This window comes from Robertmurraya sp. DFI.2.37 (assembly GCF_029211245.1).
GTDB classification, from domain to species: domain Bacteria; phylum Bacillota; class Bacilli; order Bacillales; family Cytobacillaceae; genus Robertmurraya; species Robertmurraya methanolica_A.
Window position 1 is genome coordinate 1 of the sequence record NZ_JARGEJ010000028.1, and the last position, 56,610, is coordinate 56,610.

The window sequence follows — 56,610 nt, forward strand, 5'->3', positions numbered from 1 at the left end:
ATTCCACTATACCAAAGAAGCAGGTGCCTTTTCTTGTTTAAAGGCAATAGTCAAGGAACAAAGTTGATTGTTCTTAAAGCTTTAATAGACCTAAAACAAGGTCGATTTTCAAGGTGCGAAAGTTGAGTCAATTAAAACAGATTATTTATTCTATCTGAACTTAAATTTATCGGGATGCAGCTCCTAATGATATGTAAATAAATTAATCTATGAGTTTGGAGGGATGTAAATGAATTATTTCCCGTTGTTGATGAATGTTGACTTTAAAAAGGTGGTAATAGTTGGGGGTGGGCATGTCGCTCGTCAAAAAGTCGAAGCATTATTACCGACAAAAGCACAATTAATAGTAGTTAGTCCAAAGATAACGGAAACATTACAACAATATGTTCATGAAGGTTTAGTTATTTGGAGAAACAAAGAGTTTGAACCGGCTGATCTAGATGATGCATCCCTTATTTTTGCAGTTACGGATGATGAAGAAGTTAATAATGCGGTGGAGGAAGCTGTCCAGCATTGGCAACTGCTTAGTCGTGCCGATGCAAAAGGGCGCGTTGATTTCATTAATCCAGCCGTTGTTCGGCGCGGTGAATTTGTGGTCACCGTTTCGACATCTGGTGCAAGTCCAGGTTTAACACGTAAGGTGAAAGCGGAGTTACAAGAACAATTTGGTGAACCATATGCGGAGTACGTCTCCTTTTTAAAGCAAGCGCGCAAGCAAATTTTAAGATTATTTTCAGGCGAAAAGAAAAAGCAATTGCTTGCAGATTTGTTGGAACCACAATTTTTGCAGTGGATTGAACAAGGAGAAAAGGAAAAATGTAATGCATGGTTACAACAAAAGATAGGAGAACAACAGTGAGCGGATATGTTTATATTGTAGGTGCTGGTCCTGGAGACCCTAAATTATTGACGATTCGGGGACTGGAGTGTCTTCAAATTGCTGATGTGATTTTATATGATCGCTTAGTAAATCCTCAGTTATTAACACATGCAAAGGCGAGTGCCGAACTCATTTATTGTGGGAAAGAACCGGGAAAACATAGGCTCATTCAAGAAGAAATTCATCGTATTCTTATTGAGCAGGCTAAGTTAGGCAAACAAGTAGTACGCCTTAAAGGAGGGGATCCTTTTGTCTTTGGTCGTGGAGCGGAAGAAGCAGCCATTTTACGGGAAGAGAATATACCTTATGAAGTCGTTCCTGGAATAACTGCTGGAATTGCTGCACCTGCCTATGCGGGCATCCCTGTTACACACCGTGATCATGGTGCAAGCTATGCTATTGTTACAGGTCATGGACGAGCAGAAAAAGGAGAAGACTTTTTAAATTGGTCCGCGCTTGCGCAAATTGATACGGTTGCTTTCTATATGAGTATTGGCAATATTGCCCACATTGCAAACAGCTTAATCCATTACGGCAAAAATGAAAAAACGCCTGTAGCTGTTATTGAATGGGGGACAACTGAAAAGCAACGAACAATTACAGGAACGCTTGCTACAATTGCTGAAGATATACGAAAACACGACATTTCCAATCCGTCCCTTGTTTTAGTCGGTGATGTGGTTCAGCTAAGGGAGCAGATTGCCTGGTTTGCAGAGAAGGAGCAAGAATTATGCTAGATACTCTAAAAAAACGTCGAGCAGTTCGTCAATTCGACTCTCGTGAAGTGGAACGCTCAAAAATCGAAGCATTATTAGAAGCAGCTACGTACGCTCCTAATGATCGAATGAGAGAACCTTGGCATTTTTATATATTGCAAGGTGATAGTTTAAAAGGCTATAGAGAAGTGGCATTACATTATCTTCAAAGGCGTTTTCCGACAAAGCCTCACTTAGTCGAGAGTTCAATGGAGGCTATCGCCAAAACGCCACTTGTTATTGTTGCGACTTCCGCTATTGTCACTGGTGATGAGGGAGCAACAAAAGATAATACATTTGCTGTTAGTTGCGCCATCATGTCCATGTGGTTAATGGCTGAAGAGCTAGGGTTAGGAATGGTATGGCGTACTCGCGGGGTTGGTTTAGTTCATGATACAGTATTGCATACGTTTATTGGTGCGACTGATGAAGAACAATTGGTAGGAACATTATGCATAGGCTATCCAGCTGAAGAAATTACATCCCCGAAAAAACGCACTTCCTATAAAGAAAAAACAACATGGCTTTAAGGAGGCATAAGCATGGCAGTTCAGGGGATGGTGTTAGTTTATACCGGAGATGGAAAGGGAAAAACGACTGCTTCCCTTGGCATTACTTTAAGGGCAATCGGCCGTGGAATGACGGTTAAGTACTTTCAATTTATAAAGTCTCCAGAACGTACATATGGGGAGCAAATCGCTCTAAGTAAATTAGGGGTTGAGACGGTTCAATTAGGTGTTGGCTTCACTTGGACGAAAACACCTGAGGAACATCGGACCGCCCTTTTACAAGCATGGCAGCTCGTTAAAACGGAGCTACAAAATGAATCGACTGATTTATTAGTATTAGATGAATTGAATAATGCGCTTGCAATCACGCGATTCCCTGTTGAGGACGTTTTGCCGCTGCAAGAAGTTGTAAAGGCGATCAAGGATCGCCCGAAAAAAATGCATCTTGTCATCACTGGGCGCAATGCCCACCCAGCGATTCTTGCGCTAGCCGATTTAGTGTCGACGATCGAGGCAACGAAGCATTATTACAGCGAACAAAACATTAACGCTTTAAAGGGATTAGAGTTTTGAAAAAGCAGGTGTTAAGGAGGGACTTTTATTCCTAAAATGACAAAGTCACGTTTTATGCTACTTCTGTGGATATTGGTAGGAGTCCTGCTTATTTCAATAACCTTTGCGGTGATGCTAGGCTCAGTCGGAATTACTCCAGGAATCATTTGGGAAATTCTCTTTGCAAAGCTTGGTATCCCGGTCGAGACATCAGCTTCAAGAGCACAAGCCATTATTATTTGGGAAATTCGATTACCGAGGGTGTTATTAGCTGCACTTGTCGGTGCTTCCCTTGCTATTTGTGGAGCAGCGATTCAGGCATTAGTGAAAAATTCGATTGCTGACCCGTATATATTAGGGGTTTCTTCAGGAGCATCAGTCGGAGCGACTGCCGTTATTTTACTAGGTGCATTTAGTGCCCTTGGAATGTATGCTTTATCGTTTGCTGCTTTTTTAGGTGCAATCTCTGCTGTTGTAATGGTATTTTTGTTAGCACGGGTGAATGGAAGAACTTCAGTTATTCGCCTTCTGCTGGCAGGAATTGCGATTTCGATGGTGTTTTCTGCCATCACTAATTTCATGCTGATGATGTCAAAGCAGCAAGGGGGAATCCAAGCGGTTATGCATTGGATGCTCGGAAGTTTAGCTGGAGCGAAATGGTCAAATATTGCCATTCCGTTTTGCACATTGCTAGTTGTGTTTATTTTGTTATTTATGAACTACCGTCAGCTTAACGCATTGCTTCTAGGAGAAGAATCGGCTGGAACACTTGGGGTCAACATTGATCGTTTTCGAATTTTGATTATTATTTTTGTTTCACTACTGACTGGAGTTGTTGTTGCAGTCAGTGGCAGCATTGGCTTTGTTGGTTTAATTATTCCACATTTAGTTCGGATGGTCGTCGGTTCTAATTATAAGTACGTTCTTCCAACTAGTGCCCTCGTTGGTTCGATTTTTTTAGTTTGGGCAGACATGGTCGCCCGTATCGTTATAGCACCTGAAGAAATGCCGATTGGGATTATTACCGCTGTTTGCGGTGGGCCTTTCTTTATTTGGATGCTAAGAAAGAGACGATATTCTTTTGGGGAAGGTGAGTGATCTTGCTTCAAGTGGAAAGTATTTCTTATTCAATATCGGACAAGCAAATTCTTGATGATATTTCTTTTTCGGTTGCTCAAGGTCAATTTATTGGTGTAATTGGACCGAATGGAAGCGGTAAATCAACGATGTTAAAGATCATCTACCGCCATTTAAAGCAAACAAGCGGGTTGGTAACTTTGTTTGAGAAAGATCTCCTTCAATTCCCTCAAAAAGAATTGGCTCAAAATATTGCAGTCGTCAGTCAAGAAGCTCCTGTTCTTTTTGATTTTACCGTAAAAGAGTTAGTAATGATGGGAAGAACACCATATAAAAAATGGCTGGCACGGGATAAAGATGAAGATTATGCAATTGTGCGTGATAGTATGCATTTGGCAAATATTTCTCATTTAACAAATCGTTACTTTAGCGAATTATCTGGTGGGGAAAAGAAACGAGTGTTGCTCGCCCGTGCCCTTGCACAGCAAGCTAATATCTTAATTCTAGATGAACCAACGAATCATTTAGATATCGAGCATCAATATCAATTGATGGACTTGGTTCGAGAATTGCCAATCACGATTGTAGCTGCGCTTCATGATCTGAATTTAGCGGCTGGGTATTGTGATGAACTGCTCGTGATGAAGGACGGTGCTCTCTTTCAGTCTGGAACCCCAGAAGAAGTGCTTACGAAAGAGACGTTGCAAGAGGTGTTTCGTGTCAATGCATTCGTTTCGAAAAATCCATTCACGGAGAAATTGCATTTATTTTTCTATACGGAACAGTAAATGGAAATGAGGATATAAAATATGAAAATGAATAGATTGTGGTTTTTGCTGATAATTTTAGCAGCATTTATCCTTTCTGCTTGTTCAAATGAAGAGGCGGGAATTGAAGTTGAAAAAGATGAGGAGAAGCTCGAGCCGATCGTAGTTAATAATGAAGGTTTTGTAATTGAATACGATGCTGCACCAAAACGAGCTGTATCCTTAAACCAGCATGTAACTGAAATCATGCTCGCCCTTGGATTAGAAGATTCCATGGTAGGAACTGCTTATTTAGATAATGAAATATACGAGCCCTTACAAGAAGCTTATCAGAAAGTTCCAGTACTGGCAGAGCAATATCCTTCCAAAGAGGAAATTATCGCAGTAGAGGCAGATTTTCTATATGGCGGATGGGCTAGTGCTTTCAATGAAAAAAGCATTGCAACACGTGAAGAGTTAAAAAAGTTAGGGATTGATAGCTATCTCCAATCGTCATCGGTGCAGGTAGGACCAACACTAGACGATATTTATAAAGATATTCGTAATATCGCTAAAATTTTTCGAATTGAAGAACGCGGTGAATCGTTGATTAAGCAAATGGATGACGATATTGAAACAATTGTTTCGCAATTGCCGGAGGTGACGGAACCCCTTGATGTTTTAGTATTTGATAGTGGCGAGACGGAGGTATTCACAGCGACGCAAAATTTTATGAATACACTTGTGACGATGGCCGGTGGTCATAATGTGTTTGCTGATGTGGAAGGAAACTGGGCCACTGTTTCAAAAGAGGATGCTGTCGAGCGTCAACCTGACGTCATTGTCGTAATTGATTATGGAACAACGACTGCAAAGCAAAAAATTGAATTTCTAAAAACGGATCCTGCATTGAGCCAAACCCCTGCTGTTCAGAATGAACATTTCGTTATTTTGCCTTTATCAGCAGCTTCAGAAGGTGTTCGTGTCGCAGAGGCGCTTGATATTTTAGCAAGAGGATTTTACCCGGAAGCTTTTGAATAGAAACGATATACAAAGAATGGCTAAATAGGGAGGGAAATGATGACTACATGGAATTTAATGCAAATGGAACGACACTTATTGATTTGTAATGGAGCGACTTGTATGAGAGCTGGCGCGGAAGATGTGACCATGCAGATTCGCGATGAAATCCGCAGCAATCATCTTGATGAAAAAATCCATACATCGCGGACGCGCTGCAACGGCCGCTGTAAGGACAAATGTGTCGTCATTGATTATCCGAAAGGGACATGGTACTCGGTTCAACAGGAAGAAACAGCCCGTGCCATTGTTCATGAAAAGGTAGATGAGGATGCGATTATATATTCTGTCGAGAACGGCGAACGGAAACGTGCTACTCATCGTGTCGAAGGAATTAATAAGTACAAGAAGGGAAATGGAGCAATGAAAAAAGCGATATTATTTGTTGGCCATGGAAGCAGGCTGGAGGAGGGCAATGAAGAAGTTCGACAATTTGTGGAACAGATGAAAGTAGATATTGATCCTGCACTTCTCGTGGAAACTTGTTTCTTAGAGTTTGCTGCACCAAATATTGAAGAAGGGATTCAAAAATGTGTGGAAAAAGGAGCCGATGAAATTCATGTAATACCGATTATCCTTCTCCATGCAGGACATTCTAAACTGCATATTCCTGCAGAAATTGAACATGCAAAGGAACATTTTCCAGATGTCCACTTTACTTATGGCCAAACGATCGGAATACATGAAGAAGTCTTTGAGATATTAAAAACAAGGCTTGCGGAAGTTGGCTTGAATGTGAATGAAAAGCATGAAGATACTGCCATATTATTAATTGGGCGCGGTGGAAGCGATCCTTATGCTAATGGAGATTTTTATAAAATCAGTAGACTATTATGGGAAAAATTAGATGTGCCGATCGTTGAGAGTGCTTTCATGGGTGTCACTACTCCAACTGTTGAAGATGGGATGGATCGCTGTATTAAACTAGGTGCGAAAAAGATCATTATGCTCCCTTATTTCTTATTTACGGGCATTTTAATGGAGCGAATGAACAAAATGGCTGAACAATTCCGGCTAGCTTATCCAAATGTGTCGATTGATATTGCTGAATATTTTGGTTACCACCCGAAATTAAAAACAGTCTTATTGGAAAGAATGAATCAAGCTTTAGAGGGAACTTCGACAGGAATGCAAGATTTAGAAAACTTTCGCCAATATGCAAAGGAAAATGGCTATGAGCATCACCATCACCACCACCATCATCATTAAAATAGAGCAATACTTGGACGAACAGATGCATTTCACGTTTGAATTGCATCTGTTCGTCGACAAAAGACAGTGAGAGTTGTGATAAGATTCCTTGATTTCGTTGCTATCCACTAATTTTGACCTTTTTACGGATATTGCCAAGTATAACTAGAGTTTAAAGGAAGTGGCACTTCCATGGACTTGTTTTTTTGACCTCTACCATTATCTACCGCATAATATCTCCTCTTTTGTAGCAGCAAAGACTTTTTACGCTACGCATCTAATTCTTTTCTCCCTTATTACCATCATAAAAACGAATGAATAAAGGAAAGCTGCTCCCAGCTTCCTCAAATGTTCTTGTAGGGACTTACAAGTCGATCGTGGCCAATCTATTTCTCCCCATCACCTCTAGTAATCTTTCATAGTATTTGTTAAACAGAATTGTTAACAAATTAAGCCAGAAGCAATTCTGTCTAGAATCAAAGCGTAAATGATTTTTCCGTTCAGCCCATTTTATATCGGTTAATATCTTTTTTGAGTTTTTGGATATGAAAAACATAGCTGTTTCGCCTTTTTATGGGTATGCCTCCTCTAGTCTCTAAAAAACTCAATCTTCAAACGAAAAGCGAGAAATTAGAAGAATTGCCCTTACGGGATGACCAAAGAAAGCTTTTTAAAATGGGTATCGTAGAAATAATCCGCTTTCAGATGTTTGCAAAAGTATCCCGTGCTTTTGCTTCTTCATCAATTGATTGGATAATGAAGAGCGTGTTTTCATAAATATAGCGGCACTGTGAATTTGATGTACGCTAACTTGAAACTAAACTGAGAGTAGAGTCATATAAAGATAGAACTATATTCATGTTGTAAATAGAAATAATTGCATGGTAATATTATTTCAATAGTCAAAATAATCAATCTTTAATTCTTGAGCGTGTCTTCTAGGAGATGTAGTAAATTAATAAAAAAACAGCGAGTAAACATCAAGGAGGTCTGACGGTATGGTACAAACGAAGAAAAATCGCTGGCTTATTGCTGCAGCAGCTGTTGGGATTCACATCTCAATTGGTTCCGTATATGCATGGAGCAATTTCACGAATCCCCTTAAAAATATGTTCGGCTGGTCTGATTCAGAAGTGGCATTGACCTTTAGTATTGCAATTTTGTTTTTAGGGTTGTCGGCGGCCTTTTTAGGTCATTTTGTTGAAAAACACGGACCTAGAAAAGCTGGACTGTTGGCAGCGACATTTTTTGGCATTGGTATAGCTGGTTCTGGTGTTGCAGTATTAATAGGATCGAAGCTATTGCTTTATTTATTTTATGGGGTCTTAGGTGGGATCGGTCTCGGTGTTGGATATATTGCACCGGTTTCAACTTTGGTTAAATGGTTCCCGGATCGCCGTGGTCTTGCCACAGGTCTCGCGATTATGGGCTTTGGCTTTGCTGCGGCAGTAGCGAGTCCAATTATGAATAGTTTGATAGAAAATGTAGGGGTTGCAAATACCTTTTTTATTTTAGGAAGCGCTTACTTTGTGGTGATGCTGGCTTCTTCTTTATATTTAGAAAAGCCACCTGAAGGATGGATGCCAAAGGGATTTGAGGAGAAGGTCGCTGCGGGTACAGCGAAGCCACGCCTTGATTTATCTCAATTAACAGCAAATGAAGCGGTAAAAACGAGTCGCTTTTGGTATTTATGGATTATGCTCTTTATTAACGTAACTTGTGGAATTGCGATTTTAGCTGTTGCGAAACCATTAGCAATGGAGACAATCGGAATTGATACTGTAGCCGCGGCTGCTCTTGTTGGTGCGATTGGTGTGTTTAATGGCTTAGGGCGAATCGGTTGGGCTTCAATCTCAGATTATATTGGCCGACCAAATACGTATACGGCTTTTTTCATTTTGCAAATTGCCTTGTTTTTCTTACTCCCTTTAACGACCAATGTTCTGTTATTTCAAGTAATGCTAGCGATTATTTATACCTGTTATGGCGGTGGGTTTGCTTCAATTCCTGCTTATATTGGTGATTTATTTGGTACAAAACAACTCGGTGCAATTCATGGCTATATTTTAACGGCTTGGGCCGCGGCTGGTCTTGTTGGCCCAATGTTTGCTGCATATATCAAGGATACAACAGGGACGTATGCAGGCAGCTTAAGTATTTTTGCCTGTTATTTATTGTCGCCTTAATCGTTTCGTTGTTAATAAGAATGGATATTTCTAAGCTTCGCAAGCAAAAAGAATCCAGTATAACGGCCTAACCTAAATTTATGAAGTGGTATACGGGGAGGGAGTATGAATAGGTGAAGAAGAGCATAACGAAAAGAACCATCACCCGTTATACGCAAGGAAATGTTGAAGAGATAGAAGATACCATTGTTACTGAACATCCTATTACAATCAAATTGAATCAAAGCGAATTTGCTACCCTTGTTTGTACACCAGAATATATTGAAGATATGGTTATTGGTTTTTTAGCTTCAGAAGGAGTCATTCGAGGATTTGAAGATATTGATGATATATGGATTCAAGAGAAGGAAGGATTTGCCCATGTTAAGACAAACTATATCAATCATTTTTACGAGAAATTTCATTCCAAACGCTATATAACCTCTTGTTGTGGAAAAAGCAGGCAGAGTTTTGTTTTTTTCAATGATGCTAGAATGTCGCACTCGTTTCAAGATGTGAACGTAAAGTTATCATATGAGGATTGTTTTCGAATAATGGAAGAAATGGGCAAAGGTTCAAAGACATTTACGGAGACTGGTGGTGTTCATAATGCCGCATTATGCAGTAAAGAGCAGCTGCTTCTTTTGCGGCTTGATATCGGAAGGCACAATGCATTGGATAAGATATACGGTTACTGCTTACGAAATCATGTTTCATTAAAGGATAAAGTGCTTGCTTTTAGCGGACGAATATCGTCAGAAATACTAGCGAAAGTAGCGAAAATTGGCTGTGAAATTGTTTTATCTAAGTCAGCGCCAACTGAACTTGCCCTTGAACTCGCTGAGGAATTGGGAATTACAACAGTTGGCTTTATTCGAAGCAGATCGTTAAATGTTTATACACGAAGTGACAGAATCATTGACTGAAAAAAGGAGTGTTTCGTTATGGATGTACAAACAAAACAGGTGGAAACGATATGCAGTTTTTGTGGAACAGGCTGCGGCTTGACTGTGGAAGTCGAAAATGAAAAGATCACTAAGGTTAAGGGCCATAAAGAAAATCCATCAAGTCATGGGGAAACCTGTGTCAAGGGCGCTCTTGGTTGGGGATATATCAACAGTGAGAGAAGGTTAACTGAACCGCTAATAAGGAAAAATGGAAAGCTTATACCTGCAAGCTGGAATGAAGCATTAACTTTGATAGCTGAGAAATTTTCTGCTTTAAAGGCACAGTATGGACCAGATGCTTTCGGCTGTTTCAGTTCTTCACGATCGACCAATGAATTAAACTATTTAGCGGGAAAATTTATGCGTACGGTCATCGGAACAAACAATATCGATAGCTGCAACCGAACATGACACGCTCCAAGTGTCACCGGTCTGGTGACTGTATTTGGAACAGGTGCAGCGACGGGTTCTTATGATGAATTGGAAAATACAGATGTGATCCTTGTTTGGGGAAGCAATACACAGGAATGTCACCCGATTATTTTTAATCACATGCGCCGGGGAATTAAGAATGGTGTCAAAATGGTTGTGATTGATCCACGTAAAATTGATCAAACAAAGCTTGCTCATAAGTATTTGCCAGTACGTGTTGGAACAGATATAGCTCTAGCGAATGCAATGGGGAATGTCATAATTGAGGAAGGGTTAGTCAATCTTAAATTCATTCAACATGCTACGAAGGAGTTTCAGTTGTATAAAGATGCGGTGAAACAGTATACGCCAGAATATGCTGAAAAAATAACAGGAGTGCCTGCAGATGATATTCGAGAAATTGCTCGTTTATATGCAACCGCAGAGAAAGCAACAATCTGTTGGACACTGGGCATTACGGAACATCATAATGGAACAGAGAATGTATTTTCGTTAATTAATCTAGCATTATTGACGGGGCATATTGGCAAATATGGTTCTGCTTTAAATCCCCTTCGAGGTCAAAATAATGTTCAGGGCGGGGGAGATATGGGAGCATTGCCAAATCGCCTTGTTGGCGGCTGGGATTACGATGATCCGCAAGGAAGAGAATTGCATCAGCGCGTATGGGGAACCCCGATTCCAGAAGAAATGGGCAAGCACCAAACATTAATGTTAGATGCAATGGAGAAGAAAGAGATAAGAGCCCTTTATGTTATCGGGGAGAATCCCGTTCAATCTGATGCTGATGGAAATTATGTACAAAAGGTGTTCAACAATCTTGAATTTCTAGTTGTTCAAGATATTTTGATGACGAAAACAGCCATGCTTGCAGATGTCGTTCTTCCGGCTACAGGTTGGGCTGAAAATGATGGGACCATTACTAATTCTGAACGCCGCATTCAGCGAGTGCGTCCTGCTTTAAAAGGTCCAGGATTAGCACGACATGACCATGTCATTGTTCAGGATATTGCCAATAAAATGGGAGCAAACTGGAGCTATCAATCTGCCGAAGAAATATGGGAGGAAATTCGAATACTCGCACCTAATTTTGCCGGAATTACGTATAAGCGAATCGACAAAGAGGGCGGGCTTCAATGGCCATGTTATGATGAAAATCATCAGGGTACGACCTATCTTCATAGCCGCCTTTGGTCTGATCAAGTAGGAATGAAGGCCAGGTTTGTCCCAAGCCATTATCAGCCTCCAGCAGAGGTACCTGATCAAGAATATCCATTGACATTGACGACAGGACGAAGGCTACAATTTTATAATACAGGCGTACAAACCCGCTATTATAAAAAGGTGAAGAATGCTGAGGAAGCATTGGAAATCCATCCAGACGATGCAGCATTGTTCGAATTTCATGATGGAGAAGCAGTCCGAGTCACCTCGCGTAGAGGAAGCGTCGTTACCAAAATCAGAATCAGCAAGAAACAACCAAGGGGATTAGTATTTATGTCGTTTCATTTTCCCGATCAAGCAAATACAAATCTCCTAACGAATCACGCAACCGATCCGCTAGCTGGAACAGCGGAATTTAAAGCTTGTGCGGTCAAAATTGAAAAAGTTGGGGATGACACTTCTTTATCGGAAGCACACTGATGTTAAGTTAAGAGCAGAAAGAGATTAAATTACTGAGAAAGAATGTGCGCTTGCAAAGCACCCATCCATTTTATGCCTACTAGCTTATAGTGAAGTGAAAAATGAATATGTGTAGAGAGGCTGAGATTCTTGCTGAAAGAGAATTTCAGCTTTTTTGCGTTAATGACCGGAAATGAGAGTATGCTGAAGTTGTGGAAAAATTTAAATGCGGCATCTACAAGACATTCAAGTGATGCTTTACACTGTTCTTATTCCAACATACTACCCATTTTATGGTTATTTCATTATAAATTAAAATAAGCAATTGATTTAGTTGCATCAATACTGTATGATACATAGTATATAAAAAATACTGTACGTCATATAGTATTTTAAAGATGAGGTGAACAGGTGAGTCAGTTATTAAATTCGTTAACAACTGAGCTTAGGCGAGGAACTTTGACTTTAGCTGTTTTAAGCCAATTGCGAACACCACAGTATGGGTATTCGCTTGTTCAGTTACTAGAAGGTTCAGGAATTATTATTGATCAAAGCACTTTATATCCTTTACTTCGACGCCTAGAAAAGCAGGAATTGGTGACAAGTAGCTGGGATACATCAGAAAGTAGACCTCGGAAATATTATGTTTTAAGCGCATATGGAGTAGAAATATTTATCAAGTTAAAAGAAGAATGGATGAAAAACGCAAAGGAACTCTATAGTTTATTGGAAGGGGGAGAGAAGGATGGATTTAATTAAAATATATATTCAGGAAGTAACTCGGCGCTTACCCGAAAAAAATCGTGAGGATATCGCCCTTGAGCTATCTTCCACGATTGGGGATATGCTACCTGATGAGTATAGTGATGAAGATGTTAAGTCAGTATTAGAAAAGCTTGGAAGTCCGGTAGCATTAGCGTATGGATATCGTGATAAACCAATGTATTTGATCGGTCCTCGTTATTTTGATGTGTATGTCAGCTTATTAAAAATGATAATCCCAATTGCCTTAATCGTATCATTTATTTCCATTTTTGCGGAATATTTGACTGGATACAGTGAAGAATCGCCCATAAATGTAATGGTGAGCCTAATAAGCAAAGGGATATTGACTATATTCGAGGTAGGAATTCAATTCTTATTTTGGATCACGCTTGTATTTGTTATTTTAGAGAGAACAGACAAAGGTCATAATGGTCAGCCATTAACAGCAACATTTAAAAAATGGACACCGGAAGATTTGAAGGATATTCCGTACATTCCTAAGAAAAAAACAATTTCAAGGATTGAGATATTTGGAAGCTTACTGTGGATTGGTATATGGGCAACACTTTATTTCTATGCGGAGCGATTATTAGGTGTTTATACTGGTAGTTTAGAAGGTTTAAAACTAGTTGCTCCAATGTTTAATCAAGAGATTTTGTTGCGATATTGGCCACTGATCGTAATCGTGATTGGTCTTGAATTAACTTTCGTACTCTACAAATTAATTAAGGGGCAATGGACAAAGAAAATGGCGGTTTTTAATACAGTACAAGAAGTTGTTGGGGCCGTTGCGTTTATCATTATAATTGGAACGCCAAATTTACTAACCTTAGAATTTATTGACTATATGACGGAGTTATTTTCAATATCTTCAACTCAATTTATGTCTTTAATTATTGGTGGAGGGATTTTCATATTACTTATATCTTCGGCAATGAGCATTTTCGATGGATTTCGGAAAGCGAAGATTGGTTGATTTGACGAGGAATTTATACACTTTTACATTTGTAGAGGTGTTTTTTAAATTTTTACTTTAAATTTAACATCGTCTTCAAAGTGGATGGTGAAAAATAATGGTAAATGGATGGTGAAAAAAAGCTCTTTCTAATTTATACTGAATATTTGAATGAATCATTAAGCTGAAAAAATTACTCTGTTCAATAATGGGGGTTAACTATGAATCTGCTAATTGTGATCGTGTTGCTGATCTTGATTGCCGCTTTATTGGGAACGTTATGGCTAACGAGAAGAAGCGATGAAGATTATCGAGGCTCTACAAAAAAGAATACAAAGAATTTAACCATTATTTATGCTGTTGTCATTCTTCTTTCGTTAGTTGCTTTAGGATTATATATCAGTATCTTCCACTAAAGGGTATGGAATATTTATTCATCATTATTAACTTGGGATAATATCATCAACGCTTTTGCAAAGGAATGGTGATAAATGACTTGGGAACCAAACCGAGCATCGAAGAAGCCACTATATAAACAAATAGCTGAATATGTTGAAAATAATATTGCGGATGGGGCTTTTCCATCAGAAAAATCGTTGCCTTCAGGAAGAGTTTTCGCAAAGGAACTGAAGGTAAACAGGAGTACCGTTGTCGCTGCATATGATGAACTTCAAGCAGGTGGATTCATTCAAAGTATTCAAGGAAGCGGTACGATGATTAGCAAGGATATTTGGAGGGGTACAAAAAAGCGTATTCCAAGCTGGCATCGTTATATTGAATCGGGTCCCTTTTTACCAAACTTACCAGTTACGCAAAGATTGCGCAGAGAAATGGAAGAGAAGAATTTAATCAATTTAGCGAGTTATGTCCGCTTTACATATGCGAGAGCGAGGGTAGAAGAGATTAGGGAAGGTGTTAGAAGATTTGCAGAAGCTCTTACATCTTTAAAAAAGTGAAAGTAATAGGGAAATTAAAATGGAGGTGAGTATAATCAAATGTTTACGAATGTGCAATTGCAAGATTTAATTGCAGGGAAAGCGATTGGGGATAAATTTCCTTATGATACTGGTAATGAGCAAGAAATTGAAGCGCATATAAGGAGGTTATTCCATCGCATTAATCGAATTCCACATATCATCTGTGAAGCAGAGTGGAATCATTTTGGAAGTGGATACGCTCCTTTTGTTGAATTCTTTTGCTATACGAAAAAAAATGTAACAGTCGAGAGTGAAAAATACGGAATTCGAAAGGAAAAGACAGAAGGAATTATCATTGATATCTGTCGGTTAGCGCCTGTTGCGATCATGGGAGAAGATGATCGTTCAAAAACGATACGGATCAAATCAAATGAAGTATTAAGCGGTGGATACGGGTCGATCATTAGTGCTTCAAATCAATTGTTTTTAAGAGAAGAATTTCATGAACTTGGAAGACAATTAAAACTAGCGTTAGAAGAGTATGAGTACGCTCTTCTTGAATTTGAACAGATTAGCGCACCATTGCCATTTCAAGCAAACATTCCAACCATATACAAGGAACCGGGAGATTATATCATTATGGATGCTATTTTTTATTGGGAGGACTAAATGGCAAAATGGAGAGCTAAATAGATTACGATGATTCTATAAGTATAGGAGTGAGCCGGTGTTGATCATTTTATTGATTATGCTGCTTGTTTCGGGTATCGTTTTATTTGTTTGTGGGTATTACGCAGCTGTTATAAGAATGAAATTAGGAAGAAATGTTTTACTTGCTGTGCCTATTGTTCTGGCTATCTTTATGCTCAATGTGATGATGGCTTTAGTAGAGTTATCTAAATCACCAAACTGGCAATGATGAAAAGGAGATTAATAGATGTGAACGATACACTTTCGAAATCGTGGTTTCCTATCAATGATCTAAACCTACAAAATATAGCAAGTGGCATGGTTGCTGGGATTTTTATCATCACTGGTCCATCCATATTAATATTGGAAGCAGCAGCTAATGGAGGATTTACAGATTTTCAAACATCATTATGGATGTTTTCTGTATATGTTTTTGGAGGTCTATTCGGAATTTTCCTTCCACTACATTATAAGATTCCGATTGTTGGTGGACATAGTCTTACTGGAGTTGCTTTTCTTGTGACGGTGACACCACAGTTTAGCTTTCAACAGCTAATAGGAGCCTACGTAGTTTCAGGAATTTTGATGTTTATCATCGGTGCTCTAGGTGTCTTTTCTAAATTTGTACAATTGATTCCTAAAGAAATCATTTCAGCTATGCTAGCAGGGATGATTATGAAATATATGGTAAATTTTGTTGTTTCTGCAAATCAATTATGGCTTGTGGGAAGTTTATCAATAATAACGTTCCTTGCTTTTAGTAAATGGAAATTAAGAATTCCGCCTGTAATCGCAGCGATTGTGGTTGGTTTTGTCGTCATGCTGTTATTTTATCCTTTAAATAAGACGGGCTCTTCATTTGATGTATTAATACCGAGTATACAAACTCCCGAGTTTAATCTTGTTAGTATTCTTTCCGTCTCAATTCCACTTGCCCTTCTCATATTAAGCAATGATGCTGCAGTTGCAATTGGTGGATTACAGCAAAAAAACTATCAAACTCCGATCAATAAACTTGTCTCATTTAGTGGGATTTTTTCGATCTTGACTAGTTTTTTTGGCGGCCAATCAGCAAATGCGGCTGGAATGGCAACAGTGATCTGCGCAGGGGAGGAAGCTGGTCCAAAAGAAAAAAGATATATGGGGGCAGTAGTTACGGGAATACTTCTCCTAATATTCGGTCTGTTTTCTTGGAAACTGATTCCTATGATTCAAGTATTACCGCAGGAGTTTATTGCAGTAGTTGTTGGTTTCTCTCTTATTGGAGTGTTTGGAAATAGTTTATATCAAAGCTTTGCAAAGGAATCGATGAAAATGAGCACCACATTTGCTTTCATTATCGCATTTTCAAACATTTCCATTATGAATATAAGCGCGCCTGTTATTTCACTTCTTATCGGAACTTTTGTTGCCTATTTTGTCGAAACTGATTTGAAAATAAGTTCATGATTTTTAATTTAAGTTTAATAGATGGTTTTGGAAAAAATATATGCGAGAGTGTTCTAAAAGCTGTTCATTTAGAATGCTTTTTTTTTATCAATTTTTAGAATCTCAAAATGTAACCGCTTTATGTTAAAAAAACGAACAAAATTTTTGAAAAAGTATAAAAAATTCTAATAATTTATATTGATATTAATTCAAAAAGTGGTATTATTATAACAAATTACAAAATTCGTAACAGTGGTTCTATTATAGAACCAGAAAGAAGTGGAGATGAAATGACTTCAAAAACAGTAAGTAAGGCTTTAAGTGTACTGAATTCTTTCACGTCTGAAAACCCGTCTTGGGGGCTGCGAGAACTTGCACGGCATTTAGATATGAACCATACGGTTGTTTATCGGTTGCTCAGTACTTTGGAAGAGGAAGGGTACGTATTTCACAACCCAGATACACAAAAATATGAACTTGGCATAAAGTTAATTGAACTTAGCAATGTGGTCGAGGAACATCTAAAATTTGCCGAATTGATCGAGCCGATTATGAAAAAAATCGCTTTACAAACAGGTGAAAGTGTTGTGTTTACCATTCTGGACAATGAAGAAGGAGTTTTCTTGAAAATCGTTGAGAGTGAACAGCAAGTGAGATTTGCAGAATCAGTAGGAAAGAGAAGTCCTTTATATATTGGGGCATCACATAAAGTGATTTTAGCTTACCTGCCTGAGGAAATTCAGAATCGAATTATTGATGAGGGATTAAATAATAATGCGCAACAAATTGAAACGAAAGAAGCTTTTTATGAAGTACTTGAAAAAATCAAACATCAAGGCTGGTACTATACTGCCGGAGAAACCTTTAATGATGTTGCCGCTATATCCATTCCTCTATTCGATCATAAAAAGAATATTCTCGGATCAATATCTGTGGCTGGGCCAAAATATAGAGTAACGATAGAGGAAACAGAGAGAATGTTAATTAGTTTACAAGAAAACTATCAATCTTTGAGTTCTGTATTAAGAAAATCCTTTTTTCCATCGAGAAGAAAGTTTTTAATGAATTCCCTATCTTAAGTGGAAGGAGGTAATTGTATGGACAAGATTTTAGAAGTAAAAGATCTTGTTGTTGGTTACAAAGGAAAAAATGGATTTGTCAGAGCAGTTGACGGTGTATCCTTTGATATTAATAAAGGAGAAACGATTTGTATTGTTGGAGAGTCTGGAAGTGGTAAAAGTGTTACATCAATGAGTATTATGCGACTAGTTGAATTTGAAAATGGGAAGATCTTAAATGGAGAAATTTCATTTAAAGGGGAAAGCCTAACGACAAAAAAAGCGGATGAAATGAGAAAAATACGGGGTTCGAAAATATCGATGATCTTCCAAGAACCATTAACGGCCCTTAATCCAGTATTCACCATTGGAAAGCAAATTTCCGAGGCGATTTTATTCCATCATAAAATTGGCAAAGAAGAGGCTTGGAAAGAGGCAGAAAAACTTGTTCGCCTTGTCGGAATATCAGATCCTGAGGGGAGATTAAAACAATATCCACATGAATTGTCCGGGGGAATGAGGCAAAGGGTAATGATTGCGATGGCATTAGCATCCGAACCTGAATTATTAATTGCTGATGAACCAACAACGGCCCTTGATGTAACGATAGAGGCGCAAATTTTAGAGCTATTACGAAATTTAAGGGAAGAAAAAAAGATGTCGATCATGCTAATCACTCATGATATTGGAGTGGCTGCGGAAATGGCGAATCGAATTATCATTATGTACGCAGGAAAAATAATGGAAATTGCTAATACGCTTGATATATTTGAACAACCTTTACATCCTTACACGAAAGGTTTGCTAGAATCTGTGCCTAAGATGGATGGGCAAAGAGGGGTTCCCCTTAAATCGATCAATGGCTCTATTCCAAGTTTGAATGAAATTCCAGATGGGTGCCGATTTTCACCAAGATGCCCTTTCGCCACTGAAAAATGCCATCAAGAAGCTCCGGCAATGGAAACAAGAGGAGATAGACAAGTTGCTTGCTGGCATGTAGATTATCTTCTTGAACATAGCCTGCTTGATGTGGAAGAGGAAGGAGAGATTTCCATTGAATCATAGCCAAGAGGAAACATCTGCTGCTACGAAAGAACCGCTTCTAAAAATAGAAAACTTGAAAAAGCATTTTTCAATTAAAGGAGGTGGAATGTTTAATAGCAAAAGGAAAATCGTCAAAGCCGTAGATGATGTATCCTTTCATATTTATAAAGGAGAAACATTGGGACTTGTTGGAGAATCAGGGTGTGGAAAGTCTACTTTAGGGAGAAATATCTTACGGCTACAGGAACCGACAGAGGGAAGGGTATTTTATAAAAATACGAATATATTAGAGCAAAACAATCGTGAACTCCGTAAACTTCGTAAAGAGATGCAAATTATTTATCAGGACCCTTTTGGTTCCCTAAATCCTAGATTTACAATTGGCCAGATTATTGGTGAGATGTATGAAATTCATGGAATCGCAAGTGGTTTGGAAAAAGAGGCAAAAGTAAAGGAAATGCTTGAACTTGTTGGGCTAGACCCGAGCCGATACCACAGCTATCCCCATGAATTCTCTGGAGGGCAAAGGCAGAGGGTAGGAATTGCGAGAGCACTTGCTTTAAATCCAGAATTTGTCGTTGCAGACGAACCAGTATCAGCTTTAGATGTTTCTGTACAATCGCAGGTCATTAATTTACTTATGAAGCTAAAAAAAGAACTTGGTTTAACGATGTTGTTTATTGCCCACGGGCTTAATGTGGTCAGGCATATATCAGACCGGGTTGGCGTCATGTATCTTGGAAAGCTGGTAGAGCTGTCCGAAACAGATAATATCTTTGATCATCCTGCCCATCCCTATACAGCAGCTTTATTATCAACAGTCCCAGAGGCTGATCCTAAATTAAGAAAAGTAAGGATTGTTTTAAAAGGGGAGGTGCCATCTCCAGCTAATCCTCCATCAGGTTGTCGATTTAGGACAAGATGCCCATTGGCTACAGAACTTTGCGTGCAAGAAGCTCCATCATTAAAGGAGATTCGTGATGAACATTTTGTTGCCTGCCATTTTCCTTTAGAAAAAGGGCAATCGTTAAAAGAAGCAATAGAGTTATTAAACAAAGAAAAAATTGCAAATTAAATTGATTGAATCTTCGGATTTATAAAAAAGTAAAGGGGTTTATGAAATGACAAAGACGATTAAGCAAGGAAATCAAAAAATCTATGATGGATATAAATCATTTCAATACTTAGAACCTGGAACCGACTATAAGGAGTTCAAACTATCAAAAGAAAACGATCGTGTAGAACCTTACACATATCCTGTATCAGAAACTCAAGAAGAAACGGTTCAGCAAATACTAGAGGAAGACTATATCATTTCTATGCATGAGCATACATTTGTGATGCCAGAGAAACTAGAAGAATTTTATGAATTTAGACATCATGGTCGTGATTGGACAGGCTTTGAGGCATTAAGTCAATCAGGGTTGGATGTGATTTTTGAAAATTTCATGGATGGAACAGCGATGATTACGTCGAAAGCTGGCTGGAAATGGTCAGATGTTATTCATGATATTGGTATTCGTTTCAGTGATATTGCTCATCAGGATATGGTCATTAAAGCGGAGCGCATTTCCGATTTATATCGTGCGAAGAAAGAGAGGAAAATTGCCTTCGTTGGAGCGTTAGAATCTTGCACAATGATTGAAAATGAGCTTGATAGATTAGACATTTTATATGGTTTTGGTATTAGAACAATGGGAGTTGTTTATTCTGAGGCGAATCAATTGGGTTCTGGTTTAAGGGAACCTAATGACGGGGGTTTGACCGTTTTTGGAAAGCAAGCAGTTAGACGGATGAATCAGCTCGGGATTACGATTGACGTTTCACATGCTGGAGATAAGACGTCATTAGACACCATTGAAGCAAGTGAAAAACCAGTTACGATTAACCATGCTGGAGCAAGAGCATTATGGGATACGAAACGTCTAAAGCCAGACGATGTTATAAAAGCTTGTGCAGAAAAGGGAGGGGTAATCGCAATTGAGGCAGCACCACATACAACGATTACGCCCAATAACCTAACTCATAGCATTGAATCTTACATGGAACATTTTGAATATGTTGCAAACTTAGTAGGTATTGACCATGTTGCATTTGGCCCTGACACTCTTTTTGGTGACCATGTGGGAATCCACGATCTTTTATCAGGCCAGCTTTCTATCAAAAGTTCACATGGAGCAAACAGCTATCCGAAAGTCGAGTATGTGAAAGGCCTAGAGAATCCTGCTGAATGCTTTCCGAATATTATTCGCTGGTTAGTTAAAAAAGGTTACAGCCGTGAGGATATTCGAAAAGTTGCAGGGGCGAATATTTTGAGAGTGCTTGAAGCTACTTGGGCAAAATAATTATCTTTAGAGAGGATAGATAGAGATGAAAACAAAAAAATGGAGATTTATGAGTGTTATTTTAGTATTCTTCCTCCTTCTTGCAGGATGTTCTTACGGAGGAGATAGCTCAAATAGCAGTGGTGAACAAAGTGAGGGAGAAGGAACAGGAAGTGATCCTAAAAAAGGTGGAAAAGTTTCCATCCCGATCGTGGCCGATCCAACGTTTAACCCGTGGCATCCAAATGCTTATGCTGAATCGAATGTTGTAAACAGAGTTTTATTTTCTGGACTAACACAACCTGGAAAGGATTTAGCACCTTCACCAGATTTAGCAACTAAATGGGAAACATCAGATGATGAATTAGAATGGACCTTTTATTTACGAGATGATGTTTTATGGCATGATGGAGAAAAGTTTACAGCTGAAGATGTTGCATATACGTTTAATGAAATAGTCTTGAATGCTGAGCTTGGAGCGAATAATTCATCTTACTTCCAAAAGGTGAAAGAGGTTCAAGTAGTGAATGATTATGAGGTTAAGTTCATTATGGAAAGCCCTGTTGCAGCGCTACCTGCTTATTTAAGCTTCAACACGGAGATCGTCCCGAAACATATTTTTGAAGGCGAGGATCCTTGGGAGTTAACATCCTTTAACAAAGTGAATCCAGTGGGAACAGGGGCATATAAACTGAAGAGTTATACTTCAGGACAAAGTGTAGTATTAGAGAGAAATGATGATTTTTATGGAGATGTTGGTTTACTTGATGAAATTGAATATAAGGTATTACCAGATGTAAATACACATGTCGCCCAAATTTTAAGTGGTGAGCTTTCCATCTTTGCTCTCGATGATTTGGCATCGATCGAGCGAATTGAACAAGCAGAAGGAGTAAGTGTCTTTGGTAGAGAGACTCCAAGATTCTTTTGGATCATTGTCAATCATGAAGAAGAAAAATATCAAGATAAGCGAGTGAAGCAAGCTATCCTTCATGCAATTGACAGACAAAATATCATTGATACGGTACTAAAAGGATATGGAACGATTGCTGATGCGGGAATTGCTCCAGCGCTTGAAGAGTATTATACAGACGATGTCGCACGATATGATTATGATCCTGAAAAAGCGAAAGAGCTTCTTGCTGAAGCAGGTTGGACCGATACAGATGGGGACGGAATTGTTGACAAAGATGGAGAACCGTTTTCAATCGATTTTAAAATTGGTATTCAAGGTGATTTAGAGGCTGTTTCGCAAATGGTACAACAGTATCTGGTAAAAATTGGTCTTGATGTCAAATTAAATGCGATGGAATGGAACGCTATGATTCAGGATGTTGTAGTCAATCGTAATTATGAAATGAGCTTAAATTGGTGGAGATATCCGGCGGACCCTGATTTATCTGCGTATATGCATTCGGCAAATGTGAAAGGAAATAATATTCCACATTATCAAAATCCTGAGTTAGACAAGCTATTAGATCAAGGAGCTCAAACAAGTGATGTAGAAGAGCGTAAAAAGATTTATATTGAAGCGCAGAAACTAATGGCAGAGGAATTACCGTATATCTTCCTTTGGTATCCACAAGAAGCACAAGTGCGGATTGACAAACTTAAAGGTGTTCCAGATTTAGCGTTTGGAGATGCACTTCACTATATCCATGAGTGGTACATTGAAGAATAGAATAAACGAATGAAGGGGTGGAGGTGTGCGTAATGCACACTTCTATTCCTAATAAGAAGTATTCAGGGGGCGATGAAGTGCTTAGATTTTTACTAAATCGATTAGGACAAAGTGCGATTCTACTTTTGATCGTCACGATCATCACTTTTTTTCTAATCAATCTAGCTCCTGGTGGTCCAGCAAGCACGATGAGAATGGATGCATCTCCAGAGGAAAGGCAAGCAATGGTGGAAAAGTTAGGATTAGATCAGCCCATCCACATTCGCTATATTGATTGGATAACGAATGCTCTTAAGGGTGATCTCGGTGTTTCTTTTACATCAAGTGAACCGGTTGTTCAACGAATTGCAGAACGTCTTCCGTATACGATTGAGTTAACAGTATTTACAATAATTCTCTCGATTACGATTGGAATATTATTTGGGGTCATTTCAGCTATAAAGCGAGGAAAGGCTCAGGATCATGTCATTAATTTCTTTAGCGTCCTTGGCTTATCAGTTCCTGCGTTTTGGCTTGGACTCATGCTCATTCTTTTATTTTCTATTAACCTTGGATGGCTGCCATCTTCTGGAGTTGGTGCTCGTGGTGCGGATTTTAATTTCTGGGGCTGGATTTCTCATTTAATTATGCCAGTACTAATTTTAACAACTACTGTTCTTCCTAATATTGTTCGCTTTACCCGCTCTTCAATGCTGGAGGTTATATCTCAAAATTATATTCGTACTGCTCGCGCAAAAGGGGCTAAAGAATCAATCGTTTTATATGTACATGCACTGAGAAATGCATTAATTCCAGTAGTTACAATCATTGGTGTACTAATTCCAAGACTTCTAAGCGGAGCTGTTATTACCGAAGCGATTTTTGGATGGACAGGGATTGGGACACTTATTTTAGAGGCGGCAAGAGGAAGGGATTATCCACTCGTAATGGGGGTTACAGTAGTTATTACAGTTGTTGTTGTGCTTTGTAATTTGATTGTAGACCTTATTTATTCTCGTATTGATCCACGCGTTAAAAATGTATAAATAATGGGGGTGGGAAAATGGAGGTATCAACAAATCAAGATTATGGAAGCAAAACAATGACAAAAGCAAAGCAAAGTAAAGACACGATCTTTACGCGATTAAAACAAAATAAGATCGCTTATTTTTCATTATGGTTCCTCATATTCTTACACCTAATCGTTTTTTTAGGACCCATTTTTTGGACGGTTAATCCAGAAGAATTGCAGGAAGTCGGCTCTTTAGCAGGCTGGTCTTTACAGCATCCCTTTGGAACAGATGATCTAAGTAGAGATGTTTTTGCAAGAATGCTTCACGGTGGAAGAGTTACTTTGCTAGTCGGATTGGCAGCTATGTTGTTTGCTTTACTGATCGGGACATTGGTCGGAGCGTGCGCCGGTTATTTTGGCAAATTTGTTGAATCAGTCTTAATGAGGATAACGGAAGCAATGATGGCGATCCCTAACTTTTTCTTTGTTCTCGTTGCATTAACAGTTCTTGGTACAAGCCCAGTCATGGTCGTTATCGTCATTGCCTTATGCGGCTGGATGGAAATTGCCAGGGTTGTTTACGGTGAGACATTAAAGTGGAAGGAATACGAGTTTGTAGAAGCGGCTAATGCATCGGGGGCAAGAAGTATTCGGATCTTAACGAAATACATTATTCCCCAAATCATACCATCTATTATCGTTTCAGGTACATTAACAATTGCAGCGGCGATTTTGACGGAAAGTGCAATTAGTTATTTAGGGTTGGGGATTCAGCCACCTACTCCGACATGGGGAAATATGCTGCAAAATTCACAGCAATATATTTGGACTGCACCTGTATTAGGAATATTACCAGGAGCAGCGATAACCATTGTTGTTCTTGCCTATAATTTCTTAGGTGACGGTCTGCGTGATGCGCTCGATCCAAAATATGTAAAGAAATAACGAAGGGAGCTAAATATTTTGTTTATAACGATTAATGATAATCAATTATATTACGAAGTTCATGGGAATCCTGATGGAGAAACAATCTTTTTTATTCATGGTGCACCTGGATTAGGGGATTGTCGCAGTGATATTAAAGCATTTTCACCTCTTGGTGATCAATATCGATTGATATTTATGGATATGAGAGGATCGGGACGTTCTGAAGGAAAACCACCCTTTACCCATGAACAGTGGACTGCCGATATCGAAGCATTGAGAAAGGAACTCGTTGGCGCGCCAATCAAAATATTAGGAGGTTCATATGGCGGCTTTCTTACCCTTGAATATGTCCTTAGGTATCCTGATAGCGTGACCCATGTTTTACTAAGAGACACTGCTGCCAATAGTGAATTTGATCATCTTTCCGTTGATCAAGCACTGGAAAGCGATTTGCCTGGGATTACAGAAGCAGGAATTCGCCGCCTTTTCGATGGAAAAGTAGAGTCAAATGAAGAATTAAAAGAGATGTTTACCGCTATTCAACCACTTTATACAGTGAAATTTGATGAAGAGGCCGTTAAAAAGAGAATCGATTCGATTTATTATCGGTATGAAACTCATAACTATGCCTTTAGATACAATAAGCCGAATTTTAACTTAGTTCCAGATTTGCACAAAATATCAGTCCCTACACTTGTTACAGTCGGGAGACATGATTGGATTACGCCGGTTGTTTGCTCTGAGTTAATTGCTGAAAAAATTCCAAACTCAAAGCTTGTAATTTTTGAAAACAGTGGCCATTCCCCGCAAAACGAGGAGAATGAAAAATATTTAGAGCTAGTCCGAGAGTTTTTGCAAAATAACTCCTAAAAAGGAAGAAGCCGAGCTAGAGAGAACTAATATGAAGGCAAGTAAATCGTAGCCACTCTTTTAATACTCTAGCTCCTATTTTCTTTTTTGGGAAGTTGTTTAATACTTGAGAAATTTAATGTGTGAATCTTGTTTTTTCCGAATAAGCAAAAATGGATGTAAGCGCTTTGGACAATAAAATCGATTAGGCTTATGAACTGATTATTTAATGATGCAAGAATGAAGCGAATATATTCAGGCTCTAATCAATCGACTAGGGATTGCTTGTGTTCAATAAAAAGCTCGTTTCAAATGAACTCTAGCATTCTAAAGTGTCTCCTCCATCGGTGAATATTGAACCAGCTGCAGAAAATATACAATTAAATTATAGATATTCGAATAAAGGTAGTTTTCCTAATTTTAGTCATGGGTTGGGGGTATTCCCCTTTCATGGCGTTCAGTTCCCCATGTTCCAATTGCTAAAGTATCAAAAAAATTGTTGCCCACCACGCACCTTCCCCTTATGGAATAAACATACAAAAAACAGAGGATAGAACAGGAAGAAACGTACCTGTTTTATATAGATTAAGCAATTATATTTTTCAACAGGAATATCTCCCAACCGGATTAGATAAATCAAATTTGCACATCAGACAGATTTTCGCTCAAAAGAGAAAAACATAGCTGTGTTTAGCCGTCAGGACTATCGTTTTTCGCATGTATACCGCTTTTAAAGATAAACAACAGCAAGTTCATCATGAATATCGTAATGAAACTATATTCTTTTCAAGTCAGTTCGTCTGGACAATGATGAATTTGACTTGGCTTCATAAAGAAATCATGAAGGATATGAGGAGGAGCATATATGGCCAATTTTAGTATAGAAAAAGAAGATTTTACAGAGGAAGAAATTCCTTTTAATATGAGAGCAGTTGTGATTCGTGAGCATGGCGGACCTGAGAAGCTCAAGATCGAAGAGATTCCGATCCCAAAGCCAGGTGAACATGAGGTTTTAATTAAAGTAGAAGCAACAGCATTAAATCACCTTGATATATTTGCTCGAGAGGGGTTAAAAGGACCAGGTGTGCCAAAGTTAACGTTACCACATATTTCTGGTGTCGATATCGTTGGTCGTGTTGTTAAATTTGGGTCAACCACATTAAATTTAGTGAACAGCTTTACAAAAGGTGACCGGGTTCTTATAAACCCATCCTTTGGCTGTGGAGAGTGCCAGTTTTGTAGAGCTGGTGAACCGAGCATGTGTCCAGATTATAAAATTATTGGCGAACATTTATGGGGAGGATTAGCAGAGTATGTAGTCGTTCCTGTTAAAAATATTATTCCCATCCCTGACCATATTCCATCTGTGACAGCAGCGGCTATTCCGGCAGTCTATACGACAGCTTGGAGGGGAGTAGTCAATGTTGGACAAATAAAGCCTTCTGATACGGTTTTGATAATTGGGGCATCCGGCGGTCTTGGCTCTGCCCAATTAGATATAGCAATTGCAGCTGGGGCAACAGTTATTGGGATAGCAAGCAGTGAGGAGAAAAGAAAAAGATGTCTCGAATTAGGCGCAATGGCAATGTTTGATTCCAATGGTGATTGGCTCAAGGAAGTAAAGGAATGGACAACAGGTGCAGGGGTTGATATCGCATTCGATTCAGTCGGGAAGCCTACATTTATGAAAAGTTTAAATAGCTTAAAAATGGGGGGAAAGCTAGTGCTGTCTGGAGCAACAGCAGGTGATTTCCCTGAAATTAGCATTCGAGAAATTTACCAATGGCATCGCCAAGTGTTAGGGGCACCAATGGGTAATTGGGAAGATTTCTTACAAGTAACCGAGCAGGTTTGGCAAGGAAAGTTAAATCCTCAAGTAAGTGCTGTCTTTCCATTGGAAAAAATCGCTGAAGCCGAAACTTTATTAGAGAACAGAAATCACTTCGGGAAAATCGTGATTAGAGTGAGTTAAACTGGCTTAACATCATTGCTGATGAAGGCAATAAATAAATTGATGACAAAAACGGCTGGAAGTTTTCGCTCCCATTTGTTCATCGATTAATTGTAAGGATGACTTTCCGTTATTTGATAGATAGTATCCATGCCTTTAATGAGGAGAAGCAAGGAAATTGAGATGCTTGTTTTGAAGAGCACCCCTTGTTATGACGTTTTCAGTACCGTCCGATAGGACAAATTGGCCAATAGTATATCATTTCTGTACATAAGGAAATCTCTCTTTAGGTCAAACTAGGTATGCGACCAATGAAAACCAAAAGAGAGGTTTTCTTCTTTTTTGTTAAAGGGTGCGTTCCTATTGAAAGAAAAGTTTAATAATGAATAGATCATGATAATATATCGATTCATTTGGTTAAATGCAAGTATAGATAATGATCAATTTTTGAAAAAACGATGCTTGTAATGATATTCATTATGATGTATTATGAAAATATAAGGATGTATTAATAATACATCATGATGTAAAGGTATTCATTTTAGAGGTGATAGGGAAAAATGAGTAAAAGTTTCATTGATAAAAAGTCAAAGCAGCCACTGTATAAGCAATTGAAAATGTTGTTGATGCGCTATATCGAAGAAAATCTGTCAGAAGGAGATTCTCTACCAATTGAATCTGAAATCGAAAAGCTTTACGGGGTCAGTAGGGCTACTGTTAGAAAAACAATTGATGAACTAGTTTCTGAAGGTGTGGTTAAAAGAATACAAGGAAAGGGAACTTTTATTCAATCAAAAAAAATAGTTCAAACTGCGGGAGCGATTACGAGTTGGACAGAAGAAATGCGACTTAGAGGAAAAGAAATTCACACTGATAATACATTACTTCTTGAATTGGAACCTTCTCAAAAAATAAGAGAAGAGTTAAAACTAACTCCCAATGAGAAAGTCATTTGCCTCAAGCGCACACGCTATTCTGATGGCGAACCTATTGCGATCATGATTAATTATATGCGTGGGAAGTTTATACCTGGCTTTCTTGAAAAAGGTCTGCAAAGAGAATCATTATATGAAACTTTGGAAGAAGAATACAATATTCGACTTGAGAAGGCTTACGAACGCATTCAAGCAAGAGTTGCTACTGATTTGGAAGCAGTTGAATTGCAAATTCCACCGGAATCAGCCTTGCTACATTTAACTAGGGTGTCTTATTTAAAGGATGGAACTCCATTCGAATTAGTTGAAATGTCGAACCGTGGAGATCGATATCAATACCATATTGAGTTGAATGGGAGGAATAAAATAAAACATATCAATTAAGTTTACAGCGAGCTTTGATATTTGAAAAATCTTACTTGGCCATTGATTAACTTAGAAAGGGTGACTTAACATGCTTACATTAACTGAAGGGTTAATTGAATTGGATGTAAAAGCAAAAGATGCAGAGGATGCAATACGAAAAGCAGGTCAGTTATTAGTAAACGAAGGATTAGCAGAACAATGCTATGTAGACGCAATGGTCAAGGGATTTAAAGAAGTTGGGCCATATATTGTAGTGGCTCCAAACATTGCCTTTCCCCACGCACGACCAGAACTTGGTGCAAAAGAAAAGGGAGTGTCGTTAATCAGATTAAGTCAACCAGTCGTATTCGGGCACCCTACCAATGATCCTATATCACTTGTCTGCGCCCTTTGTGGAACTGATAGCGTGAGCCATATCCAAATGTTACAGGCACTTGCAGATGTATTGAGAGATGAAGAAAAACTAAATGTAATTATGAACATAGCTACTTCAAAAGAAGAAATCCTATCAATTATATAAAAGGAGTGTTAACTATGAAAATAGTCACAGTTTGTGGAATGGGATTTGGAACAAGCCTAATGTTACTGATGGATATTCAGTCGATTGCCAAGAAACATGGATATGAAGTTCAAGGAGAAGCTGTAGATTTAGGTTCTGCTAAAGGAAAGGTTTGTGATTTTATGGTGGCTTCAAGTGAAATATCAGCAGAGCTTAACGATGAGTCAGTAGAAGTGATTTCGATTAATAATTTACTAGATAAGGATGAAATCGAAGCGAAAGTAATGCCGATTATTCAAAAGCTACATCAAAGGGGGTAGGGAAATATGCTTGATATTATTGTAAACGTTTTAAGCAATCCAGCCATTATTCTTGGAATTATTGCACTTGTCGGATTAGTAGCCTTACGAAAAACAGCATCTGATGTTATTAAGGGAACATTAAAGACAATTTTTGGATTTATCATTTTACAGCAAGGATCAAATATTATTGTAGCAGCACTAGTTCCATTTAGTACGATGTTTACAGAAGCTTTTGGATTAACAGGCATTGTTGCAGAGGATAATGCTTTAGTTGCTGCCGTCCAAACCTTATTAGGAAAAGAGACAGCTCTTATTCTAGTATTTTCGTTTTTGATAAATTTATTAATCGCAAGAGTAACGAAATGGAAATATATTTTCTTAACAGGACATATGATGTTTTCTTTTGCCGGTACAATGGCAATTGTTTTTAACCAAATGGGGTTATCGAGCACGATGACGATCGTTTTAGGTTCAATTATTCAAGGGGTTTCAATGGTATTATTCCCAGCTTTATCGCAGCCATTTGTTCGCAAAATCACAGGAAAAGATGATATTGCTTTCGGTTTTTGGGGAAGTTCGTGGATTAGTCTATCTGGTTGGGTAGGCGGATTAGCGGGAAATAAAGAAAAATCTTCTGAAGATGTAAAAGTGCCCAAAACTTTAGATTTTTTAAAAGACATGAGTGTGCTCATGGGGATTGTCATGATTGTTATCTATTTGGTCACGGCATTATTCGTTGATAAAAATGTGTTAGCTGAAATCTCAGGAGGACAGGATATCGTTCAATTTTCCATTATGAATGCACTGACATTCGTTGCGGGGATACTAGTATTGCTTCAAGGGGTAAGAATGTTTCTTGGAGAAATTGTTCCTGCATTTAAAGGAATAGGGGAAAAAATCGTACCAGGTGCAAAACCAGCCCTCGATGTCCCCATTTTTTTCGCCTTTGCACCAATTGCAGTAACTCTTGGATTCTTGTCGGCTTTAGTAGGTAGCTTACTCGTAACCTTTATTTCTACAATGCTACCAGTTGTTGTTTTACCTTCTGTTATTGGATTATTTTTCATGGGCGGTGCCGCTGGAGTATTTGGTAATGCATCAGGAGGGAGACGTGGAGCAATCATATCTGGATTTTTCCTAGGGGTTTCATGGACACTGCTTGTTGCCCTTGCATATCCGCTAGTGGATATGAATGCCTATGGTGTAGAAGGTCTATGGTTTGCTTCCCCGGATGCCATTATTGTAGTAGTGATTATTCGTTTAATCGGTTTACTATTCGGAATAGGCTTATAAAGCACATACTAAAGTGAGTCGAGCAGCTATACCCTAACCTCAGCCTTTTCAGAAGTGCACAGGAATAACAAAAACGAACAATGATAGACAAAAAACATTTATATTGCGTCTAGCATTTTAAGTTCGTCGCGTACTACGATTATCTGTCGTGCTCAAGGGACTGGTTATAGCTGCTTTTTCAAAAGGAGGAACTTAAGATGGGAAAAATCAGAACAGTTTTAGGAGATATTGATGAAAATGAATTAGGATTTACTTATAGTCATGAGCATTTATGGACGTGCCCGCCACCGAATCAGAAAGATCGGGACTTAGAATTAACGGACTATGAAGCTTCTGTAAGTGAATTATTTAGATTTAAAAGAGCAGGTGGGCAAGCGCTTGTAGACGCAACAACTCTTGATTATGGAAGAAATGCTGCAAAAATGAAACAAATGGCGATTGAAACGAATGTTCATGTCGTCGCAACCACTGGATTTAATAAACATATTTATTTTCCAGCATGGGTTAATGCTCTTTCAATTGAGGAAATACAACAAAAGCTTGTTAGAGATGTAATGATCGGAATGGATGGAACAGATGCAAAAGCTGGCTTTCTTAAGTCTGGTTCTTGGGATCAATTAATACATCCTTTAGAGGAAAAAGTTACTAGAGCAGTTGCCCGTGCACAAAAAGAAACGGGAGCACCAGTCTGGCTTCATACAGAAGCGGGAACAATGGGTGAGGAGATGTTGGATATTTTAGAAGAAGAAGGGGTTGACTTAACGAAAGTTGCTGTTGGACATAGCGATCGTAATGCCGACCCGTATTATCATTTACAGCTTGCACAAAGAGGAGCTTATGTTCAATTTGATGGGGCAAGTAAAATAAAGTACTATCCTGATAGTGTTCGAATTGAACTCATTAAGAACATGATAAAAAATGGATTTGTCAAGCAACTTTTAATCTCAGCAGATATGGGGAGAAAAAGTTATCTACATGCTTATGGTGGCGGACCTGGGTTTGAGTATATTTTGAAAAAGTATATTCCAAGATTAAAAAATGAAGGAATTAGTGAAGAGGACATCAAGACAATTTTTGTTGAAAATCCAGCAAGGTGGTTAGCACAATTTGAAGGGTGATGAGAATCATGTCAGTTGACAAAGGAACAATAATTGCTATTCTTCGCGGTATTGAGCCAGAAGATGCATGTTCAATTGTAGAAGTACTACAAAAAAACGGAATTTCTTGGGTTGAAGTATCTTTAAGTGATGAAGCAAAAGGGTTGGGCTGTATTGAAAAAATCCATTCAAAATTTAAAAATACCATTCAGTTAGGTGCAGGTACGATCATCACTCAAAAACAGATTGACCAAGTTCTTGAAGCTGGAGCAAAATACATTATTACTCCCGGTTGGGAACGGGAATTGGTTCGTTATGCAAAGTCAAAAAATGTAGAAATTTTCCCTGGAGTATTCACGCCAGGGGAAATTCTTCAAGCAGTACAAGAAGACATAAATGTAGTCAAATTATTCCCAGCCAATGATTTAGGTATTTCATATATTAAAAGTCTCCGAGGTCCTTTTCCAAATGTTCATATCATGGCAGTTGGTGGCGTCGATTATCAAAATATGAAAGCTTACTACGAAGCAGGATGCTCCTCATTTGCAATCGGTAGTGATCTTGTTCCTAGAGGTGCAACAAAGGATAATTTGCAACAAATTGAAGAGAAAGCTCAACAATATACGAATCTCATCCAAGAATTAGGGAGTTGATTATATGTCAAAGGTAAAAGAAGCTATCAACATGACTAGAGATGAAGTAGAAGCAGCAATAGAAGAGTATCCAGTAGCTATTTTACCTATCGGGGCTACTGAACAACATGGACATCATCTTCCATTAGGTGTTGATATATATTTAGCAGAGGGAATATCAAAAAGAATCTGTGAAAGAACAGGGGCTCTGCTCTTACCAGCATTACCTTTTGGTTATTCCTGGGTTTGGCGTGATATACCTGGAACCATTTCTCTCCAACAGCATCATGTTGAAGCGATCATTAAAGATGTTGCTCATAGTGTCAATCGCTATGGAGTTAAGACGCTAATCATTGTTAATGGTCATGATGCTAATAATGCCAGTATGAAGTATGCAACTAGAGAATTAACCGATGAATTAGACATGAATGTCGTCTATTTATTTTATCCGGAGCTTGAGTCAATGATGGCAAAACATTGTGAATCAACGACATGGCATGGAATGATTCACGCTTGCGAATTAGAAACGTCCCTTATGCTTGCCCTAAAACCAGAGCTAGTAGATATGTCGAAAGCGGTTAGGGAGTATCCAGAAAAACCAGCTTTATATGGGAAATCTTCAATCTCATTAGGTGAGCTAAGCAAGAGTGGAGTTTACGGTGATGCTACATTGGCTAGTAAAGCAAAGGGTGAAAAGCTATTGGAGAGTTTCGTCGAAAAAATGGTTGAGCTAGTCAATTCTGTATCAGAAAATGGCAAATGATTAAATTATTTTCAAATGATAGAATGGGAGTAAGAGAAGCTGATTGTCTTTGATGATTATTGGACAAATCAGCTTTTTTGCTCTGTTTTTTAAGTGCTGGAGTTAAATGAGAATGAACCAATGAATTCCCTCGTTTCGTTTACTGCAATTATAATGAACAAGAGATAAGATTTTTTATGTTGGAGGTACCTAGATGAATATTCGAAAATTAATGGCTGATCAAGAGCCACCAATGGAATTGCTGCGATTGGCTGATCCATCCTCAAAGATCATAATCGATTATTTAGCACGAGGAGAATGCTATGTCGCAGAGAATACTGATGGAATAGTAGGTGTGTATGTTCTTCTTCCAACAAGACCAGAGACGGTGGAGTTGGTAAATGTAGCGGTTTCCGAGCATGCTCAAGGGAATGGATTGGGCAAACTGCTTGTCACAGATGCCATTTTGAAAGCGAAAGAGAAAGGCTTTAAAACGATTGAAGTAGGAACTGGTAATTCAAGCATTGGACAGTTGGCTTTGTATCAGAAATGTGGTTTTAGAATTGTCGCTGTAGATTTTGACTTTTTTACTAAACACTATGAAGAAACTATCTTTGAGAATGGAATTTGGTGTAGAGATATGATTAGACTTTCTCAGGAACTAAATTAGGAAACTGGGAGACGAGCTTTGCTGTGGATGAAACGTTGCTTATATTAAAAACCTTAGAAATGCTTATTATGAAGTTTTAAGCAATAAATTATAAAATTCTCTTGAAATTTTTAATAATGTGAAGTACTATCATATTATGTTTTATTTATTGTGAATTTATTCACATAGTAAACATTATTTTTTGAGGCAGTGTTATATATCGGTGCTGATTTTGGATTTTTTCGCAACACAACTAAAAGTTTGTGTAAAACTAAGATAATTGCTGAAAATCTTGTTGCTAGCAAACATGTTTAACAAGCCTTTTTTTTATAATATGTGAAATTAATCACAATATACAGCCGGAAATGGAACAAATAGTACAAAGAAGGAATGAAGCAGGATGAGAAAACCAAAAGTAATTATTTTAGGTGCCGGATATGGTGGTATTATTACCAGTAAAGAACTGGAAACGATTTTAAACAAAGGAGAAGCAGAAGTAACTTTAATTAATAAGCATGATTATCATTATATTTCAACACAGTTACATAAAACGAGTGCCGGAACTGCAGTTGATGAAAAAGTAGCTTTGCAAATAGCTGATTTACTTAAGAAAAATATGGTCAATTTTAAAAAGGGAATTGTTGACCATGTTGATTTTGTTAGTAAAAAGGTTATGTTAGAAAATAATGAAGTATTGGAATATGATTATTTGCTCATTGCACTCGGATTTGATGTAGATACCTTTGGAATACCTGGAGTGGAGGAGAATGCATTTAAAATTAGAAGCTTTCGCAGTTCCAAAGCGATTCAGCATCATATTATAGAGCAGTTTAACAAATATAATGAGGACGGCGATTTATCTCGTCTTACTTTTATCGTGGCAGGAGCTGGTTTCACAGGAATTGAGATGGTTGGGGAGCTAATTGATCAATTGCCAAAGCTTTGCAAAAAATATGGAATTCCTTTAGAGAATACTAGAATTGTAAATGTGGAGGCATCTGATCAAATTCTTCCATTTTTTGATCAAAAGCTAATTGATTTTACTACGGCTTACTTGAAAAAGAATCGTGTAGAGGTAGTAACATCTACAAAGATTGTCGAATGTAATAAGGAAGCCGTTATCCTTGATAATGGCTATCAAGTTCCAGCTAGAACCCTAATTTGGTCTGGAGGGGTGAGAGCTAATCGTCTTCTGGAGAAATGGAATGTACAACTTGTGAAAGGGAGAATTCCTGTAGATCAATATCTCCGTGTAAAAACACTTGAGGACGTATTTTGTATAGGGGATGCTGCTTATTTTGAAGGCGAAGAAAACACTCCTCTTCCACCAACTGCTCAAGTGGCTATACAACAGGCACAAGTATGTGGCTTCAATTTAGCAGCTGCTATTCGCGGTCATGCTCTTAAACCATTTATCTATCATCATAAAGGTACGGTTGCATCCATTGGTAGCCGTGCGGCGGTTGGTAATGTTTTTGGTGTTAAATTAACAGGACGTCTCGCATCCTTTATGAAGCAGGTTATTGAAGCGCGCTATTTATTTGTTCTCGGTGGTCCATTATTGCTGCTGAAGGAAATGTTTAATGTCAAATTTAAAAAAAGTTATGCTAAAACGGCTTCATCAAGGTAGATAATAGTAATAAGAGAGCGTTCCTAGTGCATCGTTGATGATGAGGGACGCTCTTATTTTTAGGATGATCCAAGCTATACCTTAGTAGTACTATTTAACTGTTGCAGTGGAAATCAACCTATCAGCTGAGAAAACAGCAAGAAGGTTTTCCTGATACCCATTGTCGGCAATTTGAACCTTTCACACGAGATAAGCCCATAATCGGTTAACAAAGCTTAATTTTTATGTTCAGTAGTTTGCTGACAAAGGATGTTCAGCCTGTTGATCATTCCTTTCTAGTTTGCAAACCGGGATCGAAAGAATAAAAGTTGTTCCAAAACCAACCTCGCTTTCAACCGTTATTTTTCCTTTTAATTGTTCTACTATCTGAAATGAAATGGTTAATCCGATACCGGTACCTTTGTCTTTAGTGGAATAAAAAGGAGTTCCGACTCTGGACAACTGTTCTTTTGACATTCCTTCACCGTTATCTGAGATTTTGATAATAATATAATCGCCATCATTAAAAGCGACAATTTTTAAAAGCCCTCTGTTATTCATGGCTTCGATTCCATTTTTAATAATATTGATAAAAACTTGTTTGATTTCATCAGCGTTTCCTTTTACATAAAGGGATGGTTCGATAATAGATTGCACCTCAATATTTTGTATATTCGTATAGGAAGTCATCAATTCAACAGTTTTTAATAGCTCCTCACTAATATTGATAATACGGGTCGTTTTATCATTTGGTTTTGCTAATGATAGATAGTCGTTAATAATGTCTTGAGCACGATTCAATTCAGAGAGAGAAATATTAATATATGCTAGTTGTTGTTCATTAATGTTGTCGTCTTTTTTCATTAACTGTAAAAATCCATTGATGGTGGTCATGGGATTTCGAACTTCATGTGCAACAGAAGCGGCGAGTTGACTTATGATATTAAGCTTCTCAGAGCGTTGTAGTTCCTTTTGTAGTCTAATATGTTGTTTAAACGTTTCTATGAGAAGGATGACAAGGGTTAATGTAATCCACGTAATAATTGAGAAAAGAAACATTGTTAGAAGATGTTCATATTGTTTATTATGTATTAGTGAAAAACTTCGAGTAAGAGTGATAAGCCAATAGACTACACTTATGTATAAAAAGCTCTTCTTTAACGAAAAAATTCTTAATTTATTTTTGATAAAATAAAGAATGACGGTAATGATGCCATAATTCAAAAGAGTGATTGACAAATTCGTCTGCCCTAAGAAGTGTAAGTATAGCAGCATAACAAAAATAGCTGCAATTCCCTGCCAAAAGCCGATATAAATAAAAGCAATGATGATCGGGATAATGCGAAAGTCATAAACAAAACCATTTGCATAAGACACTGGAAATGAAATTGTTAACAAAAGAATTAGAAAAGTTAGTACTAATAATATGCCTTTATGAGCTTTACTGATATAAATGTTCTTGAGGATAGCCAAAAAGTAATATAAGAGTATTGGAAATATTACAATTAATACATGATAGAGTATATGTCCAACATTTTCCACCAAAATAGAATACCTCCTCAACAACCAAGACTTCTGATTATATAGTTCTTAATTTCTACAATAACAGATATAATCCTTCAAAAGCTCTAATAAACTTACAATTTTTCCTAACGTTCGCGATTATAGCAAATCGATTCAATCGTATGGTAAGGTGGTTTCTTCTATTTGTTTACCCTATACTAGTAATTGTAATTTATTTATTTGCAATAAAGAGGTGCATGATATTTTGACTAAAAAGGATCATACTTTACCATTTGTTTTCTTAAAAACGTTAATTATTGCCATAACTGGTGGAGTGATTGCTTATTTAATCCATATTCCAATTCCATGGTTGCTCGGTTCAATGATTGCTGTTCTAATTGCCTCTAGTCTTGGATTAAAGTTATATTGGCCAAGTGCAATCAGAGATATTGCGATCGTTATTGTTGGGTATTCAATTGGATTATCGTTTACAAAGGATGCTATTATGTTTATTCTTTCTCAGCTTCCAACGATTTTTCTAAGTACAATCGTAGTGATTAGTTTTTGTGTTGGTCTAGCTTTTGTTATTTCGAAATTAACGCAATTAGATTTTCCTTCAGTTTTGATTGGCAGTATTCCTGGTGGACTTTCGCAAATGCTTCTTCTTGGTGAAGAGATTAAAAGTATAAATTTGTCGATTGTCACATTTCTGCAAGTGTCAAGATTGATTTTAATTATTATTTTTGTTCCTTTGTTCGTATTTAGTCCTTTTGTGGCGACGGAAACACCTAGAACTGTAACTTTTATCCATTCTCCAATGTTCCGCTGGGGCGATTTATTTCCCAATATCCTACTCTTTATTCCTGTCGTGATCCTGTCCATTTTTATCGCGAGGAAAATAAAACTACCGACTCCGTTTTTAGTGGGTCCTATTTTCGCAACGGCTATTATAGGGCTATTTGGCTATATCGGTCCGACTCTACCATCTACGCTTTTGGATGCTTCTCAATTAATGATCGGAGCGTACATTGGATTATTATTCGATTTAGAGCAAATCGAATATAAATTTAAAATGATGACGACAGCAGTTGCTTCAGGTGCTTTATTACTTTTTGGCTCTTGGGGATTGAGCTTGCTTTTATCTTATGTCAAAGACATATCATTTTCCACTAGTGCTCTTAGTCTTGCACCAGGTGGGATGGATCAAATGGGAATTATCGCTGCTGAAATCCATGCAGATTTGTCAATTGTAGCTGGTTATCAATTGTTTCGCTTGTTTTTTATCTTTTTTGTCGTACCGCCATTGCTGCGATGGTTTATTCACTATTTGTATCAAAAAAACTATCGTGATAGCTAAGCGAAATGAAGAATAATGTTTATTAGATTTTGTTTCATGTTGGTAGTGATTTTTCCTCACATAGCTGATTTTCAAAAAGGGGAAAAATGCAATAAAATGTTTTTAAGAAAACAATAGTTAAGGCATCGACCATGCTCGGTCTAAAGGACATTTTTTTAAGATCCGGCTAGCTTCCTGTGAAATAAACATAAACAGTAGGAATATCCAGTTTTTATACATTGACACTACATAGGCAATAGGTTATGATTCTTCTAACCTACAAAACCTATTAAAAAGGTAAGAATTATAAGGAAACTGAAATATTGTAATCAACAGGAGGGAATACATATGAATAGGAAATTTTGGGGGATTGTATTTTTGCTGGCTCTATTTGCCTTGACGGCAATCGGTTGCAGCAATAATGATAGCAAAGCTGGAAAGTCAGATGACAATTCTAGCGCAAATATTAGCTACAAAGATGAAATCGATATTGCCGTAACGGCTCAGCCGCCGACTCTGGATTCGGCGATGACTGTATCGCAAGTTGCCCTAGATATCGCAGGTAATATCTTTGAAACACTTTACACGTTGAATGAAGATTATGAACCTACGCCAATGTTAGCTGAGTCAGTGGACATTAGCGATGATGGAAAGACATATACATTTAAGCTGCGGGAAGGAATTCTATTTCATAATGGAAAAGAGATGACTTCTGAGGATGTTGTAGCTTCGATGAATCGTTGGTTAGAAAAGTCATCACGTGCAAAATCATTATTAGAAAATGCTAATTTTGCAGCTGAAGATCCGTATACGGTAGTTTTAAATTTAGAAAACGCAGCGTCGGATGTTTTGATTATTATGGCATCTCAGGCTAATTTCCCAGCCATTATGCCTAAGGAGATTATCGATTCTGCTCCTGCTGAAGGCGTAACTGAGTACATCGGAACAGGTCCTTTTCAATTTGAAGAGTGGAAGCAAGACCAATATATAAAGTTAAGTAAATATGATGAGTATCAGGCAGTTGACGAAGAAGCAAGTGGATTTGCAGGCAAAAAAGAGGTGTTTGTTGAAGATGTGTTTTATCACTTTGTGACAGACCATTCTACACGCATAGCTGGAATTCAAACTGGTGAATATGATATTGCCGATAGCATTCCAACAGAAAGCTACGAGCAATTGAATAGCATCGATGATATAAATGTGTATACATTTGTTGGAGGAACGCTGACGATGTTTTTTAACACTAACGAAGGTGTGTTGGCAGATGTAAATATTCGTCAAGCGATAAATACTGCATTTAATATGGATGAAATTTTGCTAGCGAGCTTTGTCGATGAAGAGTTGTATAGCTTAGATCCAAGTTATATGAATCCAAATCAAATTCAGTGGGCTAGTGATGCCGGTAAAGATTATTATAATCAGGCAGACCTTGAGAAAGCTAAGACACTCTTAGCGGATGCTGGCTACAATGGTGAGGAAATTACTTTATTAACTACGCAAGATTATGCTGAAATGTATACAGCCACTACTGTTGTGCAAGAACAATTAAGACAATTGGGCTTAAATGTAAAAATAGAAAACTATGATTTTCCAACTTTCTTGGAAACAAAGAATGACTTGAGCAAATGGGATATTTTTATCACAAGCAATGGTTACCAATTAACACCGCCGCAGCTATTAGCTGTTAATCCTGATTGGGCAGGATTAAATGACGCAAATGTTGCAGAGTTATTGATGCAAATTAGAGCAGCGGGTAGTCCAGAAGAAGCGAAGGCGAAGTGGGACGAATTGCAAGGATATTTATATGAAACTCTTTCTTCCACAGTTATTGGTCAATATAACAGCATTTTAGCGACAACTGATAAACTTGAAGGTTTTGAGGTATTTGAAGCTCCAGTCATTTGGAATACGAAAGTGCTCGAATAGAATTAATCCTCCATTGCTTGTTTGCGATGGAGGATTAATGCATTCTTTTTTATTATTAGCGATGCAAAAAAATGGTGAAAGAACGATTTTTGGCTCAATTAGCTTGAAGCATTGAACCGTACGCCTTTTTAGTATGACTGAAAGGGGAAAAAATGGCCAAAAATCAACACCAACATAACATAGCCTTATTTTTTAGAAAGGAGGGATTCCTTTGCTCAGTTATCTTTTCAAACGAATTTACTCGCTTATCCCAGTGTTATTTGTTGTATCAGTTGCTATCTTTCTAATTGTACATATTACTCCTGGAGATCCAGCTGCGATTATTTTAGGAATGGAAGCTACAGAAGAACAAATAGCAAGCTTGAATGAAGAAATGGGCTTGAATGAACCAATAGTTAAGCAATATTTGCTTTGGGTTGGAGGCGTTCTTCAAGGAGACTTTGGCCAATCATACTTCATGAAAGAACCTGTGCTAGACTCAATTTTGAGTCATCTGGGTCCAACTATTTCTCTAGCCATTCTAGCTGAAATTGTAGCGTTAATTATTGCCATTCCAATTGGCATTTTTGCTGCTTATCGGAGAGGCTCCTTCACCGACCATGCCCTTATGGTGGCAACTTTACTAGGAATGGCTGTCCCTAGCTTTTTACTTGGACTGTTGCTAATGTTATCATTTGGAGTTTATTTGCAATGGTTGCCTATTGCTGGATATAAGCCATTAACTGAAGGTTTATGGACACATTTGCGCTATTTAATTTTACCTGCGCTTTCATTAGGAGCCATACAGGCTGCACTTGTCGCCAGAATGACACGTTCTTCAATGCTGGAGGTTTTAAATAAAAATTATGTGAAAACAGCACGTTCAAAAGGGGTGAAAGAGCATAAAGTCATAACGAAGCATGCATTGAGAAACGCATTCCTCCCTATTTTAACGGTGATCGGCCAGTCCTTTGGTACATTGGTTACAGGAGCTGTTGTTGTTGAAACGATTTTTAACTTACCAGGTTTAGGTCAGTTGATTATTAATTCCATTGAACGTAGAGACTTTTCTGTCATTCAAGGAGTTGTTCTGTTTGTGACTTTAATATATGTATTTATCAATTTGATCGTGGATTTATTATATGGTGTGATCGATCCAAGGGTAAGGCTTGAACGCAAATAGCAAGGAGGTGAGAGAGTGGCCGCTGTAAAAGAAGTAGAGAGGGCTCGCACTATTAAAGCAAGTCTCAAAAAACAAGAACGTCAATTGTTTTTTCGTCGATTTTTTGCCAATAAATTAATGGTGATGGGCTGTTTCATATTCATCGTATTAGGGCTCATTGCTTTAATTGGTCCATTGCTCGTGTCCTATGATCCGTATGAAATGAAGGTTGCGGAAAGGTTGAATGCACCGAGCGGAGAGCACTGGCTTGGAACCGATGAATTCGGCCGGGATTTGCTTACAAGAATTGTTTATGGTGCCCAAGTTTCTATGGGGATAGGTTTAATCGTAACGTTGATTTCCTCCATTTTAGGGCTGATTATCGGTTTATATGCTATTTATTATGCTGCTCTTGATCATATTTTAATGAGAATATGTGATGGTTTAATGGCTATTCCGGGAATTTTATTAGCGATCGCATTAATGGCTGCCTTGGGTCCGTCTCCCCTTAATGTTATCATTGCTTTAAGCATTGTTTTTACTCCAAATATTGCACGGATTGTTCGTTCTTCAGCATTGGTAATTAGAGAACAGACATTTATTGAGGCGATGCATGCACAGGGAGCAAGTGCGACCCGAATTATTTGGCAACATATTGCACCAAATACAATTTCTCCGCTGATCGTACAAGCAACGTTTGTGTTTGCAGAAGCGATCATTTCAGAAGCGGCACTCAGCTTTTTAGGTGCAGGGATAGCGGCACCAGACCCAAGCTGGGGAAATATTTTACAAGCTGGAAAATTAGTTATTTTTAAGGCATGGTGGATGGTTGTATTCCCAGGTTTGGCAATCGTTTTGTCAGTATTAGGACTAAATCTACTAGGTGATGGGCTGAGAGATTTTATTGACCCGCACAGCTCAGGAAAAAAATCTAAATGATTTCTAGAAAGAAGGAGGTAAAGAATGGAGAAGAGGCCTCTTTTAGAAGTAAAGAATTTAAAAACTCATTTTCATACCGAACGTGGCCAAATAACGGCAGTAGATGGAATCACATTCCATCTGAATGAAGGCGAAATTGTAGGTGTAGTCGGAGAATCAGGCTGTGGAAAGAGCGTAATGTCACAGTCGATAATGCGGCTATACGATGAAAAATACACGGCTAAGTATGAGGGTGAAATTCTTTTTCAAGGTGAAAATCTATTAAACTTATCGAAAGCAATGATGCAGAAAATTCGTGGCAATGATCTTTCGATGATCTTTCAAGATCCACTCAGCTCTTTAAACCCTGTGTATACGATTGGTGATCAAATTCGCGAGTCTTTAATGATCCACCAAAATCTCAATAAGAGAGAAGCACAGCAAAAGGCAATTGAAATGCTTAGATTGACAGGGATCCCTGCACCAGAAAAGAGGATAAATGAATATCCGCATCAATTGTCCGGAGGAATGCAGCAACGGGTTATGATCGCGATCGCCCTTTCGTGTCAGCCCAAATTATTAATAGCAGATGAACCAACAACAGCCTTGGATGTTACGATTCAAGCGCAAATATTAGATTTAATCGCTGAGTTAAATGCTCAGCTTGGCATGGGGGTTATTTTCATCACGCATGATTTAGGGGTTGTTGCTGAAATCTGTACTCGGGTGATGGTCATGTACCTTGGTCAGATTGTGGAGGAGACGGATACGGATTGCCTTTTTTCAGAGCCGCTTCATCCATATACAAGGGGCTTGATTAAATCTATTCCACAATTGGAAGGGGAGCGTTTACAAAAGCTTTATACCATTGATGGAACAGTACCTTCTTTGCAAAAAGTTCCGCACGGGTGTCGTTTTGCCTCGCGCTGTCCATATGCAGATGAGCTTTGCAAGGAACAGGCTCCAGAATTGGAGGCCTATAGTCCAACTCAAAAGGTTAGGTGCTGGCATTACAAAGAGATCCTCAAAAAGGAGGCTGTTCATGAATCATCAAACGAATAGAACTCTCGACCCCATTTTAGAAGTTCAAAATTTGAAAAAATACTTTCCTGTTACCGGTCCATTTGGACGTTTAGGGGGAATAAAAGGACAGGTAAAAGCCGTAAATGATGTGACACTTAAGCTGTATGAGGGAGAGACCTATGGTCTTGTTGGAGAATCTGGATCTGGTAAAAGTACAACCGGGCGTACGATTTTGAGATTAACTGAACCAACGAATGGGAAGGTGTTTTTTCAAGATAAAGATATTTTTCAAGCTTCGAAGAAGGAAGTTCGCCTTTTGCGGAAAGATATACAAATGGTGTTTCAGGACCCATACTCATCTTTAAATCCGAGAAAGCGAATTGGAAAAATATTAGAGGAGCCATTAATGATCCATACCAATGTCAATAAAAACGAAAGAAGAGAACGGGTTTTTGATATTTTAGAAAAAGTTGGCTTAGGTATGGAGCATTATTACCGCTTTCCTCATGAATTTTCCGGTGGTCAAAGACAACGAATCGGGTTAGCAAGGGCGCTGGTTGTCAATCCGAAAATTGTTATTTGCGATGAACCGGTATCTGCACTCGATGTATCAATTCAATCTCAAGTAATTAATCTATTGCAGAAATTACAGGATGATTTGCATTTAACTTATCTTTTCATTACCCACGATATAAGTGTTGTCAGGCATATATCAGACCGAATTGGGGTCATGTATCTTGGAAATATCGTTGAAGAGGGTCGAAATGAAGACATTTTTGCAAGGCCTCTTCATCCTTATACACAGGCATTATTTTCCGCTGTACCGCGTACGAATCGCGCTGGAAAAAGGGAGCGAATTGTTTTGAAAGGAGAAATTCCCTCTCCATTAAATCCTCCATCAGGCTGCATGTTTCATACTCGTTGTCCATTTGCACTGGAAAAATGCCGAATCGAAGTGCCACAGCGAAAAGAGATGAAACAAGATCATTATGTTGCATGTCATTTATATGAATAACTTTTAGGACAAGTATTTGAAGGAGTGAGCTGGGTGACTGTTATTAAAAAAGAGCAAGAAAAAGTTGGTATTTATAATAATGTAGGATTTCAAGTAGAAGGAAGTTTTTCAGCGAATCTTGATGGATTAAACCCAAAAGAATTGTTTGAAGCATCATTAGGATTATGTATTACGATAGTTCTTAATCGAATGCTTGAAAGAGATGGGATTGAAGTGCAAGATGATGATATATCAATAGAAGTGAATGCGATTAAGGCGAGTGACAGTCCATCACGTTTTGAACAATGCAATGTGAACATATCATTGCCTAAGCATTTTTCTCCAGAGTATAAAAATAAGCTCGTAGTTTCGGCAGAACGTGCATGTACAATAGGGAATACACTTAGAAGAGGACTGCAAATTCAAACTGAGATAGTTGAGAAATAATGTTAGAGCCTAGAATTCTAGTGATGAATTCTAGGTTGCTTTTTTGTTAAGGATACTAAGTTTTTTCTTGTTTAGACCACTATTAAAATTGGTGTAACTACCATTACCCCCTAAAAACCTTAGTATCTCATCTAGGTTTCTTGGCTCGAAAGAACAGCACTCATAGTTTGCGCTTCCCTAAAACACGGTGAAGGCTTTATTACTTAATCCCTGTAGCAATTCCTTTGTATTGCTACTATTTTTTATGGAACAATGGCTTGGCTGAAAAACATAGCCTTTTTTCGGTACTTATGCTTTATTAGACACTCTTTTTGAGAAAACGAATATTAACTGAGATTGTTGCTTTTAGAGTGAGAAATATGTTCTAATTAATTGATGACAAATGGCCAAAGTTTACATTATTTTTATACTAATTTATATAAAAAGTTTCAAAAATGAATAAGGAGTATTTTTAATGAAGATAATCGAAGTTGAAACGCTGCCTCCAGATGATTCTCAACCGCTTGTATTAATGATTGGAAAATTTGATGGAGTTCATAAAGGTCATCAAAAGGTCCTTGAAACAGCTCAAATATACAAACAAAAAGAGGAAATTCTTGCTGTCATGAGCTTTTCAGAGCATCCACTTTGGATATTGACAGATGATGTTACATATAAGGAAAAGCTCACGCCAGAGCCGGAAAAAATCCGCTTTCTTCAAGAGTTTGGAGTACAGCGATATTATCGTATTTCATTCACAAAGGAAGATGCGAATCTTTCAGCAAAAACATTTATCCTTGAGCAAATTGCAAGCTTAAATGTGAAGCGAATCATCGTTGGAGAAGGATTTGTTTTTGGGAAAGGTAGAGAAGCTGGAATTGAGGAGCTCAGTGCATATTGCAAAATGTTGAACATTCAAGTAATGGTCGTTCCGCTTGAAACAGAAAATGGAGCAGAAGTGAGCAGCAGTTTGATTCGAACTTTTATTAGAAACGGGGAGATAAAGGAAACGAATGCTCTGCTCTATCGACCGTTTACCATTACAGGAACAGTAGTTGGTGGTCAGGCACTCGGAAGAAAACTTGGTTTTCCTACTGCGAATATGGAGTTAACAGAGGCTTATGTGCTTCCTAAACCAGGTATTTATGTCGGCCAAGCGACAGTGGATGCCAATTTAAAAAAATGGGATGTTCTTATAAGTGCTGGCTATCGCCCAACTGTTAATGGGGCTCACTATTTAATTGAAGTTCATTTCTTAAATTTTAATGATGACCTCTATGGACGGAAAATTACTGTTTCCTTTCTTCATTATTTACGGGATGAAATTAAATTCCAGGGATTGGATCCGTTAATTGAACAAATGAAGAAAGATAAATTAGAAGCAGGGAAAATTTTGCAATTAATTAATGGTAATGATGTTCAATGAGGGGGAAACGGTGGTAGGAAATTGAAGCAATTAGATATTTTTAGAGATTGTTTATTGTTGCCAAAAAAAGAAGCAGTAGTACGTTTAAATCGAATCGATCTAAAGGAGGCAGCAGGCTATTTTTTCATATTATTGTTGATTCTAGTTGTACCGCTACAAATAACCTTGTTGCAGGAAAGTTCTAGAGTAATGAATGAGGTGCCAGCGTATGTTTACAAGGCCCAAATCCTTATTTTGTACCCATTTTTTATCGTTTTTTATGCAGTAATTGGAATTTCTCTGTTATCCTTTTTAAGTGTTCTTACAGGAAAATGGTTGAAGAGAAGACTAAAATTTCAATTATTATGGAAAATGATTGCTTTCACGCTAACGAAACCATTACTATTGTATGTTATTGCATACATTTTAGTTGGGGGAAATACACTTGTCAATCTAGCTGTTCTCGTTGGTATTTTTAGCGGTGTTTTCAGACTAATTCTTTCTTACCCAAAAAGAAAGTTATAAAAAATGTGGAGTTATCGTCATTGTAGGACTTAGGCTGCTGGCAAACTCGCTCAAGTCGAGTTTGCCAGCGGTCATTTTTGTTATATGTCGTTGTATATCTTTATCACTAAGTATAATCCTTTATTGGAAAAATGTACTCATAGTGAAAATCAAAATTAATATAGTTCCACTCATTGGGGGAATAAGTAGAAGGGCTGAGCCCTCCGTTGCACAAAAAGAAATAAATGCTCGTCGTTTGACCTAGAAAGAGGAAATCAAGCATTTTTATCGCTGTTTCACTTAAAAAAATGCAATGATAGAAACTAGGACCTACAGATTACACTGTAGGTCTTTATATTCAAATTTTTTAGAAAAATTAGTTATTTTATTTTTATTTCATTGAATAAGATAATTCTTTAATTTATAATAATTAAAAATATTAAAATAATTTTAAAGGGGTTCGTTTATGAAACTATATATGTCTGTTGATATGGAAGGAATAACAGGATTAGTAGATTATACTCATGTTGATTCATCTGCTCATAATTATGAACGTTCGCGCCAAATCATGACAGATGAAGCCAATTATGTAATTAATACAGCTTTTGAGCAAGGTTGTAAAGAAGTAATCGTCAATGATAGCCACTCCAAAATGAACAATTTACTAGTAGAAAAACTTCATCCAGAAACACAGTTAATAAATGGCGGTGTTAAGCCATTTTCAATGGTTGAAGGTTTAGACAACAGTTTTACGGGGGCTATCTTTGTCGGTTATCATGCTAGAGCCTCCATGAAAGGTGTTATGAGTCATTCAATGATTTTTGGCGTTCGGAATTTTTACATAAATGATATTCCTGTTGGTGAACTGGGCTTTAATGCCTATGTTGCCGGTTACTACGGCGTTCCTGTTTTAATGGTCGCAGGCGATGATCAGGCTGCGAAAGAAGCTGAAGAATTAATTCCTAACGTTACGACAGCCGTAGTTAAAAAAACAATTACACGCTCTGCAGTAAAAACTCTTACCCCAACAAAGGCTGGCCAGCTTTTAAAAGAAAAAACAGAAATAGCTTTGAAAAATAGAGCGATTGTTAAACCACTCATCCCTCCAGAAGCTCCTTTATTACGAATTGAATTTGCCAATTATGGTCAAGCTGAATGGGCCCATTTAATGCCAGGAACAGAAATTGAAGCAAATTCAACCATTGTGCGTTACCAAGCAAAAAATATATTAGAAGCCTACCAAGCAATGCTTGTCATGACTGAGTTAGCGATGCAAACCGATTTCTGTTAGGGAGTGAGACAATGACGAAATATTTAGTAAAACGTTTCATCGCTATGCTGATCACATTGTGGCTTATTATTACATTAACCTTTTTTCTGATGCATGCTCTTCCTGGTTCTCCTTTTAATGAAGAAAGAAGCACGAGCGAGGCAGTTCAGAGGAATTTGGAGGCCCATTTTAATTTAGACAAGCCTGTTCCAGTCCAATACATAGAGTATTTAAAATCTGTTATTCAGTTTGATTTTGGCCCGTCAATAAAAAAATCCTCGCAAACAGTTAATGAATTGTTGGGCAGAGGTTTTCCCGTCTCATTTGAGCTTGGACTTGTAACATTAACGGTAGCGATTCTTTCAGGAATTACATTAGGAGTCCTTGCTGCCCTTCGCCATAATGGGATTATTGATTATATGGCGATGACGATTGCTGTTTTAGGGATTTCAATTCCAAACTTTGTTTTTGCAACCTTACTAATTCAACAAGTTGCTGTTAATTGGGAATTATTGCCTGTTGCGACGTGGAAAAGTTGGAGGCATATGGTGCTGCCGACTTTAGCACTCGCCACTGGTCCAATGGCGATTATTGCCCGCTTAACCCGCTCAAGTATGTTGGAAGTATTGACTCAGGATTATATTTTAACGGCAAAAGCGAAAGGGTTAACTCCTGCAAAAATTGTCTTAAAGCATGCTTTGAAAAACGCTTTGCTTCCAGTTGTGACTGTGCTCGGCTCACTAGCTGCAGGAATATTAACAGGGACCTTTGTGATTGAAAAGATTTTTGCGATTCCAGGAATGGGCAAGTATTTTGTTGATAGTATTAATAATCGCGATTATCCGGTTATTATGGGAACAACAATCTTTTACAGCACATTATTAATTTTTCTCTTATTTTTAGTGGATGTTGCCTACGGTCTTCTCGACCCTAGAATTAAGCTGCATAGAAAGGAGGCGAAATGATGGAAGCACCGAAGCAGCAAGAGAGTAAACGAGCCAGCGTTATGGATGAGTGGTTCGTACCTAAAAAAAGAATATTAGGAGAAGCGGAGACTGTCATTCGGCCAAGTGTGTCATATTGGAAGGATGCGTGGCGTCGTTTGCTCAAAAACAAACTGGCGATGGTTGGTTTGGTTTGTTTAATTTTACTAATATTTATGGCTATTTTTGGACCAATTATCTCGCCTCATTCCGCTACCCATCAAGTGCTTCAACAACAAAATTTACCTCCTTCATCTGAGCATTGGTTTGGTACGGATGAGTTAGGGCGTGACGTGTTTGCAAGAACATGGGAAGGAGCGCGAATTTCACTCTTTGTTGGTGTTGTTGCAGCACTTATCGACTTTATCATTGGCGTTACGTATGGAGGAATCGCAGGCTATAAAGGCGGAAAGCTCGACCATTATATGATGCGTTTTGTTGAAATTCTTTACGGTCTTCCTTATTTATTAGTGGTTATATTAGTAAGTGTTGTCCTGGAACCGGGATTGTTTTCGATCATTTTTGCCCTTTCTATTACAGGCTGGGTAGGGATGGCCAGGATGGTAAGAGGACAAGTTCTGCAAATCAAAAACTACGAATTTGTCCTTGCATCGCAAACCTTTGGTACGAAAACGTCAAGAATTATTCGCAGGAATCTTCTCCCTAATACGATGGGGCCGATTATCGTTCAAATGACATTGACCGTGCCTTCAGCTATTTTTGCTGAGGCTTTCCTTAGCTTCCTTGGAATTGGCATCCAGCCTCCGTTAGCGAGCTGGGGCTCGATGGCAAGTGATGCATTGCCTGTCATTCTTTCAGGAGATTGGTGGCGTCTGTTTTTTCCTGCTTTTTTCATCTCGTTAACAATGTTTTCTTTTAATGTTTTAGGAGATGGACTACAAGACGCATTAGATCCGAAGTTAAGGAGGTAAACATCATGGTGAAAATTCTTGAAGTAAAGGAATTGCATGTTTCCTTCACGACATTTGGTGGAGAGGTTCATGCGGTTCGCGGTGTTAGCTTTGATTTGTATAAAGGGGAGACACTTGCGATTGTTGGCGAATCAGGTTGTGGAAAAAGTGTGACTGCCAAAAGTATTATGGGCTTAATTCCAAACCCACCAGGGAAAATAACAGATGGAAAGATTCTTTTTAAAGGAAGTAATTTAGCGGCATTGAAGGATAAAGATTTGCGTAAAATTCGCGGGGCTGATATTTCGATGATCTTTCAAGATCCAATGACTGCTTTGAATCCAACTTTGACGATCGGAACTCAACTGATGGAGGGAATCATTCAGCATCAGAAAATTTCACGGAGCGAAGCGCAGAAAAAAGCGTTGGAAATGATGCGTTTAGTTGGCATACCGAGTCCGGAAAGTCGTCTAAAACAGTATCCTCACCAGTTTAGCGGGGGAATGAGACAAAGGATTGTCATCGCGTTGGCATTAGTTTGTGAACCTGAAGTGATGATTGCAGATGAACCGACAACAGCGCTCGATGTAACTATTCAAGCTCAAATTCTTGATTTGTTTAGAGATATTCAAAAGAAAACAGGAGTGTCGATTATTCTCATTACTCATGATTTAGGTGTAGTTGCTCAAGTTGCAGATCGAATAGCAGTTATGTATGCCGGAAAAGTGGTAGAGACGGGAACAAGAAGGGATATTTTTTATAAGCCGCAACATCCCTATACGAAAGGGTTGTTAAATTCTGTTCCTCGCTTGGATTTAGAAAATGCAGAGCTGATTCCAATTGCTGGTTCACCGCCTGATTTATTTGCTCCACCGCCTGGCTGTCCATTTGTAGCCAGATGTCAATATGCAATGGAAGTGTGTGATAAAGTTTATCCGCAAAAAACGAAATATGGGAAAGAACACCACGTAAACTGCTGGCTTCAGGACGAACGGGCAAAACAGATGCTTGCTTTACAACGGTAGCTTCTTTTGGAGAATTAGTTTTTCTCCAGAAGTTATATATTCTGATAAAAAATAAGGGGGAAAACAAATGAAAAAACGCTCGTCACAATTTTTAATGGCTATTCTTTTCATTTTCATCCTTGCGGCTTGTACAGCACGAGAAGATGCTGGGACTGAGACTGATGGTGATGCTGATGAAAACAGGCAGGAAGAAACAAGTGAAAAAGTGATTTATTGGAATAATGGAGAGGAACCTACGACATTTGATCCACCAGTGGGCTTTAATGCTGTGTCATGGAGTCCATTGAATAACATTATGGAGGGACTTACCCGCTTAAATGAAGAACATCTTCCACAGCCTGCCATTGCGGAGGATTGGGATGTTTCGGAAGATGGGAAAACCTATACATTTCATATTCGTGCTGATGCAAAATGGTCGAATGGGGATGATGTTACGGCAGGTGATTTTGAATTTGCTTGGAAGCGGGCATTAGATCCGGAGCTTGCAGCTTCATCGGCTTTTTTGGCTTATTTAATCGAGGGGGCAGAAAGCTATAATAGCGGAGAAGGATCCGCGGATGACGTTGCTGTTAAAGCAATAGACGAAAAAACTTTAGAGGTAAGGTTAACAAGTCCGCAAGCATATTTCTTAAACATTATTTCACTCCCAACGTTTTTTCCGATTAACGAAAAGGTTGCAGCAGATAATCCTCAATGGTTTGCTGAGGCGGCAACATTTGTTGGGAACGGGCCATTTAAACTAACTGAATGGCAGCATGACAGCCATCTTGTCATGGAAAAGAATGAACAATATTGGGATGCAGAAACGGTCAAAGTTGATAAAATTCATTGGGCGATGGTTGATGATTCGAATACTGAATATCAAATGTATCAATCAGGAGAGTTAGATTCATCTGATGTACCTGCAGAACTGAGTGAAAAGCTTTTTGAAGAAGGTGCAGTGGACATTGTTGAGCAAGCAGGACTGTATTTTTTTAGATTCAATGTTTCTCAGGAGCCTTTCCAAAATAAAAATATTCGTAAAGCCTTTGCACTGGCAGTCGATCAACAGCAGATTGTTGATTTTGTAACGAAAAATCGAGAAGAGCCAGCATATGGCTTTGTATCGCCAGGATTCACAGATGCAAAGGGTCAAGATTTTCGCGAAACAAACGGGGATCTTCTTAAAACAAATATTGAAGAAGCAAAGGTATTGCTTGAAAAAGGGATGGAAGAAGAGGGCTATGATACCCTTCCTGAAGTGGTTTTAACATATAGTTCAAGTGAACAGCACAAGAAGATTGCCGAAGCGCTTCAACCGATGTTTAAAGAGGCATTGGGTGTCGATGTGAAGCTTGAAAGTGTAGAGTCAAGCGTATTTTTAGATGAGCAAAAACAATTAAAGTACCAACTTTCAAGAAGCTCATTCTTAAACGATTTTGCCGATCCAATTAATTCTCTGGAAAGTTTTCAAACAGGTCATTCTATGAATCGTACTGGTTGGAGCAATGCTGAATACGATCAATTAATCAAGGATGCGAAAAATGAGGCAAATGAAGAAAAGCGTTTTGAGCTCCTATATAAAGCAGAACAAATTTTAATGGAAGAAGCTCCTATCTTTCCACTTTATTTTTATAATCAGCCATATTTACAGAATGATGCGGTAACAGGTGTTATTCGTCATCCTGTTGGGTATATTGAATTCAAATGGGCAGATAAGCAATAAATATGAAAAGAAGGGATGTTCTTTCTGGGCATCTCTTTTCTATCACGTCCGTGGAAAAAGGATGGTATTGATGAAAATTGTTGAGATAAAAACGTTTAAAGTAGCCGTCCCCCTCTACAAACCTTTTAAAACAGCACTAAGAACGGTTACTGTGGCTGAGTCAATCATTGTTGAAATGATTTGCGACAATGGGATCAGTGGATGGGGAGGAGCACCTCCGACTCATGTCATTACAGGTGATAGCCTTGCGAGTATTGAAGCAGCCATTGAATATATCATAAAGCCGTTTTTACAAAATAAAAATCTCCTTAACTATGAAGCTCTCTTTCAAGGATTACAGGAAATTCTCGTTGGGAATTCAAGTGCAAAAGCGGCGGTTGATATGGCGATGTATGATTGCTTGGCACAATATTGTAAAATGCCCCTTTATCAATTTCTCGGCGGGTATAGGGATGAAGTTGAAACGGATTTCACGGTAAGCGTGAACGGACCGGAAGAAATGGGAGAAGATGCCGTTCATTACATTCAGCAAGGTTTTAATGTTTTAAAGGTCAAAGTTGGCAAGGATGATGCTGCAACTGATCTCGGGAGAATTATTGAAATAAGAAAACGTGTCGGAAAAGAAATTAAAATTCGACTCGATGCCAATCAAGGCTGGAATGCAAAGGATGCAATTAGAACGATTCGCAAAATGGAAGATTTGGATTTAAATATTGAACTGGTAGAGCAGCCAGTAAAGGCCTATGATTTAAAAGGGTTAAAAAAGGTTACAGATTCGGTTGATACACTAATTATGGCGGATGAAAGTGTTTTTACGGCTAAACAGGCGTTGGAAGTAGTGAAAACAAGAAGTGCTGATTTAATTAATATTAAGCTAATGAAAGCGGGAGGAATCTATCAAGCTACTATTATTAACCAGTTGGCAGAAGTCAGTGGTGTAGAATGCATGGTTGGAAGTATGATTGAAACCCGTCTCGGTATTACAGCAGCTGCACATTTTGCAGCGAGTAAAAAGAATATTACACGCTACGATTTTGATGCTCCGCTTATGCTTGCCAAAGAAATTGTAGAAGGAGGTCTAATTTACAATGGAAGGAGAATTACTTTTCCAAAAGAAGTTGGATTAGGCATTTCACAAATAATGGTGAAAGGTGATGGTGCAGATGAATAATGAGTGGGTAGTCAATGTGCCAGTTGCGACAATATGGACATTGCCTAGTTCCCCGCGTCCCCTAGATAAAAAGGCGATTACGAACCCAGTGGATATCCAAGGCTGGATTGAAGGGCAATCCCATGGGGACTTATTGGAACTTCACCAAGCAAATCTAGTGCAAACGCAGGTTTTATTAGGGGAAAAAGTACAAGTGCTTGAGGAGAATGCTGAGTGGCTAAAGGTATTGGTGCCGAGTCAGCCATCATCGAAAGATAAGCGAGGTTATCCAGGCTGGATACCAAAAGGACAATTAGTTCAGACTGCGGATTGGGAAGTGGAAAACAGCGCAATCGCTGTAGTAAGAAGCAATAAAGCAGAGCTTTACGATGTGGAGCAGAGAGGTGTTGCCCGATTAAGCTTCCAAACTAGATTACCATTACTTCGTCATGAAGGGGAGTGGGTGGAGGTACGAACACCTATAGGATTAGGCATGTTAAAGAAAATCGATGTAACGCTTGTTAATTCCCAATCTGAACAAACAAAACGCACAGGAAGAGACATCGTTATGGAAGGGAAAAAGTTTTTACATTTACCATATCTTTGGGGCGGAATGAGCAGCTTTGGATATGATTGCTCTGGCTTCACCTACAATATGTGTAAAGCAAATGGATACATCATTCCTCGTGATGCAATCGATCAAGCTCAGGCTGGAGTCCCGGTGAAATTAACTGAGCTTGAGCCAGGGGATCTCCTTTTCTTTGCTTATGAAGAGGGAAAAGGAAAAATTCATCATGTCGGGATCTATTATGGTGATGGGAAAATGCTTCATTCGCCAAAGACTGGAAAAGCAATTGAAATCATTGAGCTAAAGGATACTTTTTACGAAAAAGAACTATGTGCAGCAAGGCGCTATTGGTGATGCGGAGGAATGAAAAATGACAAAAGAGATTCTGCTTGAGGTGAAAAACCTGAAAAAGTATTTTTCCCTTTCAAAAAGAACAGTTTTAAAAGCGGTTGACGGAGTCTCTTTTCATATTCATAAGGGAGAGACCTTTGGGGTCGTTGGTGAATCAGGCTGCGGGAAATCAACTGCAGGACGGACAATTATTGGGTTATACGAGCAAACAGATGGAGAGGTTAAGTTTAGCGGACAAAACGTTCATACGCTCACTAAAATGGAAAAGTTTAAATTGCATCAAAAAATGCAGATGATTTTTCAAGATCCATATGCTTCGTTAAATCCGAGGTCGACTGTACAGGAAATCATTTCAGAGCCGATGGAAGTTCATGGGCTATATGGAAATAAGCTGGAACGACTAGAACGAGTTTATCAATTGCTGGAGGATGTGGGCTTAAATCGCGAACATGCCAATCGTTATCCACATGAGTTTAGTGGTGGTCAGAGGCAAAGAATAGGGATTGCTCGCGCTTTGGCTTTGGATCCAGATTTTATCATCGCAGACGAACCAATTTCTGCTTTAGATGTCTCCGTTCAAGCACAAGTTGTCAATCTGTTAAAAAGACTGCAAAAGGAAAAAGGATTAACATATTTATTTATTGCTCACGACCTGTCAATGGTTAAACAAATTAGCGATCGCATTGGAGTTATGTATTTAGGCCATCTTGTTGAGCAGACAACGAGTAAACAACTGTACAGAAAGCCGCTTCACCCGTATACAAAAGCATTATTATCAGCTATTCCAATTCCTGATCCAGATATAGAGGATAAACGAGAGCGCATAATTTTAGAAGGGGATATCCCAAGTCCAATTGATCCGCCAAGCGGTTGTGTCTTTAGGACCCGTTGTCCTGAAGCTATGGATCTTTGTTCTCAAATAAAGCCTGATTGGCAGGAAATAGAGCAGGAGCATTATGTAGCTTGCCATCTTTATAGCAAAGCAGGAACAGGAAGGAATCATCCGAAAGTTAATTTTTGGGCAAAGTCTTGAGATAGAACAAAAGAGGCTTTTGGATATTTGTTATTTTTGGAGAAGTTTTCTTGTACGCTTAATCCGAATAGGGGCGATTATTTGGCACTTTGTCGGCTTATCTGGCATGATGAGTCCGAATAGAGCAATGATTCGAACAGAAGATGGGTTTTTTCATTAAGCTGAGTCCGAATAGGTCAATGATTCGGACAGAAGATGGGTTTTTTCATTAAGCTAAGTCCGAATAGAGCAATGATTCGGACAGAAGATGGGCATTTTCAATAAGTTGAGTCCGAATAGGTCAATGATTCGGACAGAAGATGGGCATTTCCAACAAGCTGAGTCCGAATAGGTCAATGATTCGGACAGAAGATGGGCTTTTCCATTAAGTTGAGTCCGAATAGACGAATGATTCGGACAGAAGATGGGTTTTTTCATTAAGCTGAGTCCGAATAGACGAATGATTCGGACAGAAGATGGGCATTTCCATTAAGTTGAGTCCGAATAGACAAATGATTCGGACAGAAGATGGGTTTTTTCATTAAGCTAAGTCCGAATAGACGAATGATTCGGACAGAAGATGGGCATTTCCATTAAGTTGAGTCCGAATAGACAAATGATTCGGACAGAAGATGGGTTTTTTCATTAAGTTGAGTCCGAATAGAGCAATCATTCGGACAGAAGATGGGTTTTTTCATTAAGCTGAGTCCGAATAGACGAATGATTCGGACAGAAGATGGGCATTTCCATTAAGTTGAGTCCGAATAGACAAATGATTCGGACAGAAGATGGGTTTTT

Annotated in this window: 53 protein-coding genes and 2 pseudogenes; 54 read left to right on the plus strand and 1 reads right to left on the minus strand. The window is 38.4% G+C overall.

Annotated features, from left to right (window positions below; genetic code table 11):
* Positions 1-229 precede the first annotated feature (229 nt).
* The 37 genes and pseudogenes from PZE06_RS14975 (at position 230) to PZE06_RS15155 (ending at position 35,682) form a co-directional block, all read left to right on the plus strand.
* Entirely contained in the window at positions 230-859 is a 630-nt protein-coding gene (locus PZE06_RS14975) for a precorrin-2 dehydrogenase/sirohydrochlorin ferrochelatase family protein (protein WP_150916622.1), read from the plus strand.
* Positions 856-1,617 carry a uroporphyrinogen-III C-methyltransferase gene (gene cobA, locus PZE06_RS14980; protein WP_150916624.1) on the plus strand — a complete coding sequence of 254 codons (762 nt, stop codon included), beginning with the start codon at positions 856-858 and terminating at the stop codon, positions 1,615-1,617. The genes PZE06_RS14975 and cobA overlap by 4 nt, the downstream gene beginning before the upstream one ends.
* The gene (locus PZE06_RS14985; protein ID WP_150916626.1) at positions 1,611-2,165 is read left to right on the plus strand and encodes a nitroreductase family protein; all 555 of its coding nucleotides are present in this window, start codon (positions 1,611-1,613) and stop codon (positions 2,163-2,165) included. The genes cobA and PZE06_RS14985 overlap by 7 nt, the downstream gene beginning before the upstream one ends.
* Before the next feature lie 12 nt (positions 2,166-2,177).
* Positions 2,178-2,717, plus strand: coding sequence for a cob(I)yrinic acid a,c-diamide adenosyltransferase (locus PZE06_RS14990; protein ID WP_150916628.1), 540 nt, complete (start codon positions 2,178-2,180; stop codon positions 2,715-2,717).
* Positions 2,718-2,753: 36 nt separating this feature from the next.
* Entirely contained in the window at positions 2,754-3,794 is a 1,041-nt protein-coding gene (locus PZE06_RS14995; RefSeq protein ID WP_150916630.1) for a FecCD family ABC transporter permease, read from the plus strand.
* A gap of 2 nt (positions 3,795-3,796) precedes the next feature.
* Entirely contained in the window at positions 3,797-4,561 is a 765-nt protein-coding gene (locus PZE06_RS15000; RefSeq protein WP_150916632.1) for an ABC transporter ATP-binding protein, read from the plus strand.
* Between the two features lie 21 nt (positions 4,562-4,582).
* A complete protein-coding gene (locus PZE06_RS15005; protein ID WP_150916634.1) occupies positions 4,583-5,560 on the plus strand; it encodes an ABC transporter substrate-binding protein in 978 nt (325 codons plus the stop codon).
* Between the two features lie 39 nt (positions 5,561-5,599).
* Entirely contained in the window at positions 5,600-6,808 is a 1,209-nt protein-coding gene (locus tag PZE06_RS15010; protein WP_150916635.1) for a CbiX/SirB N-terminal domain-containing protein, read from the plus strand.
* Positions 6,809-7,788: 980 nt separating this feature from the next.
* Positions 7,789-9,047: pseudogene (locus PZE06_RS15015) on the plus strand (L-lactate MFS transporter).
* Positions 9,048-9,089: 42 nt separating this feature from the next.
* Positions 9,090-9,881 (plus strand): formate dehydrogenase accessory sulfurtransferase FdhD, encoded by a 792-nt coding sequence (fdhD, locus tag PZE06_RS15020; protein ID WP_150916637.1) that lies wholly within the window; start codon positions 9,090-9,092, stop codon positions 9,879-9,881.
* A gap of 18 nt (positions 9,882-9,899) precedes the next feature.
* Positions 9,900-10,064: pseudogene (locus PZE06_RS30110) on the plus strand (hypothetical protein); the annotation flags it as partial.
* 3 nt (positions 10,065-10,067) lie between these two features.
* Entirely contained in the window at positions 10,068-11,978 is a 1,911-nt protein-coding gene (gene fdhF, locus PZE06_RS30115; protein WP_369011852.1) for a formate dehydrogenase subunit alpha, read from the plus strand.
* 390 nt (positions 11,979-12,368) lie between these two features.
* A complete protein-coding gene (locus PZE06_RS15035) occupies positions 12,369-12,716 on the plus strand; it encodes a PadR family transcriptional regulator (protein WP_150916641.1) in 348 nt (115 codons plus the stop codon).
* On the plus strand, positions 12,703-13,698 hold the full coding sequence (locus PZE06_RS15040) for an HAAS signaling domain-containing protein (protein WP_150916643.1): 996 nt from the start codon (positions 12,703-12,705) through the stop codon (positions 13,696-13,698). The genes PZE06_RS15035 and PZE06_RS15040 overlap by 14 nt, the downstream gene beginning before the upstream one ends.
* Before the next feature lie 200 nt (positions 13,699-13,898).
* Positions 13,899-14,093 carry a hypothetical protein gene (locus PZE06_RS15045; protein ID WP_150916645.1) on the plus strand — a complete coding sequence of 65 codons (195 nt, stop codon included), beginning with the start codon at positions 13,899-13,901 and terminating at the stop codon, positions 14,091-14,093.
* Positions 14,094-14,168: 75 nt separating this feature from the next.
* Positions 14,169-14,633 carry a GntR family transcriptional regulator gene (locus PZE06_RS15050; protein ID WP_150916647.1) on the plus strand — a complete coding sequence of 155 codons (465 nt, stop codon included), beginning with the start codon at positions 14,169-14,171 and terminating at the stop codon, positions 14,631-14,633.
* 39 nt (positions 14,634-14,672) lie between these two features.
* On the plus strand, positions 14,673-15,263 hold the full coding sequence (locus PZE06_RS15055) for a hypothetical protein (RefSeq protein ID WP_150916649.1): 591 nt from the start codon (positions 14,673-14,675) through the stop codon (positions 15,261-15,263).
* Between the two features lie 58 nt (positions 15,264-15,321).
* Positions 15,322-15,513, plus strand: a complete 192-nt coding sequence (locus PZE06_RS15060; protein WP_150916651.1) for a hypothetical protein — start codon at positions 15,322-15,324, stop codon at positions 15,511-15,513.
* A 20-nt stretch (positions 15,514-15,533) separates the two neighbouring features.
* Positions 15,534-16,733 (plus strand): benzoate/H(+) symporter BenE family transporter, encoded by a 1,200-nt coding sequence (locus PZE06_RS15065; protein ID WP_225310695.1) that lies wholly within the window; start codon positions 15,534-15,536, stop codon positions 16,731-16,733.
* 269 nt (positions 16,734-17,002) lie between these two features.
* Entirely contained in the window at positions 17,003-17,791 is a 789-nt protein-coding gene (locus tag PZE06_RS15070; protein WP_150916655.1) for an IclR family transcriptional regulator, read from the plus strand.
* Between the two features lie 18 nt (positions 17,792-17,809).
* On the plus strand, positions 17,810-18,835 hold the full coding sequence (locus PZE06_RS15075) for an ABC transporter ATP-binding protein (RefSeq protein ID WP_150916658.1): 1,026 nt from the start codon (positions 17,810-17,812) through the stop codon (positions 18,833-18,835).
* Positions 18,825-19,889: an ABC transporter ATP-binding protein gene (locus PZE06_RS15080; RefSeq protein WP_225310694.1), complete on the plus strand. Its 1,065-nt coding sequence runs from the start codon at positions 18,825-18,827 to the stop codon at positions 19,887-19,889. The genes PZE06_RS15075 and PZE06_RS15080 overlap by 11 nt, the downstream gene beginning before the upstream one ends.
* Positions 19,890-19,935: 46 nt before the next feature.
* Entirely contained in the window at positions 19,936-21,159 is a 1,224-nt protein-coding gene (locus tag PZE06_RS15085) for a dipeptidase (RefSeq protein ID WP_150916662.1), read from the plus strand.
* Positions 21,160-21,184: 25 nt separating this feature from the next.
* Entirely contained in the window at positions 21,185-22,819 is a 1,635-nt protein-coding gene (locus PZE06_RS15090) for an ABC transporter substrate-binding protein (RefSeq protein ID WP_150916664.1), read from the plus strand.
* Positions 22,820-22,851: 32 nt separating this feature from the next.
* Positions 22,852-23,844: an ABC transporter permease gene (locus PZE06_RS15095; protein WP_225310693.1), complete on the plus strand. Its 993-nt coding sequence runs from the start codon at positions 22,852-22,854 to the stop codon at positions 23,842-23,844.
* A 17-nt stretch (positions 23,845-23,861) separates the two neighbouring features.
* Positions 23,862-24,755: an ABC transporter permease gene (locus tag PZE06_RS15100; RefSeq protein ID WP_150916666.1), complete on the plus strand. Its 894-nt coding sequence runs from the start codon at positions 23,862-23,864 to the stop codon at positions 24,753-24,755.
* Positions 24,756-24,773: 18 nt separating this feature from the next.
* Entirely contained in the window at positions 24,774-25,607 is an 834-nt protein-coding gene (locus tag PZE06_RS15105; protein WP_150916668.1) for an alpha/beta fold hydrolase, read from the plus strand.
* 844 nt (positions 25,608-26,451) lie between these two features.
* Complete coding sequence (locus PZE06_RS15110; protein WP_150916670.1) at positions 26,452-27,558, plus strand: alcohol dehydrogenase catalytic domain-containing protein; 1,107 nt, start codon at positions 26,452-26,454, stop codon at positions 27,556-27,558.
* Positions 27,559-28,097: 539 nt separating this feature from the next.
* A complete protein-coding gene (locus PZE06_RS15115; RefSeq protein WP_150916672.1) occupies positions 28,098-28,856 on the plus strand; it encodes a GntR family transcriptional regulator in 759 nt (252 codons plus the stop codon).
* Positions 28,857-28,926: 70 nt separating this feature from the next.
* Positions 28,927-29,358, plus strand: coding sequence for a PTS sugar transporter subunit IIA (locus PZE06_RS15120; protein ID WP_150916674.1), 432 nt, complete (start codon positions 28,927-28,929; stop codon positions 29,356-29,358).
* Positions 29,359-29,372: 14 nt separating this feature from the next.
* Positions 29,373-29,657, plus strand: coding sequence for a PTS sugar transporter subunit IIB (locus PZE06_RS15125; protein WP_150916676.1), 285 nt, complete (start codon positions 29,373-29,375; stop codon positions 29,655-29,657).
* Between the two features lie 6 nt (positions 29,658-29,663).
* Positions 29,664-30,932 carry a PTS ascorbate transporter subunit IIC gene (locus tag PZE06_RS15130; RefSeq protein WP_150916678.1) on the plus strand — a complete coding sequence of 423 codons (1,269 nt, stop codon included), beginning with the start codon at positions 29,664-29,666 and terminating at the stop codon, positions 30,930-30,932.
* Between the two features lie 197 nt (positions 30,933-31,129).
* Positions 31,130-32,050 carry a phosphotriesterase family protein gene (locus tag PZE06_RS15135; RefSeq protein WP_150916680.1) on the plus strand — a complete coding sequence of 307 codons (921 nt, stop codon included), beginning with the start codon at positions 31,130-31,132 and terminating at the stop codon, positions 32,048-32,050.
* 8 nt (positions 32,051-32,058) lie between these two features.
* Positions 32,059-32,682 (plus strand): bifunctional 4-hydroxy-2-oxoglutarate aldolase/2-dehydro-3-deoxy-phosphogluconate aldolase, encoded by a 624-nt coding sequence (locus PZE06_RS15140; RefSeq protein WP_150916682.1) that lies wholly within the window; start codon positions 32,059-32,061, stop codon positions 32,680-32,682.
* 4 nt (positions 32,683-32,686) lie between these two features.
* Positions 32,687-33,424 (plus strand): creatininase family protein, encoded by a 738-nt coding sequence (locus PZE06_RS15145; protein WP_150916684.1) that lies wholly within the window; start codon positions 32,687-32,689, stop codon positions 33,422-33,424.
* Positions 33,425-33,617: 193 nt separating this feature from the next.
* The gene (locus tag PZE06_RS15150) at positions 33,618-34,073 is read left to right on the plus strand and encodes a GNAT family N-acetyltransferase (RefSeq protein WP_150916686.1); all 456 of its coding nucleotides are present in this window, start codon (positions 33,618-33,620) and stop codon (positions 34,071-34,073) included.
* Between the two features lie 379 nt (positions 34,074-34,452).
* A complete protein-coding gene (locus PZE06_RS15155) occupies positions 34,453-35,682 on the plus strand; it encodes an NAD(P)/FAD-dependent oxidoreductase (protein ID WP_150916688.1) in 1,230 nt (409 codons plus the stop codon).
* A 228-nt stretch (positions 35,683-35,910) separates the two neighbouring features.
* Here PZE06_RS15155 and PZE06_RS15160 read toward each other — a convergent pair whose 3' ends face one another.
* On the minus strand, positions 35,911-37,203 hold the full coding sequence (locus PZE06_RS15160) for an ATP-binding protein (RefSeq protein WP_225310697.1): 1,293 nt from the start codon (positions 37,201-37,203) through the stop codon (positions 35,911-35,913).
* 226 nt (positions 37,204-37,429) lie between these two features.
* Here PZE06_RS15160 and PZE06_RS15165 point away from each other — a divergent pair, with 226 nt between their 5' ends.
* The 17 genes from PZE06_RS15165 to PZE06_RS15245 all read left to right on the plus strand — a co-directional run bounded on the left by PZE06_RS15165 (position 37,430) and on the right by PZE06_RS15245 (position 55,833).
* Entirely contained in the window at positions 37,430-38,521 is a 1,092-nt protein-coding gene (locus tag PZE06_RS15165; RefSeq protein ID WP_150916692.1) for an AbrB family transcriptional regulator, read from the plus strand.
* A 327-nt stretch (positions 38,522-38,848) separates the two neighbouring features.
* The gene (locus PZE06_RS15170) at positions 38,849-40,426 is read left to right on the plus strand and encodes an ABC transporter substrate-binding protein (protein ID WP_150916694.1); all 1,578 of its coding nucleotides are present in this window, start codon (positions 38,849-38,851) and stop codon (positions 40,424-40,426) included.
* A 211-nt stretch (positions 40,427-40,637) separates the two neighbouring features.
* On the plus strand, positions 40,638-41,588 hold the full coding sequence (locus PZE06_RS15175) for an ABC transporter permease (protein ID WP_150916696.1): 951 nt from the start codon (positions 40,638-40,640) through the stop codon (positions 41,586-41,588).
* Positions 41,589-41,603: 15 nt separating this feature from the next.
* Entirely contained in the window at positions 41,604-42,506 is a 903-nt protein-coding gene (locus tag PZE06_RS15180) for an ABC transporter permease (RefSeq protein ID WP_150916698.1), read from the plus strand.
* Positions 42,507-42,530: 24 nt separating this feature from the next.
* Positions 42,531-43,547 (plus strand): ABC transporter ATP-binding protein, encoded by a 1,017-nt coding sequence (locus tag PZE06_RS15185; protein WP_150916700.1) that lies wholly within the window; start codon positions 42,531-42,533, stop codon positions 43,545-43,547.
* Positions 43,528-44,523 (plus strand): ABC transporter ATP-binding protein, encoded by a 996-nt coding sequence (locus PZE06_RS15190; protein WP_150916702.1) that lies wholly within the window; start codon positions 43,528-43,530, stop codon positions 44,521-44,523. Before PZE06_RS15185 ends, PZE06_RS15190 begins: the two co-directional genes overlap by 20 nt.
* Positions 44,524-44,556: 33 nt before the next feature.
* Complete coding sequence (locus PZE06_RS15195) at positions 44,557-44,949, plus strand: OsmC family protein (RefSeq protein WP_150916704.1); 393 nt, start codon at positions 44,557-44,559, stop codon at positions 44,947-44,949.
* 454 nt (positions 44,950-45,403) lie between these two features.
* Entirely contained in the window at positions 45,404-46,354 is a 951-nt protein-coding gene (ribF, locus tag PZE06_RS15200; RefSeq protein ID WP_150916706.1) for a riboflavin biosynthesis protein RibF, read from the plus strand.
* Between the two features lie 21 nt (positions 46,355-46,375).
* The gene (locus tag PZE06_RS15205; RefSeq protein WP_150916708.1) at positions 46,376-46,858 is read left to right on the plus strand and encodes a hypothetical protein; all 483 of its coding nucleotides are present in this window, start codon (positions 46,376-46,378) and stop codon (positions 46,856-46,858) included.
* Between the two features lie 445 nt (positions 46,859-47,303).
* Entirely contained in the window at positions 47,304-48,128 is an 825-nt protein-coding gene (locus PZE06_RS15210) for a M55 family metallopeptidase (RefSeq protein WP_150916710.1), read from the plus strand.
* 11 nt (positions 48,129-48,139) lie between these two features.
* Positions 48,140-49,072 carry an ABC transporter permease gene (locus tag PZE06_RS15215; RefSeq protein WP_150916712.1) on the plus strand — a complete coding sequence of 311 codons (933 nt, stop codon included), beginning with the start codon at positions 48,140-48,142 and terminating at the stop codon, positions 49,070-49,072.
* Positions 49,072-50,022 carry an ABC transporter permease gene (locus tag PZE06_RS15220; protein ID WP_150916714.1) on the plus strand — a complete coding sequence of 317 codons (951 nt, stop codon included), beginning with the start codon at positions 49,072-49,074 and terminating at the stop codon, positions 50,020-50,022. The genes PZE06_RS15215 and PZE06_RS15220 overlap by 1 nt, the downstream gene beginning before the upstream one ends.
* Before the next feature lie 5 nt (positions 50,023-50,027).
* On the plus strand, positions 50,028-51,026 hold the full coding sequence (locus PZE06_RS15225) for an ABC transporter ATP-binding protein (protein ID WP_150916716.1): 999 nt from the start codon (positions 50,028-50,030) through the stop codon (positions 51,024-51,026).
* Between the two features lie 67 nt (positions 51,027-51,093).
* Positions 51,094-52,731, plus strand: a complete 1,638-nt coding sequence (locus PZE06_RS15230) for a peptide ABC transporter substrate-binding protein (protein WP_150916718.1) — start codon at positions 51,094-51,096, stop codon at positions 52,729-52,731.
* 70 nt (positions 52,732-52,801) lie between these two features.
* On the plus strand, positions 52,802-53,902 hold the full coding sequence (locus PZE06_RS15235; RefSeq protein ID WP_150916720.1) for a dipeptide epimerase: 1,101 nt from the start codon (positions 52,802-52,804) through the stop codon (positions 53,900-53,902).
* Entirely contained in the window at positions 53,895-54,803 is a 909-nt protein-coding gene (locus PZE06_RS15240; RefSeq protein ID WP_191963235.1) for a C40 family peptidase, read from the plus strand. The genes PZE06_RS15235 and PZE06_RS15240 overlap by 8 nt, the downstream gene beginning before the upstream one ends.
* Before the next feature lie 16 nt (positions 54,804-54,819).
* On the plus strand, positions 54,820-55,833 hold the full coding sequence (locus PZE06_RS15245; protein ID WP_150916722.1) for an ABC transporter ATP-binding protein: 1,014 nt from the start codon (positions 54,820-54,822) through the stop codon (positions 55,831-55,833).
* The last annotated feature ends 777 nt before the right edge of the window (positions 55,834-56,610 follow it).

What these genes read in the sequence shown, in the direction of transcription:
- PZE06_RS14975 (WP_150916622.1), top strand. Translation starts at nt 230, where the DNA reads ATGAATTATTTCCCGTTGTTGATGAATGTTGACTTTAAAAAGGTGGTA.
- PZE06_RS14985 (WP_150916626.1), top strand. Translation starts at nt 1,611, where the DNA reads ATGCTAGATACTCTAAAAAAACGTCGAGCAGTTCGTCAATTCGACTCT.
- PZE06_RS14990 (WP_150916628.1), top strand. Translation starts at nt 2,178, where the DNA reads ATGGCAGTTCAGGGGATGGTGTTAGTTTATACCGGAGATGGAAAGGGA.
- PZE06_RS14995 (WP_150916630.1), top strand. Translation starts at nt 2,754, where the DNA reads ATGACAAAGTCACGTTTTATGCTACTTCTGTGGATATTGGTAGGAGTC.
- PZE06_RS15005 (WP_150916634.1), top strand. Translation starts at nt 4,583, where the DNA reads ATGAAAATGAATAGATTGTGGTTTTTGCTGATAATTTTAGCAGCATTT.
- PZE06_RS15010 (WP_150916635.1), top strand. Translation starts at nt 5,600, where the DNA reads ATGACTACATGGAATTTAATGCAAATGGAACGACACTTATTGATTTGT.
- PZE06_RS15040 (WP_150916643.1), top strand. Translation starts at nt 12,703, where the DNA reads ATGGATTTAATTAAAATATATATTCAGGAAGTAACTCGGCGCTTACCC.
- PZE06_RS15045 (WP_150916645.1), top strand. Translation starts at nt 13,899, where the DNA reads ATGAATCTGCTAATTGTGATCGTGTTGCTGATCTTGATTGCCGCTTTA.
- PZE06_RS15050 (WP_150916647.1), top strand. Translation starts at nt 14,169, where the DNA reads ATGACTTGGGAACCAAACCGAGCATCGAAGAAGCCACTATATAAACAA.
- PZE06_RS15055 (WP_150916649.1), top strand. Translation starts at nt 14,673, where the DNA reads ATGTTTACGAATGTGCAATTGCAAGATTTAATTGCAGGGAAAGCGATT.
- PZE06_RS15070 (WP_150916655.1), top strand. Translation starts at nt 17,003, where the DNA reads ATGACTTCAAAAACAGTAAGTAAGGCTTTAAGTGTACTGAATTCTTTC.
- PZE06_RS15075 (WP_150916658.1), top strand. Translation starts at nt 17,810, where the DNA reads ATGGACAAGATTTTAGAAGTAAAAGATCTTGTTGTTGGTTACAAAGGA.
- PZE06_RS15085 (WP_150916662.1), top strand. Translation starts at nt 19,936, where the DNA reads ATGACAAAGACGATTAAGCAAGGAAATCAAAAAATCTATGATGGATAT.
- PZE06_RS15090 (WP_150916664.1), top strand. Translation starts at nt 21,185, where the DNA reads ATGAAAACAAAAAAATGGAGATTTATGAGTGTTATTTTAGTATTCTTC.
- PZE06_RS15095 (WP_225310693.1), top strand. Translation starts at nt 22,852, where the DNA reads ATGCACACTTCTATTCCTAATAAGAAGTATTCAGGGGGCGATGAAGTG.
- PZE06_RS15100 (WP_150916666.1), top strand. Translation starts at nt 23,862, where the DNA reads ATGGAGGTATCAACAAATCAAGATTATGGAAGCAAAACAATGACAAAA.
- PZE06_RS15110 (WP_150916670.1), top strand. Translation starts at nt 26,452, where the DNA reads ATGGCCAATTTTAGTATAGAAAAAGAAGATTTTACAGAGGAAGAAATT.
- PZE06_RS15115 (WP_150916672.1), top strand. Translation starts at nt 28,098, where the DNA reads ATGAGTAAAAGTTTCATTGATAAAAAGTCAAAGCAGCCACTGTATAAG.
- PZE06_RS15120 (WP_150916674.1), top strand. Translation starts at nt 28,927, where the DNA reads ATGCTTACATTAACTGAAGGGTTAATTGAATTGGATGTAAAAGCAAAA.
- PZE06_RS15125 (WP_150916676.1), top strand. Translation starts at nt 29,373, where the DNA reads ATGAAAATAGTCACAGTTTGTGGAATGGGATTTGGAACAAGCCTAATG.
- PZE06_RS15130 (WP_150916678.1), top strand. Translation starts at nt 29,664, where the DNA reads ATGCTTGATATTATTGTAAACGTTTTAAGCAATCCAGCCATTATTCTT.
- PZE06_RS15135 (WP_150916680.1), top strand. Translation starts at nt 31,130, where the DNA reads ATGGGAAAAATCAGAACAGTTTTAGGAGATATTGATGAAAATGAATTA.
- PZE06_RS15140 (WP_150916682.1), top strand. Translation starts at nt 32,059, where the DNA reads ATGTCAGTTGACAAAGGAACAATAATTGCTATTCTTCGCGGTATTGAG.
- PZE06_RS15145 (WP_150916684.1), top strand. Translation starts at nt 32,687, where the DNA reads ATGTCAAAGGTAAAAGAAGCTATCAACATGACTAGAGATGAAGTAGAA.
- PZE06_RS15150 (WP_150916686.1), top strand. Translation starts at nt 33,618, where the DNA reads ATGAATATTCGAAAATTAATGGCTGATCAAGAGCCACCAATGGAATTG.
- PZE06_RS15155 (WP_150916688.1), top strand. Translation starts at nt 34,453, where the DNA reads ATGAGAAAACCAAAAGTAATTATTTTAGGTGCCGGATATGGTGGTATT.
- PZE06_RS15170 (WP_150916694.1), top strand. Translation starts at nt 38,849, where the DNA reads ATGAATAGGAAATTTTGGGGGATTGTATTTTTGCTGGCTCTATTTGCC.
- PZE06_RS15185 (WP_150916700.1), top strand. Translation starts at nt 42,531, where the DNA reads ATGGAGAAGAGGCCTCTTTTAGAAGTAAAGAATTTAAAAACTCATTTT.
- PZE06_RS15190 (WP_150916702.1), top strand. Translation starts at nt 43,528, where the DNA reads ATGAATCATCAAACGAATAGAACTCTCGACCCCATTTTAGAAGTTCAA.
- ribF (WP_150916706.1), top strand. Translation starts at nt 45,404, where the DNA reads ATGAAGATAATCGAAGTTGAAACGCTGCCTCCAGATGATTCTCAACCG.
- PZE06_RS15210 (WP_150916710.1), top strand. Translation starts at nt 47,304, where the DNA reads ATGAAACTATATATGTCTGTTGATATGGAAGGAATAACAGGATTAGTA.
- PZE06_RS15215 (WP_150916712.1), top strand. Translation starts at nt 48,140, where the DNA reads ATGACGAAATATTTAGTAAAACGTTTCATCGCTATGCTGATCACATTG.
- PZE06_RS15220 (WP_150916714.1), top strand. Translation starts at nt 49,072, where the DNA reads ATGGAAGCACCGAAGCAGCAAGAGAGTAAACGAGCCAGCGTTATGGAT.
- PZE06_RS15225 (WP_150916716.1), top strand. Translation starts at nt 50,028, where the DNA reads ATGGTGAAAATTCTTGAAGTAAAGGAATTGCATGTTTCCTTCACGACA.
- PZE06_RS15230 (WP_150916718.1), top strand. Translation starts at nt 51,094, where the DNA reads ATGAAAAAACGCTCGTCACAATTTTTAATGGCTATTCTTTTCATTTTC.
- PZE06_RS15235 (WP_150916720.1), top strand. Translation starts at nt 52,802, where the DNA reads ATGAAAATTGTTGAGATAAAAACGTTTAAAGTAGCCGTCCCCCTCTAC.
- PZE06_RS15240 (WP_191963235.1), top strand. Translation starts at nt 53,895, where the DNA reads ATGAATAATGAGTGGGTAGTCAATGTGCCAGTTGCGACAATATGGACA.
- PZE06_RS15245 (WP_150916722.1), top strand. Translation starts at nt 54,820, where the DNA reads ATGACAAAAGAGATTCTGCTTGAGGTGAAAAACCTGAAAAAGTATTTT.